This window comes from Agromyces salentinus (genome assembly GCF_009749395.1).
Lineage (GTDB): Bacteria > Actinomycetota > Actinomycetes > Actinomycetales > Microbacteriaceae > Agromyces > Agromyces salentinus.
Map to the genome: position 1 here is coordinate 1 of NZ_WBIR01000027.1, position 41894 is coordinate 41894.

Sequence of the window (41894 nt, forward strand, 5' to 3'; positions counted from 1 at the left end):
GCATCCAACACGGAACGCGCAGCAGCCTTGCCAACCTGGCTCGACCACTACAACCTAGACAGAACCCACCTCGGCATCGGAGGCAAAACCCCCATCGACCGAATCAACAACGGTCGAGGTCAGTACATCTAGCGCCCGCGGAACGCGAACGGCGGGCGACGCGTCATGCGTCGCCCGCCGTGCTGTTTCAGGGCAGGCCTGGAACGGCGCTGTCCGTCAGACCGACCGGAGGACGGCGACGATCTTGCCGAGCACGTCGGCGGCGTCGCCGAGGATGGGCTCGAAGGCGCTGTTGCGGGGGAGCAGCCAGGTGTGGCCGTCGCGCTGCCGGAAGACCTTGACGGTCGCCTCGCCGTCGAGCATCGCCGCGACGATCTCGCCGTTCTCGGCGGTGCGCTGGGAGCGCACCACGACCCAGTCGCCGTCGCAGATGGCGGCATCGATCATGGAGTCGCCGACGACCTTCAGCATGAACAGCTCGCCCTTGCCGACGAGCTGCCTCGGGAGCGGGAAGACCTCGTCGACCTGCTGTTCCGCGGTGATCGGGATGCCGGCGGCGATGCGGCCGACCAGGGGGACCATCGCGGCGTCGCCGACGGGCGTCGGTTCGCCCACGGAGGCCGTGCGGCTCTCGGTGCCTGGGAGCTCGATGAGCACCTCGAGCGCACGGGGCCGGTTGGGATCGCGGCGGAGGTAGCCGGCGAGCTCGAGCTGGTTGAGCTGGTGGGTCACGCTCGAGAGCGAGGACAGGCCGACGGCGTCGCCGATCTCGCGCATGCTCGGCGGGTAGCCGCGGCCGGCGACCGAGCGCTGGATCGCCTCGAGGATCGCGATCTGCTTCGCACTGAGGCTCTTGCGGCGTCGGCTGCGGCCGGACTCGCGCAGGTCGTCGAGTTCGGTGCTCATCGTCGCTCCTCAGTTCCGGTCCATCGAACCGATGTCGGTGGTGTCTGATCGACTGTCGTCGGACATTCGAAACTGTATCCGCCCCGCAGGGGTGCGGCAAACATGCGTTCGAGTGTGTCGCGAGATCCGTGGCGAGATTCGCTCGAGACGAGGTTCTTGCGATGTTCGATATTCGAAGATATATTCGGAACAGAGTTTCGCATCCGGCCCTCCCGGCCGAGGGCCGGATGCGACTCGCTTCAGGAGGTGCGAGATGAGCGCAGTGATGGTCACCGGTTCGTATGCCGGCAACTCCGCGACGAGCGGATTCGACCCGCATGCCTTCGACGGAGTACGGAGCCGCCTGCGGCTGACCCGGCGCGGGCGAGTCGTCCTGACGATCCTGTCCGCGATTCCCGTCGCCGTGTTCGCAGCCGTCCTGGTGCTCGGCAGCGGGGGAGCGGCGGCCGAAGTCGATGCGCCCTCCAACGTCGGTCTCTCCTACCTGACCGTCGCCGACGGCGAGTCGCTCTGGGGCATCGCGGAATCGATCGCCCCGGGCAGCGATCCGCGCGAGATCATCTCCGAGATCATGCGGCTCAATGGGCTCGACGACTCCACGGTGCAGCCCGGGCAGCGGCTCGCCCTGCCCGCCGTGCGGTGAGCATCTCACTGCATGTCTCGGCGGCAGAGGCGCCGCTGGTCGCATCGCTAGCATTGATCGGGTGACCACCCTCGACGACCTGCCCATCCGCGATGACCTCCGCGGCCGAAGCCCCTACGGCGCGCCGCAGAAGGCCGTGCCCGTCGCGCTGAACGTCAACGAGAACACGCATCCCATTCCCGAGGCGGTTGCCCACGACATCGTCGCCAGGGTTGCGGCGGCGATCCTCCAGCTGAACCGATACCCCGACCGCGAGTTCTCCGAGCTCCGAGCGGCGTTCGCGCGCTACCTGGGTCACGGACTCGCCGCCGACCAGATCTGGGCGGCCAACGGGTCGAACGAGGTGCTGCAGCACGTCCTGCAGGCGTTCGGCGGACCGGGGCGCACGGCGCTCGGCTTCGCACCGACCTACTCGATGTACGGGCTCCTCTCCACGGGCACCGGCACGGCGTGGGTCGTGGGCGGGCGCGACGACGAGTTCGAGCTCACCCCCGAGACCGCCGTGGCCGCGGTGCGCGAGCACGACCCCGACATCGTGCTGCTGTGCTCGCCGAACAACCCCACAGGGACCCCGCTCTCGCACGAGACGATCACGGCGGTCGTCGAGGCCGCGCGCGGCATCGTGGTCGTCGACGAGGCCTACCACGAGTTCGCCGACGCCGGCACGCCGAGCGCGCTCGAACTGCTCGACGGTCGTCCTCGACTCATCGTCTCGCGCACCATGAGCAAGGCGTTCGCCTTCGCCGGTGCCCGCGTCGGCTATCTGGCCGCGGACCCCGCCGTCGTCGACGCGCTCCGGCTCGTTCGGCTTCCGTACCACCTGTCCGCCCTCACCCAGGCGGCGGCGCTCGCGGCACTCGCGCACAGCGACGAGATGCTCGCGATGGTCGACGACATCCGCGGGCAGCGCGAGCGCATCTCCGAGGAGCTCGCGCGCCTCGGGTTCCACCCGTACCGCAGTGGTGCGAACTTCGTGCTGTTCGGTGGCGTCGACGACCCGGCCGCGGTCTTCACGGGGCTCCTCGAGCGCGGCATCCTGATCCGTGACGTCGGTCTTCCCGGCTGCCTCCGGGTGACCGCGGGCACCGAGGCCGAGACGACCGCGTTCCTCGAGGCGATCGCCGGGTTCGCACCCGGATCCGCGTCCGGCGCCGCGAATAGGATGGACGCATGACCACTTCGAACGCCCCGCGCACGGCCCGGGTGCAGCGCGAGACGAGCGAGTCGAGCATCGACCTCTCGATCGACCTCGACGGCACGGGCGCCAGCGAGATCGAGACCTCGGTGCCGTTCTACGACCACCTGCTCACGGCGTTCGCGAAGCACTCGCTGACCGACCTCACCGTGCGGGCCTCCGGGGACACCCACATCGACGTGCACCACACCGTCGAAGACGTGGGAATCGTGCTCGGGCAGGCGATCAGGCAGGCGCTCGGCGACAAGCGCGGCATCTCCCGCTACGGCGCTGCCCTCGTGCCCCTCGACGAGGCGCTCGTCCAGGCGGTCGTCGATATCTCGGGCCGGCCCTACCTCGTGCACGCCGGCGAGCCCGCCGGGTTCGAGTACCACCTCATCGGCGGCCACTTCACGGGTTCCATGGTGCGCCACGTCTTCGAGGCGATCACGTTCAACGCGGGCCTGACGGTGCACGTGAACGTGCTCGGCGGGCGCGACGCGCACCACATCGCCGAGGCGGAGTTCAAGGCGTTCGCGCGGGCGTTCCGCCAGGCGAAGGCGTTCGATCCGCTCGTCTCCGGCATCCCCTCGACCAAGGGGGCCCTGTGAGTCGTCCTCGGCGCGTGGTGGTGCTCGACTACGGGTCGGGCAACGTGCACTCCGCGGCCAAGGCGCTCGAGCGCGCCGGCGCCGAGGTCGAGCTCACGGCCGACCGGGCGGCGGCCCTCGAGGCCGACGGCCTGCTCGTGCCCGGCGTGGGCGCGTTCGACGCCGTCGTCTCGCAGTTGAAGGCCGTGCGCGGCGACGAGATCATCGACCGGCGCCTGGCCGGGGGGCGGCACGTGCTCGGCATCTGCGTGGGCATGCAGGTGCTCTTCGAGCGCGGCGTCGAGCGCGGCACCCAGACCGAGGGGCTCGGCGAATGGCCGGGCACGGTCGCCGAACTCCCGGCCGAGGTCCTCCCGCACATGGGCTGGAACACCGTGCAGCCCGACGAGGGCTCGGTGCTCTTCGACGGCATCGCCGACGAGCGCTTCTACTTCGTGCACTCGTTCGCCGCCCAGGAGTGGACGCTCGACGTCATGCCGCCGTTCCCGAAACCGAGGCTCACCTGGGCCGAGCACGGCGGCAGGTTCCTCGCCGCGGTCGAGAACGGCCCGCTGTCGGCGACGCAGTTCCACCCTGAGAAGTCCGCCGATGCCGGCATCCGACTGCTGTCGAACTGGCTGCGCTCGCTCGAGTGACCGACCGGGCGCGTCACACGATCCGGGCGCTGCGCCCGGTGCGGGCTAGGATTCTGTGACTGTGCCGATGCCGCGGTTCTGCGGCATCCGAATTCCCGAGGACAGTGATGAGTGAGTTCAACAAGACCCCCCGCCTCGTGCTGCTTCCCGCGGTCGACGTGGCGGGCGGCAAAGCCGTTCGCCTGACCAAGGGCGAAGCCGGTACCGAGACGAACTACGGCGATCCCATCGATGCGGCGGTCGACTGGGCCGAGCAGGGTGCCGAGTGGATCCACCTCGTCGACCTCGACGCGGCCTTCGGGCGCGGCTCGAACGGCGGCGTGCTGAAGAAGGTCATCCGCCAGGTGCGCGGCCGGGTGAACATCGAACTCTCCGGCGGCATCCGCGACGATGAGTCGCTGGAGCACGCGCTCGAGATCGGCGCGAAGCGCATCAACCTCGGCACCGCGGCGCTCGAGAACCCCGAGTGGGCTGCTTCCGTCATCGCGCAGTACGGCGAGGCGATCGCCGTCGGGCTCGACGTGCGCGGCACCACGCTCGCGGCACGCGGCTGGACGAAGGACGGCGGTGACCTCTGGCAGGTCATGGACCGCCTCGAGGAGGCGGGCGCCGCCCGGTACGTCGTCACCGACGTGACGAAGGACGGCACCCTGCAGGGGCCGAACCTCGACCTCCTCCGTCAGGTCATGGACCGCACGCACCGGCCCGTCGTGGCGTCCGGCGGCATCTCGAACCTCGACGACATCGCCGCGCTCCGCGAACTCGTGCCGCTCGGCCTCGAGGGCGCGATCGTGGGCAAGGCGCTCTACGCGGGCGCGTTCACGCTGCCCGAGGCGCTGGATGTCGCATCCCACTGAGCCCGGCGACCGTGCCCGGGACGCGGATGCCGTGGCGCGGCGCGTGAGCGGCGAGCCCGGAGCCTCGCCCGAGGGGGCGAGCGCACCCGAGGTCGCGGCCGATGCCGTGCCTGGGCTCGACCCCGACCAGCAGCACGCGCAGCCCGGTGGTCGCACGGACTCGGCCGGCGCGCCGTGGGCCGGGCGGTCGTTCGCTCCGAATCCGCACGCGGCCGATGACGGAGGCGCCCCGGAGGCGCTCGCGGCGGCGCTCTCCGCGTTCCGCAGCGGCGACGGAGGCCAGGCCGAGGTGGTCGCGGCCTTCGGCGGGGCACGGCTGCTCATCCCGCTCCTCGCTGAGCTGGGCGACGGCGGAACCGAGGTCGGCGAGCACGGACTCGCGATCGAGAAGAGCCAGGAGCTCTCCATCGTCACCGTCGAGGGGCCGGACGGCCGGCGCGTGCTGCCCGTCTTCGCCTCGGTCGAGGCGATGTCCAGATGGAACCCGCTCGCACGACCGGTCCCCGCCGACGGCATCAGGGTCGCGCTGGCTGCGGCGGACGAGGGCACCGACCTCGTCGTGCTGGATCCCGGCTCGCCGACCGAGTTCGTCTTGCGTCGGCCGGCCATCTGGGCCGTCGCCCAGTCGCAGCCGTGGCATCCGTCGTTCGAATCGGCCGAGGTCCGCATGGCCTTCGCACGATCGATCTCGACCGAGCTCGCGGTGCTCGGATTCGACCTCGAATCCGGTGACCCCGACGCGCGCCTCGCCGGGCCGGAACTCGTCGTGGAGCTGTCGTTGGTGAGCGGCCTCGATCGCTCGGAGCTCGACATCGTGCTCGCGCGCCTCGCGCAGCGCTGGGCCGCCGACGATGCGATCGCCACCGGCGTGGACTCGCTGAAGGTGCGGCTGCGCGCGGCGCCGGCCTCGGCCTGACGGCTGCTGACGGCTGCTGACGGCTGCGCGAGGTTGCCGCCGCTTCGCGTCGGGTGCAGAATCACGCCTGGAGGGGCGCATGGTTCGAGTACCGCAGTCCGATGACGAGTTCGGCGCGCCCCTCGCGGCGGCGGCCCGGATCTCCGGCGCCTGGCTCGAGGGGATGCCGAGCCGCCCCATCGTGCCGGTCACGGGCATCGAGGCCGTGAAGGACCGGCTCGGGCGCGAGCTGCCCCGCACCGGGTCCGACGCCGTCGACGTGGTCGAGGCGCTGGCCCGGGCCGTCGAGCCGGGCCTCATGGCGATGCAATCCGCCCGATTCTTCGGGTGGGTCATCGGCGGCACGGCGCCCGCGGCGCTCGCGGCCGACTGGCTCGTGAGCGCCTGGGACCAGAACTCGGCGCTCCGTGAGGTGACGCCAGGCGTGAACGCGGCCGAGGAGCTCGCCGGCGAGTGGATCTGCGAACTGCTCGGGCTGCCGGCCACCACGGTCGCCGGGTTCACGACGGGGGCGACGACCGCCAACCTCGTCGCGCTCGCGGCCGCGCGCCATGCGGTGCTCGAGCGCGCCGGATGGGACGACGCCGAACTCGGCATCCAGGGGGCCCCGCCCGTGCGGGTCATCGCGGGCGACGAGCATCACCCGTCCGTGGACGTCGCGCTGCGCGTGCTCGGCCTCGGGCGCCCGCGCGACGTGGCCTCCGACGCCGAGGGCCGGGTGGTTCCCGCGGCGCTCGAGGCGGCGCTCGCCGACGGCGAGGGGCCGGCGATCGTGTGCCTGCAGGCGGGCAACATCCACTCCGGCGCATCCGACCCGTTCGAGGCCTGCGTGGCGGTCGCGCACGCGGCCGGCGCCTGGGTGCACGTGGACGGCGCGTTCGGGCTGTGGGCGGCCGCGAGCCCCGCGCTGCGCCACCTCGTCGCCGGCGTCGAGCTCGCCGACTCGTGGACCACCGACGCGCACAAGACGCTGAACGTGCCATACGACGCAGGCGTCGTCGCCGTCGCGGAGCCCGCCCACCTCGTCGCCGCGATGACGATGCATGCGGCCTACCTCCCGGCGGCCTCGACCGGCGTCGACGCCAACGACCGGGTGCTCGAGCTCTCCCGCCGCGCGCGCGGCGTACCGACCTACGCCGCGTTGTGCACGCTCGGACGGGACGGGGTGGCCCGGCTCGTCGACGGGTTGGTCGAGGCGGCGCAGGCCATCGCCGCCGGGCTGCGCGTCATGCCGGGCGTCGAGGTGTTGAACGAGGTCTGCTTCACGCAGGTGTGCGCGGCGTTCGACGGGCGCGACGTCGCCGAGATCGCCCGGGCGCTCGACGCCGACGGAGCGGCGCTCGCGCATCACTCGCGCTGGCGCGACCGGGACGTGCTGCGGTTCTCGGTCAGCAACCGGTCGACGGATGCCGCGGCGGTCGAGGCGGCGCTCGCCGCGGTGCATCGCGTGCTCGGGGCCTGACGCCCCGCGCCCGGACGCCAGACACCGGACGCGCGGAGCACGGCACACCGCGCGGATGTCGGTCGTTCACGGCAGGATGGGAGGGTGGTCGCGCTCGACGCCTTCTCCGAAGCCACGCGAACGTGGTTCGCGGAGTCGTTCCGCGCGCCCACGGCCGTGCAGGATGCGGCATGGCAGGCCATCGGTCGCGGCGCGCACGCCCTCGTGGTCGCGCCGACCGGGTCGGGCAAGACGCTCTCGGCCTTCCTGTCCGCGATCGACCGGTTGCATTCCGGGCCGCCGCCCGCCGAGCCGGGCACGCGGGTGCTCTACCTCTCGCCCCTGAAGGCGCTCGGCGTCGACGTGGAGCGCAACCTTCGGGCGCCGCTCACGGGCATCGCCCGCGTCTCCGAGCGGCTCGGCATCGAGCCGCCGCACGTGAGCGTCGGCGTGCGCTCGGGCGACACGCCCGCCTCCGATCGCCGCGCGCTGCTGCGCACGCCGCCCGACATCCTGATCACGACGCCCGAGTCGCTGTTCCTCATGCTGACCTCGCAGGCCCGCGACACGCTGCGCACCGTCGAGACGGTCATCGTCGACGAGATCCACGCGGTCGCCGCGACCAAGCGCGGGGCCCACCTCGCGCTCTCGCTCGAGCGTCTCGACGCACTGCTGCCGAAGCCCGCGCAGCGCATCGGGCTGTCGGCCACCGTGCGGCCCGTCGAGGAGGTCGCCCGGTTCCTCTGCGCGAGCGCCCCCGTCGAGATCGTCGCGCCACCGAGCGAGAAGCGATTCGACCTGCGCGTCGTGGTCCCCGTCGAGGACATGGCCCAGCTCCCGGCGAGCGATGACGCGACCGGGTCGATCTGGCCGCACGTCGAGCAGGCGATCCTCGACCAGGTGCTCGCGCATCGGTCCTCCATCGTCTTCGCCAACTCCAGGCGGCTCGCCGAGCGGTTGACCGCCCGACTGAACGAACTCGCCCTCGAGGCGTCCGAGCGCGAGGCGCTCGCCGTCGCGGTCGCGGCGGGGGGACCGCCCGCCGCCGTCATGGCGCAGTCGGGGCAGACCTCCGGCGCCCCGCCGCTCCTCGCCCGCGCCCATCACGGGTCGGTCAGCAAGGAGCAGCGCGCCGAGATCGAGGACGACCTGAAGAGCGGGCGCCTTCGCTGCGTCGTGGCGACCTCGAGCCTCGAGCTCGGCATCGACATGGGCGCGGTCGACCTCGTCGTGCAGGTGGAGTCCCCGCCCTCGGTCTCGAGCGGCCTGCAGCGCCTCGGGCGCGCCGGCCACCAGGTCGGCGAGGTGTCCCGGGGCGTCATCTTCCCCAAGCAGCGGGCCGACCTCGTGCACGCCGCGGTCACGAGCGAGCGGATGCTGGCCGGGGCGATCGAGACCATGCGGGTGCCCGCGAACCCGCTCGACATCCTCGCCCAGCAGACCATCGCGGCCGCAGCCCTCGAGGCCCTCGACGTCGACGGATGGTTCGACGCCGTGCGGCGTGCGGCGCCGTTCGGCAACCTGCCGCGGTCGGCATACGAGGCGACGCTCGACCTGCTCGCGGGGCGGTACCCCTCCGATCGGTTCGGCGAGCTCCGTCCTCGCGTCGTCTGGGATCGCGAGGCGGGCACGCTGGTGGGTCGGCCAGGCGCCCAGCGTCTCGCCGTCACGAGCGGCGGGACGATCCCCGACCGCGGCATGTTCGGCGTGTTCCTCGTCGGCGACGAGGCCGGCGGTCGGCGGGTCGGCGAACTCGATGAGGAGATGGTCTACGAGTCGCGGGTCGGCGACGTGTTCGCGCTCGGCGCGACCAGTTGGCGCATCCAGGAGATCACCTTCGACCGGGTGAACGTCGTGCCCGCGTTCGGGCAGCCCGGGCGGGTGCCGTTCTGGAAGGGCGACGGACTCGGGCGTCCCGCCGAGCTCGGCCGTGCACTCGGCGCGTTCATGCGCGAGGTCGCCGCCGCCCCCGAGGCCGAGGCCCGCGCCCGCATCACCGATGCCGGGCTCGACGGCTTCGCTGCGACGAACCTCATCACGTTCCTCGCCGACCAGGCGAAGGCGACCGGGCACGTGCCCTCCGACCGCACGCTCGTCGTCGAGCGCACGCGCGACGAGCTCGGCGACTGGCGGGTCATCCTGCACTCGCCGTTCGGCATGCCGGTGCATGCGCCGTGGGCGCTCGCCGTCGCGGCGCGCGTGCGCGAGCGGCACGGCGTCGACGGCGCGGCGGTCGCGGCCGACGACGGCATCATCGTGCGCATCCCCGACACGGGCGTCGATCCGCCGGGCGCAGACCTCTTCGTCTTCGAGGCCGAGGAGCTCGAGCAGCTCGTGACCGACGAGGTCGGCGGCTCGGCGCTCTTCGCGAGCCGGTTCCGGGAGTGCGCGGCGCGCGCGCTGCTCCTGCCGAACTACCAGCCGGGGCGGCGCTCGCCGCTGTGGCAGCAGCGCCAGCGCTCGGCCCAGCTCCTCGAGGTCGCGAGCGCCTTCCCGACGTTCCCGATCATCCTCGAGACGGTGCGGGAAGTGCTCCAGGACGTCTACGACGTGCCGGCGCTCGTCGAGTTCGCCAGGGACATCGCGGCCAGGCGCGTTCGACTCGTCGAGACCACCACGGAGTCGCCGAGCCCGTTCGCGAGCTCGCTGCTGTTCGGCTACGTCGGCGCCTTCATGTACGAGGGCGACTCCCCGCTCGCCGAGCGTCGTGCCGCCGCACTCGCGATCGACGCGACCCTCCTCGGCGAACTGCTCGGTCGGGTCGAGCTGCGCGAACTCCTCGATCCGGGCGTCATCGAGACCACCGAGCAGGAGCTGCAGCGCCTCGCCGCCGACTGGAAGGTGCGCGGGGTGGAGGGCGTGGCCGACCTGCTGCGCCTGCTCGGCCCGCTCACCGACGCCGAGCTCCTCGCACGCGTGGCCGAGGGCACCGATGCGTTCGAGGCGGCGGGTGAGCTCATCGCCACCCGCCGCGCGGTTCGCCTCACCTTCGCCGGGCGGGAGCATCTCGCCGCGGTCGAGGACGTCGGGCGCCTGCGCGATGCGCTGGGGGTTCCCGTCCCGCCCGGGGTCGCCGTCGCATTCGCCGAACAGGTCGGCGACCCGCTCGGCGACCTCGTCGGGCGGTATGCACGAACGCATGGGCCGTTCGCCGCAGAGGAGGCCGCCGAGCGGTTCGGCATCGGCGTCGCGGTCGCCAAGGCCGCGCTTCGTCGGCTCGCCGACGAGCGGCGCGTCGTCGAGGGGGAGTTCCGGCCCAACGGCACCTCCACCGAGTGGTGCGACGCCGAGGTGCTCCGGCGGCTCAGGCGGCGCTCGCTGGCTGCGCTCCGCCACGAGGTCGAGCCGGTGCCCCAGCGCGCCTACGCCCGGTTCCTGCCGGAGTGGCAGCACCTGAGGCGGCCGCTGCGGGGCATCGACGGCGTGCTCTCGGTCGTCGAGCAGCTCGAGGGCGCCCGCATCCCGGCATCCGCCTGGGAATCGCTCGTCCTGCCCGCCCGGGTGGCCGACTACAGCCCGGCGATGCTCGACGAGCTCATGGCGACCGGCGAGATCGTGTGGTCGGGGTCGGCGGCCCTCGCGGGCGACGACGGCTGGATCACGCTGCACCTGGCGGACTCCCCGCCGCTGACCCTCGATCCGCCGATCGGTGCCGAGACGACCCCGCTGCAGCGCGAGGTGCTCGTGGCCCTGGGGTCGGGCGGCGCGTTCTTCTTCCGGCAGCTCTCCGACGCCATCGGCCGATTCGGCGAGCTCGATCATCCCGTGGCCGACGACGAGCTCGTCGAGGCCCTGTGGGGGCTGGTGTGGGCGGGGCTCGTCACGAACGACACGTTCGCACCCGTCCGGGCCCTCATCGCCGGGGGCCGCAGTGCGCACAAGGCTCAACGATCGACTCCGCGGTCACGGATGCTCCGTGGGCGCGCGGCGATGCCGCGCTCCTCGTCCACGGTGATGCGGTCGGGGCCGCCGTCGGTCGCCGGGCGGTGGTCGATCCTGCCCGTGCCCGATGACGACGCGACCAGGCGCGCGCACGCGCTCGGGGAGACCCTGCTCGACCGGTACGGCGTCGTGACCCGTGGCACCGCCGTCGCCGAGGGGGTCGTCGGCGGGTTCGCACTCGTCTACCGCACCCTGCGGGGCTTCGAGGACTCGGGGCGCTCCCGCCGCGGCTACTTCGTCGAGCGGCTCGGTGCGGCGCAGTTCGCCGGACCGGGGGCCGTCGATCGCCTGCGCGGCTTCGCCGACCGCGCCGAACGGGGCGAGCCCTCGAGCGGTTCGGGGCCGGAGCCGTCGATGCTGGCCCTCGCAGCGACCGATCCCGCCAACGCCTACGGGGCGGCGCTCCCGTGGCCCGAGCCGCCGGGTGAGAGCTCGCACCGTGCCGCCCGCAAGGCCGGCGCGATCGTGGTGCTCGTCGACGGCGAGCTCGTGCTGTACGTCGAGCGCGGCGGCAAGACGATGCTCGCGTACGTCGACGACCCCTCGGTGCTCGGCCGGGCGGCCGAGGCGGTCGCCGGGCTGGTCCGCTCCGGGCGGGTCCGCCGACTCGCCGTCGAGAGCGTCAACGCCGCGTTCGTGCTCGGCACGCCGCTCGGCGCCGCGCTGAAGACGGCCGGGTTCGGCGAGACGCCGAAGGGACTGCGCCTCGATGCCAGAGGGTGACACCGTCTTCCAGGCCGCCGAGCGACTGCGGCGGGCGCTCGAGGGCGAGACCCTGACGCGGAGCGACTTCCGGGTGCCGAAGTACGCGACGGTCGACCTCGCCGGGCGAACGGTCGACGAGGTCCTCGCCCGGGGCAAGCACCTGCTGATCCGCGCGGGCGATCTCACCGTGCACTCGCACCTGAAGATGGAGGGCAGTTGGCGCGTGTTCCGGCCGGGGGAGCGGTGGAACCGCCCGGCCCACCTCGCCCGTGCCGTCCTCGAGACATCCGGCTCGGTCGCCGTCGGATTCGAACTCGGCCTGCTCGAGGTGATCCCGCTCGACGACGAGGCCCGCGCGGTCGGCCACCTCGGGCCCGATCTCCTCGGGCCCGACTGGGACGCGCCCGAGGCGGTCCGCCGCATCGGGTCGGCGCCCGAGGTCCCGATCGCCGTCGCGCTGCTCGACCAGCGCAACCTCGCCGGCCTCGGCAACGTGTACGTGAACGAGCTGTGCTTCCTCCGGGGCATCCGCCCGCAGCGAGCCGTGGGGGCCGGGGTCGACGTCGAGGCGGCGGTCGACCTCGGGCGCCGCCTCATCGTGGCGAACCGCGATCGCGTGGCGCGCGTCACCACCGGGGTCGACCGTCGCGGCGCGAGGCTGTGGGTCTACGGTCGGGCGGGGGAGCCGTGCCGGCGCTGCGGAACCCGCATCGAGCGGGGCGAGCTGGGCCGTACCGAACTCGAGGAGCGCGTCACCTTCTGGTGCCCCAACTGCCAGCGCTGACGCGCGGCGCCGCGGTGCGATCGCGATGTGCGACCGCATCGTCATCGACTCAGTTGACGGGGCCGGTCCACTTCTCGCCGGGCCCCTGGCCGATGGCGTCGGGAATGACGGAGGCCTCGCGGAAGGCCAGCTGCAGGGAGCGGAGCCCGTCGCGGAGCGACCGTGCATGCATGTCGCTGATCTCGGGCGCGCCGGCGGTGATGAGGCCGGCCAGCGCGTTGATGAGCTTGCGCGCCTCGTCGAGGTCGATCTGCGCCTCGGGGTCGTCGGCGAGGCCGACCTTCACCGCGGCGGCGCTCATGAGGTGCACGGCAGCGGTCGTGATGATCTCGACGGCGGGCACCTCCGCGATGTCGCGGGTGGCGTCGTCGACGGGACCCTGCGAGGAGTCATGCGACGATTCGTGCGCGGCGTGGTGCGTCGCCTCGTGCTCGGTGGGCATGGCGGACTCGCCGGAATTGTTGGTCACAGACATCCTCTGCTAGACTCGTTCGGTCCGGAGCAATGCTCTGGACTGCTGGGGCTCGTCCCCGGCACGGCTGGGCTGGTCCCAGCACGAAAGTGGAGATTCTCCCACCCGCGCATACCGCTTCATCAAGGTTACCGGGTTGAACGCCCTCCGCTTCATCGGCCCTTCAAGGCCATGGAGTAGTCAGGGGGCCGCAGAGTTGCACGGTGTGATTCCGTGCGGCGTGCGTGGATCTTCGCTCTCGGAACGATGGGCGGCATCCGGTCTCCCATCGAGTGAAGAAGCTTGAGTAGAGGAGTACCCGCATCAGCGATCCCCGTACCAATGACCGTATCCGCGTTCCCGAGGTCCGCCTCGTGGGTCCTGGCGGAGAGCAGGTCGGCGTCGTGAAGATCGAGGTGGCCCTGCGGCTCGCGCAGGAAGCCGATCTCGACCTCGTCGAGGTCGCTCCGAACTCCAAGCCGCCGGTGGCCAAGATCATGGACTACGGCAAGTTCAAGTACGAGGCTGCGCAGAAGGCGAAAGAAGCCCGGCGCAACCAGGCGAACACGATCCTCAAAGAGGTCCGGTTCCGCCTCAAGATCGACAAGCACGACTACGAGACCAAGATGAAGCGCGCGATCGGCTTCCTCAAGACCGGCGACAAGGTCAAGGCCATGATCCTCTTCCGAGGCCGCGAGCAGTCGCGCCCCGAGATGGGCGTGCGCCTCCTGCGCCGCTTCGCCGAGGACGTGGCCGAGTTCGGCACGGTCGAGCAGAACCCCACCATCGACGGTCGCAACATGGTCATGGTGATCGCTCCTCTCAAGAACAAGTCCGAGGCCAAGGCCGAGGCGAATGCACAGCGTGCTGCGGCGAAGGCGCGACCTGAGGCGGATGCCTCGGACGAGCCCCAGACGCAGACGGCCGACGCCGCCGAGGCGTAGGCCAGACCCCCACGTCCGTCACGAGTTGGCGGCAGAACCAAGGAGACACACGAGATGCCGAAGCAGAAGACCCACTCCGGGTCCAAGAAGCGCTTCAAGATCACCGGCAGCGGCAAGATCAAGAAGCAGCAGGCCGGAATGCGCCACAACCTCGAGGTCAAGGCCTCCAAGCGCAAGGCCCGTCTGAACCAGGACAAGGTCGTGTCGGCCCCCGACGCCAAGGTCATCAAGAAGCTTCTCGGCCACTGAGCCGCGAGACCCGTTAGTAAGGAACAGTCATGGCAAGAGTGAAGAGGGCCGTCAACGCCCACAAGAAGCGCCGGGTCATCCTCGAGCGCGCCGAGGGCTACCGCGGCCAGCGTTCGCGTCTGTACCGCAAGGCCAAGGAGCAGGTCACCCACTCCCTCGTCTACTCGTACAACGACCGCCGCAAGAAGAAGGGCGACTTCCGTCGTCTCTGGATCCAGCGGATCAACGCGGCGTCGCGTGCGAACGGCCTCACGTACAACCGCCTCATCCAGGGCCTCGGCCTCGCCGGCATCGAGGTCGACCGTCGCATCCTCGCCGAACTCGCCGTGCACGAGCCGGCGACCTTCGCGGCCCTCGTCGAGTCCGCCAAGAAGGCGCTCCCGGCCGACACCTCGGCTCCGAAGACCGCCGCGTAAGCAGCGCTCCTCAGTCTCGAACGGCCCGGCACCCCTGCGTCATCAGCAGAGCGGTGCCGGGCCGTTCCGCGTGCCCGGCGGCGTACATGGCCGACCGTAGACTTGCCGCATGCTCGAGAACCCCCGCTCCCCACGTGTTCGCTCCGTCGCGAAGCTCGCGAAGAAGGCCTCGCGTTCCGAGAGCGGGCTGTTCCTGCTCGAGGGTCCTCAGGCCGTCTCCGAGGCGCTGCGCTTCCGTCCCGAACTCGTCCTCGAGCTCTTCGCGACCCCGACGGCCGTCGAACGCCACCCCGAGATCGTCGCGGCCGCCGACGGCGCCGACGTCGAGCTGGAGTACGTCACCGAGGAGGTGCTCGACGCGATGGCCGACACGGTCACCCCGCAGGGCTTCGTCGCGGTCTGCCGTCAGTTCCCGACGGCGGTGAAGGACGTGTTCGCGGCGTCGCCGAAGCTCATCGCGATCCTCGAGGAGGTGCGCGATCCCGGCAACGCGGGGACCATCGTCCGAGCCGCGGATGCCGCCGGCGCCGATGCCGTGGTCTTCACCGGTCGGGCGGTCGACCTGTACAACCCGAAGGTCGTGCGCAGCTCGACGGGCTCGATCTTCCACGTGCCGGTCGCCGTCGGCGCGGACCTCGACGACGTGCTGCGCCGGGCGCGGGCGGCGGGTCTCACCGTGCTCGCCGCCGACGTCAAGGGCGACGACCTGCTCGTCGCCCGAACCGAGGGCATCCTCGCGAGGCCGACGGCCTGGCTGTTCGGCAACGAGGCGCGGGGCCTGCTCGACGAACAGCTCGAACTGGCCGATCGCGTCGTCACCGTGCCCATCTACGGTCACGCCGAATCGATGAACCTCGCGACCGCGGCATCCGTGTGCCTGTACGAGAGCGCGTTCGCCCAACGCAGCAGTTGAGCCCTCCTCGCGGGTTACGAAACGGTAACCAAGGCGGTGCCCCCACGCGGTACCGGGTCGCGACGCCCTAGTTTGGGGGATATGGAGCCCACCCAGCCTGCGCCGCCGACGTCGAACATCTCGGTGCGTCGGGGGGAGCCGCTCGTCGTCGTCGAGCACGTCGACAAGCACTACGGCGAACTGCACGTCCTGAACGACATCAACACCGTCGTGAACCGCGGCGAGGTGGTCGTCGTCATCGGACCGAGCGGGTCGGGCAAGTCCACGCTCTGCCGTGCGATCAACCGCCTCGAGACCATCGACTCCGGCGCCATCTCGATCGACGGCCAGCGGCTGCCCGAAGAGGGGGCCGGGCTCGCCAAGCTCCGTGCCGACGTCGGCATGGTGTTCCAGTCGTTCAACCTCTTCGCCCACAAGACCGTCCTCGAGAACGTGACGCTCGCGCCGATCAAGGTCAAGCGGATGTCGCGCAAGGCCGCCGAAGCCGAGGCGATGACGCTCCTCGAGCGCGTCGGCGTCGCCAATCAGGCCAAGAAGCTCCCGGCCCAGCTCTCGGGCGGCCAGCAGCAGCGCGTGGCGATCGCGCGTTCGCTGGCGATGAACCCGAAGCTCATCCTCATGGACGAGCCGACGAGTGCCCTCGACCCCGAGATGATCAACGAGGTCCTCGACGTCATGGTCGGCCTCGCGAAGGACGGCATGACGATGATCGTCGTCACCCACGAGATGGGCTTCGCCCGCAAGGCGGCCGACCGGGTGCTGTTCATGGCCGACGGCCGCATCGTCGAGGAGGCGACGCCCGCCGAGTTCTTCGACAACCCGAAGTCCGACCGGGCCAAGGACTTCCTCTCCAAGATCCTCGACCACTAGACCCGCGCCGGCGCGTCCGGCGGGGAATCACCACACAGAAAGAGGCAACGGACATGACACGCATGAGAATCGCCCTCGTCGCGGCCGCAGCGGCCGCATCACTCGCCCTCGCCGGCTGCGCCGGCGATGGCGGCGGCGAGGCCGAGGAGTCGGCCGAACCGGCCGCCAGCTTCGAGGCCGGAACCACCATGGCCGAGCTCCAGGAGGCCGGCGAGATCACGATCGGCACGAAGTTCGACCAGCCCCTCTTCGGCCTGGTCGGCCCGTCCGGCGAGCCCGAGGGCTTCGATGTCGAGATCGGCAAGATCATCGCATCCGAACTCGGCATCGACGAGGGCAACATCACCTGGACCGAGACGGTCTCGGCCAACCGCGAGCCGTTCATCGAGGGCGGCCAGGTCGACCTCGTCGTCGCGACCTACACCATCAACGACGAGCGCAAGAAGGTCATCTCCTTCGCCGGCCCGTACTACATGGCGGGGCAGTCGATCCTGGTGCTGGCCGACAACGAGGACATCACCAGCGAGGACGACCTCGTCGGCCAGCCGGTCTGCTCGGTCACGGGCTCGACCCCGGCCGCGAACCTCAAGGAACTCGGTGCCGAGGTCCTCGAGACCGACACCTACTCGAACTGCCTCGAGCCGCTCCGCAGCGGCAAGGTGGTCGCCGTGTCGACCGACAACGTGATCCTCGCGGGTCTCGCCGCCCAGAACGAGGGCGAGTTCAAGGTCGTCGGCGAGCCGTTCACCGAGGAGCCCTACGGCATCGGCGTGCAGCTGGATGACACCGACTTCCGCATGTTCATCAACGACGTGCTGGAGAAGGCCTACGAGGACGGCCGCTACGAGGAGGCCTGGAACTCCACGGCCGGCACGGTGCTGCCGTTCGTCGAGCCGCCGGCCGTCGACCGCTACTGATCCCGACGGACCCGGGCTCCCGAGGGGGCCCGGGTCCGATCCTTCCCACCGAGAGGAACCGCGTGGACGTCGTCATCGCGAATCTCCCGCTCTACCTCGAGGGCTTCAGCGTCACGCTGCTGCTGCTCGCGGTCGGCGGACTGGGCGCGCTCGTGCTCGGCACGCTCATCGCCGCGATGCGCATCTCGCCGATCGCCACCTTGCGGGTGATCGCCACCGTCTACACCGAGATCATCCGGAATACGCCGCTGACGCTCGTCGTGATCTTCTGCGCGATCATCCTCCCGATCCTCGGTTCCGAACTGCCGTACCTCATCGCCGGCATGATCGCCCTCGCGGTCTACACCTCGCCGTTCATCGCCGAGGCACTCCGCTCGGGCATCAACGGCGTGCCGGTCGGCCAGGCGGAGGCCGCTCGCAGCCTGGGCCTCGGCTTCGGCCTGACGGTCTCGCTCATCGTGCTGCCGCAGGCGTTCCGCATGACCATCCCGCCGCTCATCAACGTCCTCATCGCCCTCACGAAGAACACCTCCGTCGTCGGCGGCGTGGGCTTCGTGAGCGAGCTGTTCGGCGTCGGCCGCACGCTCGCCAACGCGAACGGCGACGCCGTGATCGCCGTGCTGATCGGGGTCGCGTTCTTCTACCTCATCGTGACCGTGCCGCTCGGCCTGCTCGCGACGAAACTCGAGCGGAAGTGGGTGGTGCAGCGATGAGCGGCGCCAGTGTCCTGTTCGACGCGCCCGGCCCCAAGGCCCGTCGCCTCTCCCGCATCCTCTCGGCGGTCACGGCCGTCGTGGTGGTCGCGGGACTCGGCTGGGTCTTCGCGACCCTGAACGCGCCGCGCGAGTCGGGCGGCATCACGCTCCCCGGCATGTTCGACACCGTCCGGTGGACCATCGTCGCCGACCCCGAGATGTGGAGCTTCATCATCGGCGTCGGCGTGTGGGGCACGCTGCGCGCCGCCGCCGTCGCCGCGGTGCTCGCCATCGCGATCGGCATCGTCCTCTCGCTCCTGCGCAGCTCGACGATCGCGTGGGTGCGCATCCCGACTGCCGTCCTCATCGAGTTCTTCCGCGGCATGCCCGTGCTGCTGATGATGCTCTTCATCCTGCTCGTCGCCGGAACGGGCCAGTACTGGGCCGTGGTCTCGGCCCTCGCGATCTACAACGGGGCGCTCATCGGCGAGACGCTCCGGGCGGGCCTCGTCGCCCTCCCGAGAGGGCAGCGCGAGGCGGCGCTCAGCGTCGGCATGCGGCCGCTGCAGTCCAAGATGCTCGTGGAGTTCCCGCAGGCGTTCCGACAGATGCTGCCGATCATCGTCGCCCAGCTCGTCGTGCTGCTGAAGGACACGTCGCTCGCGTACATCGTCGGCTATCCCGAGCTGCTCCGCGTCACCCTGAACAACCTCGGCAGCTTCTACGGCAACCGCTACCTCTTCACGCTCTGGTGCATCGCCTTCGTGCTCTACCTCGTGATCGACCTCGCACTGTCGTGGTTCGCTCGCTGGCTGGCGCGTCGAACCGATCGTCGCTACCGCACGGGCAAGGGCGCCGCGGTCGAGGACCCGAACCAGGCGCTGCTCATGGCGCAGGCCGTCGCCTCGGCGCGAGAGTCGGAGAGCCGGGGCCCGGCCTGATCCGAGCGCGCGGGAGCCGATCCGCGGGCGCAGCCCGATGGGGCGCCGACCGCTAGACTCGTTCCTTGTGTCCGAGCCCCGTGAAATCACCGAGCAGTCCGTCGAGTCCGCGGTCGCCGCGGCCCTCGCCGCGATCGCCTCGGCCGGCGATTCAGCCGCGCTGAAGGCCGTCCGCGCCGAGCACACCGGCGAGAAGAGCGAACTCGCCCAGCTGAACGCCCAGTTGCGCAACGTCCCCAACGACCAGAAGGCCGCACTCGGCAAGCTCGTCGGCGGGGCCCGCGGGCGCGTGAACCAGGCCTTCACCGCGCGTGAGGCCGAGATCGTCGCGGCCGAGGCGGCCGCCCAGCTCGAGGCCGAGGCGCTCGACGTCACGGCGCTGCCCTCGCGCATCACGGTGGGCTCGCGGCATCCGCTGACCCTCCTCGAGGACCGGGTCTGCGACGTCTTCACCGGCATGGGCTGGGAGATCGCCGAAGGCCCCGAGGTCGAGAGCGAATGGTTCAACTTCGACGCGCTGAACTTCGACGCCGACCACCCGGCCCGGGCGATGCAGGACACGTTCTTCGTGGACCCGCCTGAGGCGCACCTCGTCATGCGCACGCACACGAGCCCCGTCCAGGTGCGCTCGATGCTCGACCGCGAGGTCCCGATCTACGTGCTCGCGCCGGGCCGCGTGTACCGCACCGACGAGTTCGACGCGACGCACCTGCCCGTCTTCATGCAGTTCGAGGGCCTCGCCGTCGACAAGGGCCTCACCATGGCGCACCTCAAGGGCACCCTCGACCACTTCGTGAAGTCGATCTTCGGCGACGAGGCGAAGGTGCGCCTGCGTCCGAGCTACTTCCCGTTCACCGAGCCCTCCGCGGAACTCGACTTCTGGCACCCGACGTTCAAGACGGGTCCCCGCTGGATCGAGTGGGGCGGCTGCGGCATGGTGCACCCGAACGTGCTGCGCTCGGCGGGCATCGACCCCGAGGTCTACACGGGCTTCGCCTTCGGCATGGGCATCGAGCGCGGGCTGATGCTCCGCAACGACGTGCAGGACATGCGCGAAATGGTCGAGGGAGACATCCGCTTCTCCCAGCAGTTCGGAATGGTGGTCTGAGACATGCGAGTGCCGCTGAGTTGGCTCGCCGAGTACGTCGAGCTGGTCCCCGGGACCACCCCCGAGCAGGTGCACGCCGCCCTCGTCGAGGTCGGCCTCGAGGAGGAGGACGTGCACACCTTCGACCTCGTCGGCCCGATCGTTGTCGGTGAGGTGCTCGAGTTCGTCGAGGAGCCGCAGACGAATGGCAAGACCATCCGCTGGTGCCAGGTCCGCGTCGCGCCCGACGGCGAGACCGCGGCCGATGGCGGCGAGGCCGTGCACGGCATCGTCTGCGGCGCCCGCAACTTCTTCGTCGGCGACAAGGTCGTCGTGACCCTGCCCGGCGCCGTGCTGCCCGGTCCGTTCCCGATCGCGGCGCGCAAGACCTACGGCCACGTCTCCGATGGCATGATCGCGTCGGCGCGCGAGCTCGGCCTCGGCGAGGACCACGACGGCATCCTCCGGTTGTCGACGCTCGGCATCGACGCCCCGGTCGGCACCGACGCCATCGCCCTGCTCGGCCTCGACGACACGGCCGTCGAGCTGAACGTGACGCCCGATCGCGGCTACGCGTTCTCGATCCGCGGCGTGGCGCGCGAGTACGCCCACGCGACCGGCGCCCGCTTCCGCGACCCGGTCGGCGAGATCGAGCCGACGGATGTCGCGGCCGACGCGTTCCCCGTCGTCATCGACGATCGCGCGCCGATCCGGGGAAACCTCGCGTCGCAGGCGTTCGCGACGCGCATCGTCCGCGGCGTGGATCCCACGCGCCCGACGCCGGCCTGGATGATCGCGCGGCTGAAGCTCGCCGGCATCCGCTCGGTCTCGCTGCTCGTGGACATCACCAACTACGTCATGCTCGAGCTCGGCCAGCCGATCCACGGCTACGACCTCGACGCGCTCCGCGGCGGCATCGTCGTGCGGCGCGCGGTCCAGGGGGAGCCGTTCACGACGCTCGACGGCAAGGCGCGAACGCTGCACGCCGAGGACGTCGTCGTCACGGACGACCGGGGGCCGATCGGCCTCGCGGGCGTCATGGGCGGCGCCGAGACCGAGATGGGCGAGTCCACGACCAACGTGCTCATCGAGGCCGCGCACTGGGACCCCGTGTCGATCGCGCGCACCGCACGCCGGCACAAGCTGCCGAGCGAGGCCGCCAAGCGCTACGAGCGGGGCGTCGACCCAACCATCGGCGCGGTCGCGGTCGCCCGCGTCGCGCAGCTCATGGTCGACCTCGCCGGCGGCACGGCCGACCAGGGTGGTTCGGTCATCCAGACCGCGCCCGAGCGCGCGGCGATCCTGCTTCCCGACGGGTACGTGACACGGGTCACCGGAATCGAGTCCACGGTCGAGGAGGTGCACGACGCCCTCGCCGAGATCGGCGGCGTCGTAACGCGGGTCGACGGCGGGTTCTCCGTGGTGCCGCCGACCTGGCGCCCCGACCTCACGGGTCGTGAAGAGCTCGTCGAAGAGGTGGCACGCCTCGGCGGCTACGAGCGGATCCCGTCGATCCTGCCCGTGGCGCCCCCCGGGCGAGGTCTCACGCGCTCGCAGCGCATCCGTCGACGGGTCGCCGAGGTGCTCGCGGCCGGCGGTGCGACCGAGGTGCTCTCGTTCCCGTTCGCGAACGCCGAGGAGAACGCGCGCTACGGCAGCGTCGACGGCGGCCCGGTCGCGTCGGTGAAGCTCGCGAACGCGCTCGACGCCTCCAATGCGCTCCTGCGGCGGTCGCTCCTGCCGGGACTCATCGGCGCGGCAAAGCGCAACCGCTCCCGCGGCCTCGTCGACCTGGCGCTCTTCGAGCTCGGGCTGGTGTTCCTGCCCGAAGATGGTCGCGTCTACGGCTCGAGCGAGCTCCCGGCCGGCGGTGCGCTGCCGAGCGACGACGAGATCGCCGCCCTCGACGCGGGCATCCCGCCGCAGCCTCGCCACGTCGCGGCCCTCTTCGTCGGTGACGCCGTCACCAAGCAGCCGGGTCAGGCCGCCGTGCCCGCGGGCATCGTCGACGCGCTCGACGCCGTCCGCCGCATCGGCCTCGCCACGGGCGCCGAGTTCGAGGTCGTGCATGGTTCGCATCACGCGATGCACCCCGGGCGGACGGCCGAGCTCCGGGTGGCCGGCCGCAGCGTCGGCTTCGCCGGCGAACTGCTGCCGTCGATCGCCGAGGAGGCCGACCTCCCCCGCGTCGTCGCCGTGCTCGAGATCGACCTCGACGCGGTCATCGAACTCGCCGAGCCGCAGCCCGAGGCGCAGGCGATCGGCACGTTCCCGGCCGCGACCCAGGACCTCTCGCTGCTGGTCGCCGCCGACGTGCCGGCCGGCGTCGTCGCGGCATCCGTCCGCGAGGGCGCGGGCGCGCTGCTCGAGGAACTGCACCTCGTCGACGACTACCGCGGCGCCGGCGTGCCCGAGGGGTCGAAGAGCCTCACGTTCGCGCTGCGCTTCCGCGCGCCCGATCGCACGCTCACCGCGGCCGAGGCCAGCGAGGCCAAGCTCGCCGGTGCCGCGCTTGCGGGGGAGCGCACGGGCGCCGCGATCCGCGAGTAGCCCGTCCGGTCGGTCGTTCGCCGGGTGGGGGCTGTCGGATGCCCCGACCCGGCGATACCCTGAACCATGGCCGAGCCGAAGACCGTTCCGACCGGGGCATCCGTCGCCGAGTTCCTCGAGGCGGTCGAGCCTCCGGGCCGACGCGACGACGGCTTCGTGCTCCGTGAGATCTTCGACCGGGTGACCGACACCGACGCCGTCATGTGGGGTCCCTCGATCATCGGCTACGGCGTGCAGCACTACCGCTACGAGACGGGCCGCGAGGGCGATTGGCCCATCGTCGGCTTCTCACCGCGCAAGGCGAACGTGGCGCTCTACGGTCTCCAGCTCCCCGGCGGGGAGGAGCTCGTCGAGCGCCTCGGCAAGGTCAAGCTGGGCGTGGGATGCATCTGGGTGGGCCGTCTGGGCAACGTCGACCTCGACGTGCTGGCGTCGCTCATCGACCGGTCCTGGATCCACGCGCGGGGGTGAGTGGCGGCATCCCTCGTCCTGTCGCGCCCGGCGGGATCAGGCGGATGCCGCGGCGCTGCGCTCGGCCGACTGGATGATCGTCTCGACCCCGAGGTGGAACAGGTCGCGATCCTCGATGCCGGCGAGCTTCAGGCCGAGCTCGGCGATGCGGGGGTGCGAGCGGGGGTCGGCGAGGATCGGGCCCTCGAACCACGGGCTCGGCTCGTCGTCACCCGCGCCACGGCCGCTGCGGGCGCGTGCGATGCCGGCTGCCGTCGAGATCACGTGCGAGGCCAGCAGGGCGTAGTGGCGCACGAGCTCGTCGTCGGCGAGGCCCGCGCGCGCGAAGGCGTCGAGCATGAGCTCGACCGCGTCGAGTTCGCCGGGTCCGTGCGTCGTGAGCACGACGGCCTCGACGGCGATCGCCGGATGGGCGGTGAACGAGGCGAGGGTCGCGGTCGAGAGCTGCCTGAGCCGTTCGCGCCACTCGGACGGATCGGCCGTGACGGCGGCGACGGCCCGGGCGTCGAGTTCGTCGAGCAGCGCCTGCATGAGCGCTTCCTTGTTGCGGAAGTGCCGGTAGATCGCGGTCGGGTCGGCGCCGAGTGTCGTGCCGAGCTCGCGGACCGAGATGGTGATCGCGTCGGTTCGGGCGGCGAGGTCGAGGCCGGCGGCGACGATCGTCTCGCGGTCCAAGCGGACCTTGCCGACCCCGCGCGTCTCGTCGCTGCGTCGTGATTCCGTCGCGGTCGTCATCGCCCCTGCCCTCGGTTCGCTTGGTTCGGCACTCATCCTGCCACGCGCACGGCTGCGGTGCGGCGTCGGGTGCGAGGCCAGTGTAACGAATCGGACAACGTCGCTGTCAACACTGTTGACGTCTGTGATGCCGGCCGATACTGTCGCCTCCACACCCAACGAAGAATCGAGGCGACGTGGCTGTCGACGTCCTGTTCACCAGCGGATCCGTCTTCACCGGATCCGGCTCGCCCCTGCACGGGAAGGCGGTCGCCGTTTCCGGGGGCCGGATCACGGCGATCCTGCCTGAGGCCGAGGCGTCGGCGCTGATCGGCGCCCGAACGCGCGTCGTCGATCTCGGCGGCGCCCTCCTCGCTCCCGGCTTCCAGGACGCGCACATCCACCCGGTCGGAGGTGGCGTCGAGCTGCTCCAGTGCGACCTCACCGAGGCCGAGGATGCCGCCGACGCGGTCGCCCGGGTCGCGGCGTACGCCGCGGCGAACCCCGACGAGCCGTGGATCCTCGGGGGCGGGTGGTCCATGGACCACTTCGCCGGAGGAGCCCCGCAGCGCGCCCTGCTCGACGACGTCGTGCCCGATCGGCCGGTGCTCCTCATGAGCCGTGACCACCACAGCTCGTGGGCCAACAGCTGCGCCATCCGACTCGCGGGCATCGACGCGTCGACGCCGGACCCCGCCGATGGCCGGATCGAGCGCGAGCCCGGCGGATCGCCCGCCGGCACCTTCCACGAGGGGGCGGGCGAGCTCTTCGCCGGTGTTCGGCCGGCGGGCAGCGAGGAGCTCTCGTATCGCGGCCTGCTCCGCGCCCAGGAACTGCTGCTGTCGATGGGCATCACCGGGTGGCAGGATGCGCTGGTCGCCGGATCGTCTGCCGGGATCTCCGACCCGACGGGCGCGTACCTGCGGGCCGTCGAGGAGGGGACGCTGCGAGTGCACGTCGTCGGTGCGCAGTGGTGGGAGCGGTCGGGCGGGCTGGAACAGGTCGATCGGATGGTTCGGCGGCGCGAGGAGATCGCACGACGCGGAATCGAGGATCAGCTGTCGTTCGGCACCGTCAAGATCATGGTCGACGGCGTCGCCGAGAACCAGACCGCGGCCATGCTGGCCCCGTACCGCGATGCCCACGGCCACGACACCGCCAACCGGGGCATCTCCTTCGTCGATCCGGGCCTGCTGCGGAGCGCCGTCGTGGCACTGGACGCCGAGGGGATGCAGGTCCACTTCCACGCGCTCGGCGACCGCGCCGTCCGGGAGGCGCTCGACGCGATCGAGGCGGCGCGTGCCGCGAACGGCGCGAGCGACGGCCGTCATCACCTCGCCCACCTCCAGGTCGTCGCGGAGGCCGACACCGCACGCTTCGCCGAGCTCGACGCGGTCGCCAACCTCCAAGCCCTCTGGGCCACGCACGAGGACCAGATCGACGTCCTCACCCTGCCCTTCCTCCAGCGCGATGCCGAGGCGCGGCAGTACCCGTTCGGCGACCTCCTGCGCCATGGCGCCCGGCTCGCGGCGGGAAGCGACTGGCCGGTGTCATCGCCCGACCCCCTCGCCGCGATCCACGTGGCCGTGACCAGGGTGGCGCCCGGCATCGACGCCGAACCGCTCGGCGGCGCGCACCAGCGACTCGACCTCGCCACGGCCCTGGCGGCCTACACCTCGGGCAGCGCCTACGTGAACCACCGCGAGCACGACACGGGCCACGTCCGCGAGGGATACCTCGCCAACCTCGTGGTGATCAGCCCCGATCCCTTCACGCTCGCCGACGCCGACCTGCACCTGGCCTCGGTCGCATCGACCTGGATCCAGGGTGATGCGGTCTACGAGCGTCCCGACGCCGAATCGACGGCCGACGCCGGCGCGTTCGGCGAGCCCATCGACATCCCGACCCCCACCCGCTGAGGAGCCCCCATGTCCGCTCTCCGATCCCGCAGCACCCGACGCCGCGGCATCCTGTTGGTCGTCACCGCCGTCGTCGGCGGCCTCGTGCTCAGCGCCTGCACCCCACAGGCCCAGCCGTCGCCGTCGGCTCCCGACTGGGAGCTCACCGCACAGACGGCCGACCCGTCCGGGGAGATCGATTCGTTCACCTGGGCGAACTACGGCGAGCCCTACTCCCTCGACTACGCGTACGCGTTCGACTACGCCGACAACATGGTGCTCTCCAACGTCTGCGAGTCGCTGCTCCGGTTGAATCCCGACTACACGCTCACCCCCGGCCTCGCCGAGTCCTTCGAGCAGACGAGCCCCACGACCTGGACCTACCGGATCCGGGACGGGGTGAGCTTCCACGACGGCTCGCCGCTCACGGCCGCCGACGTGGTCGCCTCCATGAGCCGGCACCTCGACCCCGAGGTCGGGTCGTCCTGGTTCTCGGTGTACCAGAACGTCACGGCGATCGAGCAGACCGGCGACCGCGAGGTGACGGTCACCACGGCCATCCCCGACTCGCAGTTCAACCAGGGCATGGGCGGATCGGCCGGCGTCGTCGAGTCTGCCGCGACGCTCGCCGAGAAGGGCGCCGACTACGGCAACTCGACCGGGCTCGTCAACTGCACCGGTCCGTTCGAGCTCGCCGAGTGGCAGTCGGGGGAGTCGATCACGCTCACGAGGTTCGACGACTACTGGGACGAGAGCCTGCGCGCGAAGTCCGGTGAGGTGCGGTTCGTCTTCATGAACGACGCGAACGCGCGCATCAACGCGCTGAAGTCCGGCGACGTCGACGGCAGTTGGATGCTGCCCACCGACGGCATCGCGCAACTGCAGGCCTCGGGCGTCGGGGACGTGTACTTCGGCCTCAGCACGGCCACCTCGAACCTGATCGTCTCCGACACCGACGGACCGCTCTCCGATCCGCGGGTGCGTCGGGCGCTCATGATGGCGCTCGACCGCGAGGGCATTCTCGAGGCGGCCGCGAAGGGGTACGGGGCCGTGTCGAACGCCCTGACGACCGAGTCCGTGTGGGGCGAGGCATCCGAGCAGACCCGAGTCGACGCCTTCAGCGGACTCGAGGAGTATCCACGAGACCTCGAGGCGGCCAAGCAGCTCGTCGAGGACGCCGGCGCCACCGGGGAGAAGATCGTGTTCGCGACCGCGCCGATCAGCAACGACTTCACGGTCGTGTCGCAGGCTACCGTCGCGGCGGCCCAGTCGATCGGTCTCGACGCCGAGATCAAGACCGTCACGCCGAACGCCTACACCGCACTGTTCTCCGACCCGAGCGCACGCGAGGGCGTCGACCTGTTCTACACCGTCTGGTACCTCTCGAGCCCCGACCCGCTGGAGATGTACGGCGTGCTCCGCACCGGAGAGTTCAGCAACTACGGCGAATGGAGCGACGCCGACTTCGACCGGATCGCCGACGAGGCCGTCGGCACCGCTGATGCCGATGCTCGGGCGAAGCTCACCGGCGAGCTCCAGCACATCGCCAACGAGCAGCTGCCCTGGCTGCCGCTGTACTCCAGCCCCATGCCGGTCTTCGTCGGCGAGCGGATCACCGGCGTCGAACCGTCGATCGCCTTCCTCTACTACCCGTGGGCGGCGACCATTGGCGCTCGATAGGGCCGTCGCCCCGGCCGTGGCGAACGTCGCAGCGGTCTCGCCCGGCCGGTCGGCCCGCGTCATCCGCAGGATCGCCGGCCGTCTCGGCGGACTGGCACTGACCCTGTTCCTCGCATCCCTCCTCGTGTTCTTCTCGCGCTTCCTGGTCCCGGGGGACCCGGTGAGCTTCCTGCTCCGGGGGCGGCAACCGAGCCCCGAGGCCGTCGCGCAGGTCACCGAGCAGTACGGGCTCGACCTGCCGGCGTGGCAGCAGTACCTCACCTGGCTCGCTGGCGCCGTCCAGGGGGACTTCGGCCGCTCGCTGCAGTACCGCCAGGACGTCTCCGCGGTCATCGCCGACCGGCTGCCCGTGACCCTGATGCTCGTCGTCATGGCCGGTGCGATCATCGCCGTCATCGGGATCTCGTCGGGCATCGTCGCAGCGCTCAACCGCGGGCGAGCGCTCGACCGCGCCACGCTGGTGGGATTGACCGTGCTGAGCGCGATCCCGTCGTTCGTGGGGTCCATCGTGCTCATCTCCGTCTTCGCGGTGCAGCTCGGGTGGTTCCCGACGTTCGGGTCGGGCGAGGGTCCTGCCGACATGGCCTACCACCTCGTGCTTCCCTCGATCGCGCTGGCGATCGTGTTCGTCGTGCTCGTCGGCAAGGTCACCCGGTCCTCGATGGTCGACCAGCTCCGCCGGGAGCACGTGGAGGTCGCGACCAGTCGCGGACTGCGACGCGCCACGGTCGTCCGTCGTCACGTCGTGCGCAACGCGCTCGGCCCCATCCTCACGGTCAGCGGAGTCCTGGTGGCCGGCCTGCTCGTCGCCAGCACCATCGTGGAGGCTGCGTTCGGGCTCGCGGGAATCGGCTCGCTCCTCGTCCAGTCCGTCGACCGACTCGACTTCCCGGTGGTGCAGGCCATCGTGATGCTCATCGTCACGGCCTTCGTCGTCGTCAACGCGATGGTCGACCTCGCGGAGCCGTGGATCGATCCGCGCTCCGCGGCGGGAGCGGGTGCGCGATGACGATCCCCACGACCCCTCCACCCGCCGCTGGCGCGCCACGCCCAGCCCCTGGTCGCGTGGGCCCGGCGACCCTCGCCGTCCAGGTGCTGCGCTCGCCCCGTGCGCGCCGCCCAGACGCGGTGCTCGTCGTCGCCGCGGGCGCCCTCGCCGTGATGACGCTCGCCGCGGTGTTCGCCCCGTTCGTCGCGCCGTATCCGCCGGACGCGATCGACCTGCTCGCCGTGAACGCGCCTCCGAGCGCGGCGCACTGGCTCGGCACGGACGGCTTGGGCCGCGACCTGCTGAGCCGGCTCGTCTACGGCGCGCGCACGGCGCTGCTCGGCCCGCTCCTCGTCGTGATCGGCTCGACCGTGATCGGCATGCTGCTCGGGCTCATCGCCGGTTGGCGCGGCGGCTGGATCGACGCGGTGCTCGGTCGCGTGTTCGACGTGCTCTTCGCGTTCCCGTCGTTGCTCCTCGCGATCATGGCCGTCGCCCTGTTCGGCAAGGGCCTGGTCGCCCCGGTCATCGCGATGAGCATCGCCTACGCGCCATTCGTGGCGCGCTTGACGCGGTCGCTCGTGAAGGCGGAGGTCTCGCGGCCGTACGTGTCGGCCTACCGGGTGCAGGGGTTCGGAGGCGCCTGGATCGCCTTCCGGCGTGTGCTCCCGAACGTCACGCCCATCGTCGGCGCGCAGTCCACCCTGAACTTCGGGTACGTGCTCGCCGAGCTCGCAGGCCTGTCCTTCCTCGGCCTCGGCGTACAGCCACCCACTCCGGACTGGGGCGCGATGATCAACGAGGCGCAGTCCGGCATCCTGGCGGGCGCCTTCCTGCCGGCGCTCGTCCCCGCCATCGCCGTCGTCATCGCGGTCGTGGCCGTCAACATCCTCGGGGACGAGCTCTCCGACCGCATCGGAGGGGGAATCCCCGCATGAGCCTGCTCGAGATCTCCAACCTGACCCTCGACCTCCCGGGCGGCGCGCGCCTGCTCCACGGCGTCTCCCTCGCCGTCGGGGCCGGTGAGACCGTCGGCCTCGTGGGCGAGTCAGGGTCCGGCAAGTCGCTGACGGCCCGCGCCGTGATCGGGCTCGCCCCCGACCGTGCCGCACTCGGCGGCCGCATCGAACTCGACGGACGCTCCGTGATCGGGGCGAGCGGTCGCGACATCCTCGCCCTCCGCCGGGACTCGGCCGCCATGATCTTCCAGGATCCGCGCTCGGGCATCAATCCCATGCGCACCATCGGGGATCACATGACGGAGACCCTGCGCCTCTGCGAGGGGCTGTCCGCAGCTGCGGCGACCGCACGCGCGGTCGAGCTCCTCTCCGCGGTCCGCCTCCCGAGACCCGAGGAGCACCTGCGGCAGTATCCGCACGAGTTCTCCGGCGGCATGCTGCAGCGCGTGATGATCGCCGGTGCGCTGTCCGGCTCGCCCCGGCTGCTGGTCTGCGACGAGCCGACCACCGCGCTGGATGTCACCACGCAGGCCGAGATCGTCCGGGTGCTCGCCGACCAGCGCGACGCCCGTGGCATGGGCATGCTCTTCATCACCCACGACCTCAACCTGGCGGCGTCGATCTGCGACCGGGTGGTCGTCATGCGCGCGGGTCGGATCGAGGAGGAGGGGCCTGCGCTGCGCGTGTTCACCAGGCCGTCCGCGGACTACACCGCCAGGCTCGTGGCCACCACGCCGACCCTCGGGCCGGGCTCGGGCTCGGGCTCGGGAGCGGACGAGCGGCCCGCGGACGTCCCGGCGTCGGATGCGCCCCGCTCCGGGGGACGCGCGAGCGCTCTCGCGCTCACGGCGAGCGGGCTCTCCAAGACGTACCACCGGCACGGGAAGCCACCGGTGCGGGCGGTCGTCGAGGCGTCGTTCGACCTGGAGGCCGGCGCCGCGCTCGCCGTGGTGGGGGAGTCCGGGTCGGGAAAGTCCACGCTCGCTCGCATGATCGTCGGCCTCGAGCCGACCGACGGCGGCGAGCTCGCGATCGCCGGTCGCGACCGGGCCACGATTCCTCGGGGTCGCCGCGAGCGACTCGCTCGGGCTCGAAGCGTGCAGATGGTCTTCCAGGACCCGTACCTCTCGCTCGACCCGCGCATCACGGCCGGTCGTGCCATCGAGGACGCGCTGCGCCTGCACTCCGATCTCGACCGCGCTTCTGCGACATCGCGCGCCGTTGACCTGCTCGAACAGGTCGGTCTCACGGCCGCCCATGCCGAGGCCCGTCCGCGCACGCTCTCCGGTGGCCAGCGCCAGCGCGTCGCCATCGCGCGAGCGCTCGCGATCGAGCCCGACGTGCTCGTGCTGGACGAGGCGACCAGTGCGCTGGACGTCTCCGTGCAGGCGCAGGTGCTCGACCTCATCGCCCGGCTGCGACGCGAACGCGGGCTCACGGTGCTCTTCATCAGCCACGACCTCGCCGTCGTCCGGCGGGTGTGCGAGGAGGTCCTCGTCATGCGCGCGGGCGAGATCGTCGAGCGCGGTGGCACGGTCCGGCTCCTGGAGGCCCCGTCGCATCCGTACACCCGCCTCCTCATCGACTCTGTGCCGAGGCCGCGGCAGGCGGATGCGCAGCCCGCCGGCGCGACGGTCGCGTGATCGCCGGCCATCGGGCGAGGCAATGGGCGGGGCAGGAACGGCACCGGTGAGTTTGCGACGCCACGCGCCGCGCCGGTAGGGTCGACGCATGTCCGCCACCCGGTTCACCTCGATCGCACGCGTCGCGCGTGTCTCGATCGTGCGCAACCGGCGTCGTGGCGAGCGCCGAATCTCGGCGACCCCTGCGGCAGGCTGAGGTCTGACGCGGGGCGTCGCCGGAACATCGCCCCGCTCGCTCAGACCATAAGGTGGATTCCATGACGTACTCCGTCGCCGTCTCCGGCGCGTCCGGCTATGCCGGAGGAGAGATCCTTCGGCTCCTCGCCGATCATCCCGAGTTCGAGGTGCGCACCGTGACCGCGCACTCGAACGCCGGCCAATCGCTCGTGTCCGTGCAGCCGCACCTGCGCTCGTTCACGCATCTCACGCTGCGCGAGACCAACGCGGAGACCCTCGCCGGCCACGACATCGTCTTCCTGGCGTTGCCGCACGGCGCGTCGGGGGCGATCGCCGCGGAGCTCTCGCAGGACACCCTCGTGATCGACTGCGGCGCCGACCACCGGCTCGAGTCGGCCGACGACTGGTCGGCCTTCTACGGCGGCGACCACCACGGCGCCTGGGCGTACGGCGTGCCCGAGCTGCCCCGGCTCTCGGGGACGCAGCGCGAGCGCCTCACCGGCGCGCGGCGCATCGCGGCGCCGGGGTGCAATGCCTCGACGGTCGCGCTGTCCCTGGCGCCCGGCATCCGCGCCGGCGTCATCGAGGACCGCGACCTCGTCGCCGTGCTCGCCGTCGGGCCGTCGGGCGCGGGCAAGAGCCTGAAGACGAACCTGCTCGCGTCCGAGATCCTCGGCTCCGCGAACCCGTACGCCGTCGGAGGCTCGCACCGGCACATCCCCGAGATCGGGCAGGCGCTGCGCTGGGCGGGGGCAGCGACCCCGACGATCTCGTTCACCCCGGTGCTCGTGCCCATGAGCCGGGGCATCCTGGCCACGTCGACGGCGCGGATCATGCCGGGCACGGATGCCGCGACGGTCCGCGCGGCCTGGGAGGACGCCTACGCGGGCGAGCGCTTCGTGCAGCTGCTGCCCGAGGGGCAGTTCCCGCGCACGGCCGACGTCCTGGGCGCGAACACGGCGCTCATGGGGCTCGCGGTGGACGAGGCCGCCGGCCGCGTCGTGGTCATCGCCGCGGTCGACAACCTCGTCAAGGGCACCGCGGGCGCGGCGATCCAGTCCGCGAACATCGCGCTCGGCCTCGCAGAGTCCACCGGCCTTCCCATGAATGGAGTCGCCCCGTGACCGTCACCTCTCCCGCAGGGTTCGAGGCCGCCGGCATCGCCGCGGGCATCAAACGGTCGGGCGCGCTCGACCTCTCGCTCGTGGTCAACCGCGGGCCCTCGTCGGCAGCCGCGGCCGTGTTCACGTCGAACCGGGCCAAGGCCAACCCCATCCTCTGGTCGGAACAGGTGATCCTCGACGGCGTCGTCTCGGCGATCGTCCTCAACTCGGGTGGAGCCAACTGCTTCACGGGCCCCGAGGGCTTCCAGGTCACCCACCGCACGGCGGAGGCCGCGGCATCCGCGCTCGGCGTGGCCGCCGGCGACGTGCTCGTCTGCTCGACCGGCCTCATCGGCGACCAGCTCGACGGCGAGGTCCTCGAGGAGGGCGTCCTGTCCGCCGCCGCGCGGCTCTCGACCGAGGGCGGTGACGATGCCGCCAGGGCGATCATGACCACGGACACCCGGCCGAAGACCGTCGTCGTCGAGGGCGACGGCTGGCAGGTCGGCGGCATGGCGAAGGGCGCGGGCATGCTCGCGCCCGGCCTGGCCACGATGCTCGTCGTCCTCACGACCGACGCCGACCTGCCGAGCGACGAGCTCGACGCGGCGCTCCGCGAGGCCACGCGGGTGACCTTCGACCGGCTGGACTCCGACGGCTGCATGTCGACGAACGACCAGGTCACGCTGCTCGCCTCGGGCGCATCCGGGATCGCACCCGACCGGGGTGCGTTCCGGGCGGCGGTCACCGAGGCCTGTCGCTCGCTCGCCGAGCAGCTGCAGGCCGATGCCGAGGGCGCGAGCCACGACATCGCGATCGAGGTGCGCGGCGCCGTCACTGAAGACGACGCCGTCGAGGTCGGGCGCTCGGTCGCCCGCAACAACCTGTTCAAGGCGGCGATCTTCGGCAACGACCCGAACTGGGGCCGCGTGCTCGCGGCGATCGGCACCACGCAGGCGCCGTTCGATCCGTACCTCGTCGACGTCTCGATGAACGGCGTCCGCGTCTGCCACGCCGGCCGACCGGATGCGCCGCGGGAGCAGGTCGACCTCACGCCTCGCGCGACCCACGTGCTCGTCGAGCTGCACGCCGGCGCGGCATCCGCGACCATCCTCACCAACGACCTCACGCACGACTACGTGCACGAGAACAGCGCGTACGCGAGCTGATGATGCAGACACGCGCGCAGACCGACACCGACGACGCGGAAGCCCTGGCGTCGGCGAAGGCCCAGGTCCTCATCGATGCCCTGCCGTGGCTGAAGCGCTTCCACGGCGAGACGGTGGTCGTCAAGTTCGGCGGCAATGCGATGGTCAGCCCCGAACTGCAACGCGCCTTCGCCGAGGACATGGTGTACCTCCGCTACGCCGGCATCAAGCCGGTCGTCGTGCACGGCGGCGGGCCCCAGATCTCGGCGATGCTCGATCGACTCGGCATCGAGAGCGAGTTCCGCGGCGGCTACCGGGTCACGACGCCCGAGGCCATGGACGTCGTCCGCATGGTGCTTTCCGGGCAGGTGAACCGTGAACTCGTCTCGCTCGTGAACGAGCACGGCCCCCTCGCGATCGGGCTCTCCGGCGAGGACGCCGGCCTGTTCCGCGGTCGTCGGCGGGGCGTCGTCGTCGACGGCGTCGAGGTCGACCTCGGACAGGTCGGCGACGTCGTCGAGGTGGATCCCGCGGCGGTCGTCGCGCAACTCGAGGCCGGGCGCATCCCGGTGGTCTCCTCGATCGCGCCCGATGCCGATCGATCGGGCCAGTCGCTCAACGTGAACGCCGACTCCGCCGCCGCGGCACTCGCGGTCGCGCTCGGTGCGGCCAAGCTCGTCGTGCTGACCGACGTCGCGGGCCTCTACCGCGACTGGCCGAACCGCGACTCGCTCGTGTCGCAGATCGACTCGGCCGAGCTCGCCGAGCTCCTTCCCACGCTCGAGTCGGGCATGATCCCCAAGATGGCAGCATGCCTCGAGGCGGTCGAGGGCGGCGTCGCCAAGGCGGCGATCATCGATGGGCGGGTGCCGCACTCGATCCTGCTCGAGATCTTCACGCCCGCGGGAATCGGAACCGAGGTGGTGGCCGCATGAGCGCCTGGCAGGAGCGATTCGACAAGCGGGTCATGCGCTCCATCGGGATGCCGCTGCTCAAGCTCGATCGCGGAAGCGGTGCGCACGTCTGGGACGACGAGGGCCGCGAGTACCTCGACTTCCTCGCCGGCATCGCGGTCAACTCGCTCGGGCACGCCCATCCCGTCTTCGTGGAGGCGGTCAGCCGTCAGGCCGCGACCCTCGCGCATGTCTCCAACTACTTCACCACCGAGCCGGCGCTCGAGCTCGCGGAGCGCATCGTGCGCCTCGCGGGCGCCGGCGAGAACGGGCGGGCGTGGTTCGGCAACTCCGGCGCCGAGGCCAACGAAGCGGCGTTCAAGCTCTCGCGCCTGAACAACTCCGGCGGTGCGCGCACGCGCGTGCTCGCGCTCGTCGACGCGTTCCACGGTCGCACCATGGGCTCGCTCGCCCTCACCGGCAAGCCGCACATGCGCGAGGCCTTCGAGCCGCTCGCGGGCGGCGTCGAGCACATCCCCGCGACCATCGAGGCACTCGAGGCCTCGATCGACGACGCCGTCGCGGCGCTCATCGTCGAACCCATCCAGGGTGAGGCCGGGGTCGTCGAACTGCCCGACGGCTTCCTCGTCGCGGCGCGAGAGCTCACGAGACGCCACGGCGCCCTGCTCATCGTCGACGAGATCCAGACGGGGGCGGGCCGCACGGGGGACTGGTTCGGGTTCCAGCACGCGGGCATCACACCGGATGCGATCACGGTCGCGAAGGGCATCGGCGGCGGCATCCCCATCGGCGGACTCGTGACGTTCGGCGCGGCATCCGACCTCTACTCGAAGGGCCAGCACGGCTCGACCTTCGGCGGCAATCCGCTCGCGACGGCCGTCGCCAACGCGGTGCTCGGCGAGATCGAGCGCGCCGACCTCGTCGGCAACGCCGCGCGACGCGGCCCGCAGGTGCGCGAGCGCATCGCGTCGATCGGGTCGCCGCTCGTCGCCGCCACGCGCGGTCGGGGCCTCCTGATCGGCGTGGGGCTCACCGAGCCCGTCGCGGGACGCGTCGTCGACGCAGCCCTCGCGCACGAGCTCATCGTGAACGCCGCCAACGACGTGACCATCCGACTCGCGCCCCCGCTCATCATCGGCGACGCCGAGGTCGACCTCTTCGCCGACCGATTCGCCGCCGCGCTCGCCGACGTCGAGCGCGCGACCCACTGACCCGAACCGACGCGCCGGCTGCGGCCGGCCCACCGAACGGAAAGAACCGCATGACCCGCCACTTCCTTCGCGACGACGACCTGTCGCCCGCCGAACAGGCCGAGGTGCTCGACCTCGCACTCAGGCTCAAGGCCGACCGCTTCGCCGAGCGTCCGCTCGAGGGGCCGCAGACCGTGGCCGTGTTCTTCGACAAGACCTCGACCCGGACCCGCATCTCGTTCGCGGTCGGCATCGCCGATCTCGGCGGCGTGCCCCTCATCACGGCGTCCGGCGACAGCCAGTTGGGCGCCAAGGAGTCCATCGCCGACACGGCCCGGGTGCTCGAGCGCATGGTCGCCGCGGTGGTCTGGCGCACCTTCGCCCAGTCGGGCCTCGAGGAGATGGCCGAGGGGACGACGATCCCCGTCGTCAACGCGCTCTCCGACGACTTCCACCCGTGCCAGCTGCTCGCCGACCTGCTCACCGTCAAGGAGCGCTTCGGCGACCTCGCCGGCCGGTCGCTCGCCTACGTGGGCGACGGAGCGAACAACATGGCGCACTCGTACCTGCTCGCCGGGGCCACCGCCGGCATGCACGTGCGCATCGGGTCGCCGGCCGACTACTCGCCCCGCGCCGACATCGTCGAGGACGCGCGGCGCATCGCCGCCACGACCGGCGGGTCCGTGCTCGTGACCACCGACTCCCGCGAGGCGGCTCGCGGCGCCGACGTGGTCGTCACCGACACCTGGATCTCCATGGGGCAGGAGGCCGAGAAGGCCGAGCGCATCGCCGTCTTCGGCGGATTCGGCGTCGACGACGCGCTCATGGCCGAGGCCTCGGCCGACGCGATCTTCCTGCACTGCCTCCCGGCCTACCGCGGCTACGAGGTCGAGGCCTCGGTCATCGACGGCCCGCAGTCGGTCGTCTGGGACGAGGCCGAGAACCGGCTCCACGCGCAGAAGGCGCTGCTCGTCTGGCTGCTCGCCCACACGGAGGACGCACGATGACCGATCCGACCGACCCGACGACCTCGGCCGGCGACACCGGCCCCGTCGACGCAGGCGGCGCCGAGCCGCACGGCACGAACGAGGGATCGCTCTGGGGTGCGCGCTTCGCGAGCGGGCCGTCGCCCGAGCTCCAGGCCCTGTCCAGGTCCACCCATTTCGACTGGCAGCTCGCACCGTACGACCTCGCGGGCTCCCGCGCCCACGCGCGTGCGCTCGCAGCCGCCGGCTACCTCGACGACGACGAGCTCGCGGCGATGCTCGATGGGCTCGACACGCTCGAGAACCGCGTCGCGAGCGGCGAGATCGTCGCAGCGGACACCGACGAGGACGTCCACGGGGCGCTCGAGGCGGCGCTGATCGGCATCGTCGGACCCGAACTCGGTGGCAAGCTCCGCGCCGGACGGAGCCGCAACGACCAGATCGCCACGCTCGTGCGCCTGTACCTGAAAGATCACGCCGCCGTCATCGGCCGACAGCTCGTGCATCTGATCGACGCACTCTCCTCGCAAGCGGATGCGCACCGCACGGCGATCATGCCCGGCCGCACCCACCTCCAGCACGCGCAGCCCGTGCTGCTCGCGCACCACCTCCTCGCGCATGGCTGGGCGCTCTCGCGCGACCTCGACCGGCTCGTCGACTGGACGAAGCGAGCGGATGTCTCGCCCTACGGCGGCGGCGCGCTCGCCGGGTCCACCCTCGGCCTCGACGCGGCATCCGTCGCCCGCGACCTCGGCCTCGCCTCGCCCTCCGAGAACTCGATCGACGGCACCGCGAGCCGCGACGTCGTCGCGGAGTTCGCCTTCGTGACCGCGATGATCGGCATCGACCTCTCCCGCATCGCCGAGGAGATCATCATCTGGAACACGCGAGAGTTCGGCTTCGTCACGCTGCACGACGGCTATTCGACGGGCTCGTCGATCATGCCGCAGAAGAAGAACCCCGACATCGCCGAGCTGGCCCGCGGGAAGTCCGGACGCCTGATCGGCAACCTCGCCGGGCTTCTCGCGACCTTGAAGGCGCTGCCGCTGGCGTACAACCGCGACCTCCAGGAGGACAAGGAGCCGGTCTTCGACTCCGTCGAGACGCTCGAGGTGCTCCTGCCCGCCTTCACGGGCATGATGGCGACGCTCACCTTCCACACCGAGCGCATGGCCGAGCTCGCGCCCGCGGGCTTCTCGCTCGCGACCGATGTCGCGGAGTGGCTCGTGAAGCGCCGTGTGCCGTTCCGCGACGCCCACGAGATCACGGGCTCGCTGGTCCGGTACGCGGAGGAGCACTCCCTCGAGCTCGACCAGGTCGACGACGCGGCCCTCGCCGCCATCTCGCCGCATCTCACGCCCGGGGTGCGCGAGGTGCTGACCGTCGAGGGGTCCGTCGCGAGCCGTGACGGCGTCAGCGGCACCGCGCCCGATCGCGTGGCTGAGCAGTTCTCCAAGCTGGCCGATCGCGTGCGCCATCTCGTCGCCGGGCTTCCCTCCACGAGGAGTTGAGCGAGCGGATGCCGCGGCCGAGCCCCGGTGGCGACCCTTCACACCTCGACGGTGATGCGCCCCTGCTCGAGATGGGTCGGGAGTTCTTCGCTCGCGACGCGGTCGAGCTTGCGCCGCTGCTGCTCGGGGCGGTGCTCTCCCACGAGACGACCGCGGGCCGGGTGGCGATCCGCCTCTCCGAGGTCGAGGCGTACCGCGGCGTCGGCGAAGACCCGGGGTCGCACGCGTTCCGCGGACGCACCCCGCGCACGTCGGTGATGTTCGGCGAGGCCGCGCACCTGTACGCCTACTTCACATACGGCATGCACACGTGCATCAACATCGTCGCGGGCGCGGAGGGTGGGGCGGCCGCCGTGCTGCTTCGGGGTGGCGTCGTCGTCGAGGGCGCGGACCTCGCACGTGAGCGCCGCGGTGCGGCATCCGATCGAGATCTGGCCCGCGGACCGGCTCGCCTGGCATCGGCGCTCGGCGTTCCGCTCGCCGCAACGGGCGCCGACCTGCTCGCGCCGCCGTTCGGGCTCCGGGTCCCGTCCATGCCGCTTGCCTACGAGGCGGGCCCCCGCACGGGGATCAGCGGCGCGGGCGGGGGAGCGGCGTTCCCGTGGCGGTTCTGGATTCCCGGCGATCCGGGGGTCTCGACCTACCGGCGGCACGCCCGGTCGCACGACTGAGGCTCGCGCACACCGTCGTCCCCTTCAGGCGATCGCGCTCAGCGAACGGCGAGGTGCACGACGAGGCCTGCGGCGCAGGCCCAGATGAGGCTCGCCAGCGTGCCGATGATGAATCGCTCCCGGGCCTCCGCCGCCTCGAGCTCGGTGAACCGGCCGACGCCCTTGACGGCGACGATGATCGCGAGCGCCTCGGGGAATCCGGCGACGATGGAGCCGGCGGCGGCGATGCGTTCGAGGATCCCGATGACGCGCCCGCCGCGGAGCACCTCCTGCGTCGGAGCCGCCACCAGACCCTGCCGTTCGGCGTCGGTGGTGGGCTTCGAGGTGATGAGGATGCCGCCGTGGAGGCCGGGCGCGACGCTCGCGCCCATCGCCAGCTGCAGGGCGGTGCCGGCCGCCGGACTGCCGCCGAAGACGGCGATGGTCAGCGCGAGCACGGTCAGGAGGGGCCCGAAGCCGTCGGCCACCGACGTCGACAGCGCGGAAGCGCACATCAGTGCGACCGCGAGGGCGCCGGCGGCGATCCACACGAACAGGGCGCGTGGCCGGAGGTACGCGATGATCGAGACGGCCGCCGCGCCGGCGAGCGAGAGGAAGAGCGCGGCCGTGGCGATCGTGTCGACGATGGGGGTGGGATCGAACACGGTGCTCCTTCGCGGGGCCGGCAGGGCGGACCCGATCAGCGTAGCGATCCCGACCGACGCGCGCCGGTCAGGACGTCCCGGCGCGTCCCGCTCCCGCGTCGAGGCCGGCGAGCAGACGCACGAGCGCGGGCAGGGCGTCGGCCTCCGCGCGCCACATGGCCGCCTTCAGCCTGGCACTCACGGCGGCGGCGCTGATGCCGAGCATCGTGGCGATGTCCTTCTGCAGGTGCCCGGCCCGCGCGAGGTCGGCGACCTCCCAGCCGAGGTCGCTGCGCCGCTCGCGGATCAGCACCACGAGGCGGATGAGCGCCTCGACCTGTGCCGCGTCGAGTTCGTCGATGCGTCGGCCGGGCTCGGCAGGGACTGCGGATGCCGCGCGCAGCGCGAATCGCCCGTCGGCCCGCTTCGCGGCCTGCACTGCCTCGCGCGCCGCGATGAATGCCGTCCCGCTGGCCTTGCGCGCGGCATCCGGAAGCGGGGTGCGCACGTGGCCCACGCCCAGACCGACGCTCCAGTGTTCGTCACGCGTGGCATCGAGGACGATCTCGAGCGCCGCGGGGGCCGACTCGGTGATGAGCTGCACCTCGTCGCCGGCGGTCTGGTCGGCGGGGAGCACCAGGGCGCTTCGGTGGCGTGCCACGAGTGCGTCGATGAGCTCGGAGGCGCGGTCGGGGTGGTGGCGGCTCGCCACCTGATCCGCGGTGATGACGTACACCGTGTCCCCCTTTCGATGAATACCTCAGGTTTGATTCGGTCAGATCAATGTTACAGCATGAATATCCGTGAGTATAGCCGTGGGCCTTGATCTGCTATGCGTTGGGCGCTGGTAGCCTTGCTCCCGTGTCAGACCCAGTGATCCTCGATTCCCAGCAGAACGACACCTCCTTCGCAGACGTCTGGGAGGAGCTCGTCTGGCGCGGCCTCGTACACGTGTCGACCGACCAGGCTGCGCTGAAAGAGCTGCTCTCGGGCGAGCCGATCACGTATTACTGCGGGTTCGACCCGACGGCACCGAGCCTGCACCTCGGCAATCTCGTGCAGCTGCTGACGATGCGCCGCATCCAGCTCGCCGGTCACAAGCCGCTCGGCCTCGTCGGCGGCTCGACCGGCCTGATCGGCGACCCACGGCCGACGGCCGAGCGCACGTTGAACACGAAGGAGACCGTCGCCGAGTGGGTCGGGCACCTGCAGGGCCAGGTCTCTCGGTTCCTCTCGGGCGAGGGTGAGAACGCGGTTCGGCTCGTCAACAACCTCGATTGGACCGGTGAGCTCAGCGCGATCGACTTCCTGCGGGAGATCGGCAAGCACTACCGCGTGGGCACGATGCTGAAGAAGGATGCCGTCGCGTCCAGGCTGAACTCCGACGCGGGCATCAGCTACACCGAGTTCAGCTACCAGATCCTGCAGGGGTTCGACTACCTCGAGCTCTTCCGCCTGTACGGGTGCGTGCTGCAGACGGGCGGCAGCGATCAGTGGGGCAATCTCACGAGCGGCACCGATCTCATCCATCGCGTCGAGGGCGTCAGCGTGCACGCCATCGGCACGCCGCTCATCACGAACTCCGACGGCAGCAAGTTCGGAAAGAGCGAGGGCAATGCCATCTGGCTCGACCCCGAGATGTGCAGCCCGTACCGCTTCTACCAGTTCTGGCTCAACTCCGACGATGCCGACGTGATCTCCCGCCTCAAGGTGTTCACGTTCCTCGGCCGTCAGCGCATCGAGGAACTCGCGGCGCTGGTCGAGAACGAGCCGTTCCGCCGCGAGGCGCAGCGCACGCTCGCGAACGAGGTGACCACCCTGGTCCACGGTGCGGATGCCACGGCCGCCGTCATCGCCGCCTCCGAAGCGCTGTTCGGGCAGGGCGATCTCGCTGCGCTCGACGCCGACACGCTCGAGTCGGCGCTTCGCGAGCTGCCGAACACCACGACGTCCCCCGACGCGCAGATCGCGCAGCTGCTCCTGGACACCGGGCTCGTGAAGTCTGCGAGCGAGGGCCGACGCGCCATCGCCCAGGGTGGGGTCTCTCTCGACAACGTGAAGGTCGACGATGAGACGGCGACCCTCGAGGGTCGCGTCGCACCTGGAGGCATGGCGGTGCTCCGCCGCGGCAAGAAGACGCTCGCCGGCATCTTCGTCGAGTAGTCGCGTACCTCGACGCTCTGCCGACACGGCCCCGCCCACCCGGTTCATCCGGGGAGCGGGGCCGCTCGCGTCTGTGCTCCGTGCCGAGAGAAGCTCGCCGGCCTCTTCGCGACATCACCATTCCTGCCGGCACGGCACGGGACGGCACGGCACGGCCTCGCCCCGGTCCGTCCGGGACCGCGGAGTTCGCAGCCGGCCCCGCTCGCGGTCCCGACATTGTGAACCGCCGGAGCCTGCCCCGTCCGGGCCGCCGTCGATGGCATGAGGCAACCGAAACAGACTCTGGTCTGGGGTTTTGGTGGTGTGGTGTGGTGCGACACGCCCGGGATGTGGGGTTGATTTGTGTGGTGGGGGTGGGGGCTTGTAGATTCATACATGTCGCCGCGGCGGTCAGGAAGAAGCGGAAAG

General features: G+C 71.3%; 38 protein-coding genes and 1 pseudogene. 34 read left to right on the forward strand and 5 right to left on the reverse strand.

Annotated elements, in window-relative coordinates:
* A pseudogene (locus GQQ95_RS19725) lies at positions 1-132 on the forward strand (IS481 family transposase); the annotation flags it as partial.
* A gap of 84 nt (positions 133-216) precedes the next feature.
* On the opposite strand, the gene lexA reads toward GQQ95_RS19725, so the two are convergent.
* Positions 217-906, reverse strand: coding sequence for a transcriptional repressor LexA (gene lexA, locus GQQ95_RS18225; protein WP_157429035.1), 690 nt, complete (start codon positions 904-906; stop codon positions 217-219).
* Positions 907-1159: 253 nt separating this feature from the next.
* Between lexA and GQQ95_RS18230 the strand changes: the two genes are divergently transcribed.
* The 9 genes from GQQ95_RS18230 to GQQ95_RS18270 all read left to right on the forward strand — a co-directional run bounded on the left by GQQ95_RS18230 (position 1160) and on the right by GQQ95_RS18270 (position 12614).
* Positions 1160-1549, forward strand: coding sequence for a LysM peptidoglycan-binding domain-containing protein (locus GQQ95_RS18230; RefSeq protein ID WP_246205794.1), 390 nt, complete (start codon positions 1160-1162; stop codon positions 1547-1549).
* Positions 1550-1610: 61 nt separating this feature from the next.
* On the forward strand, positions 1611-2723 hold the full coding sequence (locus GQQ95_RS18235) for a histidinol-phosphate transaminase (protein ID WP_157429036.1): 1113 nt from the start codon (positions 1611-1613) through the stop codon (positions 2721-2723).
* Complete coding sequence (hisB, locus tag GQQ95_RS18240) at positions 2720-3334, forward strand: imidazoleglycerol-phosphate dehydratase HisB (RefSeq protein ID WP_157429037.1); 615 nt, start codon at positions 2720-2722, stop codon at positions 3332-3334. The genes GQQ95_RS18235 and hisB overlap by 4 nt, the downstream gene beginning before the upstream one ends.
* Positions 3331-3969 carry an imidazole glycerol phosphate synthase subunit HisH gene (gene hisH / locus GQQ95_RS18245; RefSeq protein WP_157429038.1) on the forward strand — a complete coding sequence of 213 codons (639 nt, stop codon included), beginning with the start codon at positions 3331-3333 and terminating at the stop codon, positions 3967-3969. The genes hisB and hisH overlap by 4 nt, the downstream gene beginning before the upstream one ends.
* Positions 3970-4076: 107 nt before the next feature.
* A complete protein-coding gene (gene priA, locus GQQ95_RS18250; RefSeq protein WP_157429039.1) occupies positions 4077-4826 on the forward strand; it encodes a bifunctional 1-(5-phosphoribosyl)-5-((5-phosphoribosylamino)methylideneamino)imidazole-4-carboxamide isomerase/phosphoribosylanthranilate isomerase PriA in 750 nt (249 codons plus the stop codon).
* Positions 4810-5742 carry an SseB family protein gene (locus tag GQQ95_RS18255; protein WP_157429040.1) on the forward strand — a complete coding sequence of 311 codons (933 nt, stop codon included), beginning with the start codon at positions 4810-4812 and terminating at the stop codon, positions 5740-5742. Before priA ends, GQQ95_RS18255 begins: the two co-directional genes overlap by 17 nt.
* A gap of 79 nt (positions 5743-5821) precedes the next feature.
* Positions 5822-7204 (forward strand): pyridoxal phosphate-dependent decarboxylase family protein, encoded by a 1383-nt coding sequence (locus tag GQQ95_RS18260; RefSeq protein WP_157429041.1) that lies wholly within the window; start codon positions 5822-5824, stop codon positions 7202-7204.
* Between the two features lie 84 nt (positions 7205-7288).
* The gene (locus tag GQQ95_RS18265; protein ID WP_157429042.1) at positions 7289-11848 is read left to right on the forward strand and encodes an ATP-dependent helicase; all 4560 of its coding nucleotides are present in this window, start codon (positions 7289-7291) and stop codon (positions 11846-11848) included.
* Positions 11835-12614, forward strand: a complete 780-nt coding sequence (locus GQQ95_RS18270; RefSeq protein WP_157429043.1) for a DNA-formamidopyrimidine glycosylase family protein — start codon at positions 11835-11837, stop codon at positions 12612-12614. The genes GQQ95_RS18265 and GQQ95_RS18270 overlap by 14 nt, the downstream gene beginning before the upstream one ends.
* A 49-nt stretch (positions 12615-12663) precedes the next feature.
* On the opposite strand, the gene GQQ95_RS18275 is transcribed toward GQQ95_RS18270, so the two are convergent.
* Positions 12664-13089 (reverse strand): DUF1844 domain-containing protein, encoded by a 426-nt coding sequence (locus GQQ95_RS18275; RefSeq protein WP_425482590.1) that lies wholly within the window; start codon positions 13087-13089, stop codon positions 12664-12666.
* 299 nt (positions 13090-13388) lie between these two features.
* On the opposite strand from GQQ95_RS18275, the gene infC reads away from it, so the two are divergent.
* The 11 genes from infC to GQQ95_RS18330 all read left to right on the forward strand — a co-directional run bounded on the left by infC (position 13389) and on the right by GQQ95_RS18330 (position 23118).
* Positions 13389-14009, forward strand: coding sequence for a translation initiation factor IF-3 (infC, locus tag GQQ95_RS18280; protein ID WP_157429044.1), 621 nt, complete (start codon positions 13389-13391; stop codon positions 14007-14009).
* Positions 14010-14063: 54 nt separating this feature from the next.
* The gene (gene rpmI / locus GQQ95_RS18285) at positions 14064-14258 is read left to right on the forward strand and encodes a 50S ribosomal protein L35 (protein ID WP_092968518.1); all 195 of its coding nucleotides are present in this window, start codon (positions 14064-14066) and stop codon (positions 14256-14258) included.
* 29 nt (positions 14259-14287) lie between these two features.
* The gene (gene rplT, locus GQQ95_RS18290; RefSeq protein WP_157429045.1) at positions 14288-14674 is read left to right on the forward strand and encodes a 50S ribosomal protein L20; all 387 of its coding nucleotides are present in this window, start codon (positions 14288-14290) and stop codon (positions 14672-14674) included.
* A gap of 109 nt (positions 14675-14783) precedes the next feature.
* Positions 14784-15587, forward strand: coding sequence for a TrmH family RNA methyltransferase (locus GQQ95_RS18295; protein WP_157429046.1), 804 nt, complete (start codon positions 14784-14786; stop codon positions 15585-15587).
* Positions 15588-15668: 81 nt separating this feature from the next.
* Entirely contained in the window at positions 15669-16457 is a 789-nt protein-coding gene (locus tag GQQ95_RS18300; RefSeq protein WP_157429047.1) for an amino acid ABC transporter ATP-binding protein, read from the forward strand.
* Between the two features lie 53 nt (positions 16458-16510).
* A complete protein-coding gene (locus GQQ95_RS18305) occupies positions 16511-17374 on the forward strand; it encodes a glutamate ABC transporter substrate-binding protein (protein ID WP_157429048.1) in 864 nt (287 codons plus the stop codon).
* Positions 17375-17436: 62 nt separating this feature from the next.
* Positions 17437-18087 (forward strand): amino acid ABC transporter permease, encoded by a 651-nt coding sequence (locus GQQ95_RS18310; protein ID WP_157429049.1) that lies wholly within the window; start codon positions 17437-17439, stop codon positions 18085-18087.
* Positions 18084-19010, forward strand: coding sequence for an amino acid ABC transporter permease (locus GQQ95_RS18315; protein ID WP_157429050.1), 927 nt, complete (start codon positions 18084-18086; stop codon positions 19008-19010). The genes GQQ95_RS18310 and GQQ95_RS18315 overlap by 4 nt, the downstream gene beginning before the upstream one ends.
* 67 nt (positions 19011-19077) lie before the next feature.
* Positions 19078-20118 (forward strand): phenylalanine--tRNA ligase subunit alpha, encoded by a 1041-nt coding sequence (pheS, locus tag GQQ95_RS18320; RefSeq protein ID WP_157429051.1) that lies wholly within the window; start codon positions 19078-19080, stop codon positions 20116-20118.
* Between the two features lie 3 nt (positions 20119-20121).
* Positions 20122-22647, forward strand: coding sequence for a phenylalanine--tRNA ligase subunit beta (gene pheT, locus GQQ95_RS18325; protein ID WP_157429052.1), 2526 nt, complete (start codon positions 20122-20124; stop codon positions 22645-22647).
* 66 nt (positions 22648-22713) lie between these two features.
* Complete coding sequence (locus tag GQQ95_RS18330) at positions 22714-23118, forward strand: DUF1801 domain-containing protein (protein ID WP_157429053.1); 405 nt, start codon at positions 22714-22716, stop codon at positions 23116-23118.
* Between the two features lie 36 nt (positions 23119-23154).
* On the opposite strand, the gene GQQ95_RS18335 is transcribed toward GQQ95_RS18330, so the two are convergent.
* Positions 23155-23853 (reverse strand): TetR/AcrR family transcriptional regulator, encoded by a 699-nt coding sequence (locus GQQ95_RS18335; RefSeq protein WP_157429054.1) that lies wholly within the window; start codon positions 23851-23853, stop codon positions 23155-23157.
* A gap of 176 nt (positions 23854-24029) precedes the next feature.
* Here GQQ95_RS18335 and GQQ95_RS18340 point away from each other — a divergent pair, with 176 nt between their 5' ends.
* The 12 genes from GQQ95_RS18340 (at position 24030) to GQQ95_RS18395 (ending at position 38700) form a co-directional block, all read left to right on the forward strand.
* Complete coding sequence (locus GQQ95_RS18340) at positions 24030-25751, forward strand: amidohydrolase (protein ID WP_157429055.1); 1722 nt, start codon at positions 24030-24032, stop codon at positions 25749-25751.
* Between the two features lie 9 nt (positions 25752-25760).
* Positions 25761-27410 (forward strand): ABC transporter substrate-binding protein, encoded by a 1650-nt coding sequence (locus GQQ95_RS18345; RefSeq protein WP_157429056.1) that lies wholly within the window; start codon positions 25761-25763, stop codon positions 27408-27410.
* A gap of 16 nt (positions 27411-27426) precedes the next feature.
* The gene (locus GQQ95_RS18350) at positions 27427-28419 is read left to right on the forward strand and encodes an ABC transporter permease (protein WP_212275587.1); all 993 of its coding nucleotides are present in this window, start codon (positions 27427-27429) and stop codon (positions 28417-28419) included.
* Between the two features lie 56 nt (positions 28420-28475).
* The gene (locus tag GQQ95_RS18355) at positions 28476-29336 is read left to right on the forward strand and encodes an ABC transporter permease (protein WP_246205797.1); all 861 of its coding nucleotides are present in this window, start codon (positions 28476-28478) and stop codon (positions 29334-29336) included.
* Positions 29333-31000, forward strand: a complete 1668-nt coding sequence (locus tag GQQ95_RS18360; RefSeq protein ID WP_157429059.1) for a dipeptide ABC transporter ATP-binding protein — start codon at positions 29333-29335, stop codon at positions 30998-31000. Before GQQ95_RS18355 ends, GQQ95_RS18360 begins: the two co-directional genes overlap by 4 nt.
* A 257-nt stretch (positions 31001-31257) precedes the next feature.
* Positions 31258-32301, forward strand: a complete 1044-nt coding sequence (argC, locus tag GQQ95_RS18365) for an N-acetyl-gamma-glutamyl-phosphate reductase (protein ID WP_157429060.1) — start codon at positions 31258-31260, stop codon at positions 32299-32301.
* Entirely contained in the window at positions 32298-33449 is a 1152-nt protein-coding gene (gene argJ, locus GQQ95_RS18370; protein WP_157429061.1) for a bifunctional glutamate N-acetyltransferase/amino-acid acetyltransferase ArgJ, read from the forward strand. Before argC ends, argJ begins: the two co-directional genes overlap by 4 nt.
* 2 nt (positions 33450-33451) lie before the next feature.
* Complete coding sequence (gene argB, locus GQQ95_RS18375; protein ID WP_157429070.1) at positions 33452-34363, forward strand: acetylglutamate kinase; 912 nt, start codon at positions 33452-33454, stop codon at positions 34361-34363.
* Entirely contained in the window at positions 34360-35553 is a 1194-nt protein-coding gene (locus GQQ95_RS18380) for an acetylornithine transaminase (protein ID WP_157429062.1), read from the forward strand. The genes argB and GQQ95_RS18380 overlap by 4 nt, the downstream gene beginning before the upstream one ends.
* A 50-nt stretch (positions 35554-35603) precedes the next feature.
* Positions 35604-36539, forward strand: a complete 936-nt coding sequence (gene argF, locus GQQ95_RS18385; RefSeq protein WP_157429063.1) for an ornithine carbamoyltransferase — start codon at positions 35604-35606, stop codon at positions 36537-36539.
* Positions 36536-38029, forward strand: coding sequence for an argininosuccinate lyase (argH, locus tag GQQ95_RS18390; RefSeq protein ID WP_157429064.1), 1494 nt, complete (start codon positions 36536-36538; stop codon positions 38027-38029). Before argF ends, argH begins: the two co-directional genes overlap by 4 nt.
* A 71-nt stretch (positions 38030-38100) precedes the next feature.
* On the forward strand, positions 38101-38700 hold the full coding sequence (locus GQQ95_RS18395; protein WP_157429071.1) for a DNA-3-methyladenine glycosylase: 600 nt from the start codon (positions 38101-38103) through the stop codon (positions 38698-38700).
* A 38-nt stretch (positions 38701-38738) separates the two neighbouring features.
* On the opposite strand, the gene GQQ95_RS18400 is transcribed toward GQQ95_RS18395, so the two are convergent.
* On the reverse strand, positions 38739-39344 hold the full coding sequence (locus tag GQQ95_RS18400; RefSeq protein WP_157429065.1) for a hypothetical protein: 606 nt from the start codon (positions 39342-39344) through the stop codon (positions 38739-38741).
* A 67-nt stretch (positions 39345-39411) separates the two neighbouring features.
* Positions 39412-40059, reverse strand: coding sequence for a DNA-binding protein (locus GQQ95_RS18405; protein WP_157429066.1), 648 nt, complete (start codon positions 40057-40059; stop codon positions 39412-39414).
* A 125-nt stretch (positions 40060-40184) separates the two neighbouring features.
* Between GQQ95_RS18405 and tyrS the strand changes: the two genes are divergently transcribed.
* A complete protein-coding gene (gene tyrS / locus GQQ95_RS18410; RefSeq protein WP_157429067.1) occupies positions 40185-41486 on the forward strand; it encodes a tyrosine--tRNA ligase in 1302 nt (433 codons plus the stop codon).
* The last annotated feature ends 408 nt before the right edge of the window (positions 41487-41894 follow it).

What these genes read in the sequence shown, in the direction of transcription:
- lexA (WP_157429035.1), bottom strand. Translation starts at nt 906, where the DNA reads ATGAGCACCGAACTCGACGACCTGCGCGAGTCCGGCCGCAGCCGACGC.
- GQQ95_RS18230 (WP_246205794.1), top strand. Translation starts at nt 1,160, where the DNA reads ATGAGCGCAGTGATGGTCACCGGTTCGTATGCCGGCAACTCCGCGACG.
- hisB (WP_157429037.1), top strand. Translation starts at nt 2,720, where the DNA reads ATGACCACTTCGAACGCCCCGCGCACGGCCCGGGTGCAGCGCGAGACG.
- priA (WP_157429039.1), top strand. Translation starts at nt 4,077, where the DNA reads ATGAGTGAGTTCAACAAGACCCCCCGCCTCGTGCTGCTTCCCGCGGTC.
- GQQ95_RS18255 (WP_157429040.1), top strand. Translation starts at nt 4,810, where the DNA reads ATGTCGCATCCCACTGAGCCCGGCGACCGTGCCCGGGACGCGGATGCC.
- GQQ95_RS18260 (WP_157429041.1), top strand. Translation starts at nt 5,822, where the DNA reads ATGGTTCGAGTACCGCAGTCCGATGACGAGTTCGGCGCGCCCCTCGCG.
- GQQ95_RS18270 (WP_157429043.1), top strand. Translation starts at nt 11,835, where the DNA reads ATGCCAGAGGGTGACACCGTCTTCCAGGCCGCCGAGCGACTGCGGCGG.
- GQQ95_RS18275 (WP_425482590.1), bottom strand. Translation starts at nt 13,089, where the DNA reads ATGTCTGTGACCAACAATTCCGGCGAGTCCGCCATGCCCACCGAGCAC.
- rpmI (WP_092968518.1), top strand. Translation starts at nt 14,064, where the DNA reads ATGCCGAAGCAGAAGACCCACTCCGGGTCCAAGAAGCGCTTCAAGATC.
- rplT (WP_157429045.1), top strand. Translation starts at nt 14,288, where the DNA reads ATGGCAAGAGTGAAGAGGGCCGTCAACGCCCACAAGAAGCGCCGGGTC.
- GQQ95_RS18295 (WP_157429046.1), top strand. Translation starts at nt 14,784, where the DNA reads ATGCTCGAGAACCCCCGCTCCCCACGTGTTCGCTCCGTCGCGAAGCTC.
- GQQ95_RS18300 (WP_157429047.1), top strand. Translation starts at nt 15,669, where the DNA reads ATGGAGCCCACCCAGCCTGCGCCGCCGACGTCGAACATCTCGGTGCGT.
- GQQ95_RS18305 (WP_157429048.1), top strand. Translation starts at nt 16,511, where the DNA reads ATGACACGCATGAGAATCGCCCTCGTCGCGGCCGCAGCGGCCGCATCA.
- GQQ95_RS18315 (WP_157429050.1), top strand. Translation starts at nt 18,084, where the DNA reads ATGAGCGGCGCCAGTGTCCTGTTCGACGCGCCCGGCCCCAAGGCCCGT.
- pheT (WP_157429052.1), top strand. Translation starts at nt 20,122, where the DNA reads ATGCGAGTGCCGCTGAGTTGGCTCGCCGAGTACGTCGAGCTGGTCCCC.
- GQQ95_RS18330 (WP_157429053.1), top strand. Translation starts at nt 22,714, where the DNA reads ATGGCCGAGCCGAAGACCGTTCCGACCGGGGCATCCGTCGCCGAGTTC.
- GQQ95_RS18335 (WP_157429054.1), bottom strand. Translation starts at nt 23,853, where the DNA reads ATGACGACCGCGACGGAATCACGACGCAGCGACGAGACGCGCGGGGTC.
- GQQ95_RS18345 (WP_157429056.1), top strand. Translation starts at nt 25,761, where the DNA reads ATGTCCGCTCTCCGATCCCGCAGCACCCGACGCCGCGGCATCCTGTTG.
- GQQ95_RS18360 (WP_157429059.1), top strand. Translation starts at nt 29,333, where the DNA reads ATGAGCCTGCTCGAGATCTCCAACCTGACCCTCGACCTCCCGGGCGGC.
- argC (WP_157429060.1), top strand. Translation starts at nt 31,258, where the DNA reads ATGACGTACTCCGTCGCCGTCTCCGGCGCGTCCGGCTATGCCGGAGGA.
- argB (WP_157429070.1), top strand. Translation starts at nt 33,452, where the DNA reads ATGCAGACACGCGCGCAGACCGACACCGACGACGCGGAAGCCCTGGCG.
- GQQ95_RS18380 (WP_157429062.1), top strand. Translation starts at nt 34,360, where the DNA reads ATGAGCGCCTGGCAGGAGCGATTCGACAAGCGGGTCATGCGCTCCATC.
- argF (WP_157429063.1), top strand. Translation starts at nt 35,604, where the DNA reads ATGACCCGCCACTTCCTTCGCGACGACGACCTGTCGCCCGCCGAACAG.
- argH (WP_157429064.1), top strand. Translation starts at nt 36,536, where the DNA reads ATGACCGATCCGACCGACCCGACGACCTCGGCCGGCGACACCGGCCCC.
- GQQ95_RS18395 (WP_157429071.1), top strand. Translation starts at nt 38,101, where the DNA reads ATGGGTCGGGAGTTCTTCGCTCGCGACGCGGTCGAGCTTGCGCCGCTG.